This is a genomic window from Mycoplasma sp. 1890, from assembly GCF_053851615.1.
Window position 1 is genome coordinate 1 of sequence record NZ_JBSQAZ010000008.1, and the last position, 40926, is coordinate 40926.

The window sequence follows — 40926 nt, forward strand, 5'->3', positions numbered from 1 at the left end:
TAAAAATAACCCTCCTTACTGGTTTTTATTTGTCCAGTAAAGAGGGTACATATCATTATCTAACCTATTTTTCTATTACAAAACTTGCAAATCTTTGTCTTTTGCTCATGGGCTCTTTTTATTTATTCTATCTATAAATAATCCACCTTGTAAATGGTCAAATTCATGCTGAAATACGATTGCGCTATAACCACTTGCTTCAAATCTTTTGTATTTCTTTTCCATATATGAATATCCATCAAAAATAACTCTTGCATATCTAGGAACTAAGCCTTCCTGATTTGGTCAATCTTCGCTAACACTTAGGCATCCTTCGCCTTCTGATAAGGCAATTTTATGCTCTGAGTGACCAATAAGTTTTGGGTTTATTATGGCATCATTAAAAATCACATTGTTATTATTATCAACTATCAGAATATAAAATATGTTTTTTGGTATTCCATATTGAATAGCTGCGACACCGACAGCTGGTCTAAATTTTGTATTTTGTTTTTGACTATCGCTGACATGAAAAATCATTTTTTCAATCAAATCAATATTTTCCTGTGATAAGGGAATTTCTACATCTTTTGATTTTTCTCGTAATATTTTTTTAGGTAATTGCACTATACTAACATCTTCAAATTTAAACATAATATAACATTATAAAATATTTAAATATAAATAATAATTATTTTTGCTATTATATAATACTAATTATAGTTATATTTTAAATTTTTGTATGGAGACATTTAGATGGACCTCGAACCTTGACATTACGCTTTATTAATAATTTTACTAGCCATATTGCTCGTTTGTTCTGGAATTTTTTCCGCAACTGAAACAGCATATACTTCTTTAACCAAGGCCAAAATCGAGACAATGATTGAAAAGAATCAAAAAAGATATAAAATAATTCTAAAACAGCACAATTTCTTTAATAGAACACTCGGAACCATTCTGATTGCTAATAATCTGGTAAATATTGGTTCTTCAACATTATTAGTTTATCTTTTAACACAAGCCTTTGGAGCTCCTAAGGCAGGCTTGGCATCAATTATTTCAACAATTGTAATGACACCAATTATTGTTTTATTTGCTGAAATATTGCCAAAATTGGTTGCAAAGCGCTATCCAGAAAAAACCGTTAAATCATTTTATTGGTTTATTGAAATGTTATATTGAATATTTATTCCCATAACATATCCTATTTCTAAAATTGGAAAGAAGATTTATATTACCAATACTGAGGAAGATGTTAAAAACTTATTAAATATCGCACATGATGAGGGTGTTTTGGAATTTAAAGAATCTGCAATGGCCCAAAATGTCTTAGATCTTGATTCAACTAAGGTTTCACAGCATTATATTAAAATGAAAAATGTGGATTTTATCAGTTCTAAGGCTACTATGCAAGAAGCACTAAAAATGTTTAGAGAAACTAATTATTCACGAATACCAGTTGAAAAAGATGGTAATTTAATTGGCATATTGTTGCTTAAGGATATATTTTTTCTTAAAAAAGGAAATATTTTAAATTATATTAAAACTGTTCCTAAGGTTTCTGCTAACTCAATCTTATCATCAGCACTTGAAAAGTTGAGACAATCGCGCGCACAAATGGCCTTCGTTACCGAAACTAACAGTGATGATAAACCAATAGGTATTATTACTATCGAGGATATTCTTGAAGAAGTTGTTGGTGAAATATATGATGAATATGACAATGATGAGCAAATCTACGAAATTAGTCTTGAAAGATGCGAAGCCAAGGGTTCTGTCTTAATGAAGGTTCTATGAAAACAATTGGAGCTTTATGAATATCTCGATTATCAATTAACGGATAAGGAAAAGAATCAAACACTTTCAAGTTGGATTGAGTCAAAAAAAGGTCATTCATTAAGAAAAAATACCAAATTTGAACTTGAAGACAAAATAACGTTTTTGGTTTTAGAAAAGAAGTCAAGAGAAAAAAAATATGATTATTTCGAGATAGATTGAAGCAATTAGCTAAATTTAAAAATCCGGAAACTAATTTCCGGATTTTATTAATTAATATCCCATAGCTTCTTCATATTCGTCGAGATTTCCATAAAATAAGAAACTTGATTTTGGTTTTATTTCAAGAATAACATTCGCGCATTCTTTAATCATAGCACGATTATAGGTTGTAAAAATGCATGAGCTCTTATATGATTTAACGCCTTCAATTAAGCTATCAATTGACTCCGAATCTAAGTGATCAAGAGGTTGATCAAAAATTAAAAAGTTGCTTTCTTCTAGCATCAATTTAGACATCATTAACCTAACCTTTTCTCCCCCACTTGTTACTTGGACGTTTTTAAAAACACTATCATTAGAAAATAACATTCTTCCCAGAAATGCTCTCATTCTAGCATCACTGTTATCTTTTGTTTCTTGTGTAGTGTTATTTAATGGTCATTTACTTAATCAATCAATAATACTTTCTGATTCATTAAAATATTCTTGATTATTTGAGGGAAAATAGTTAGGAGAAATAGTTATACCTCATTCAACAGTCCCGGAAGTTGGCTTTCTTCTATTCATTAATATTTCAAGGAATCTGGTTTTAGCAATATCATCATTGCCTACAATAACCATTTTATCACCAGGTTTTAAGGAAAAAGTTACATTTTCAAATAGTGTGTCTCCATTTTCATTTTTATATGTTAAATTATGAACATTTAAAATTTGTTTTCCGGGCAATCTATTTAGTTCAAATTTAATATATGGATACTTTCTTGATGAGGGTTTTAGCTCATCAATTACAATTTTTTCTAATAATTTTTTCCGGCTTGTTGCTTGTTTGGATTTTGAAGCATTGGCAGAAAATCTGGCAATGAATTCACGTAACTTTTGTGCTTGCTCTTCTTTTTTTAGATTGGTTTTTTGTTGCATTTCAACTAATAATTGACTCGATTGCTTTCAAAATGAATAATTACCAACAAATAACTTCGCTTCTGAATAGTCGATATCAATGATATGGGTACATATTGCATCTAAAAAGTCGCTATCATGACTAACAACAATGACAATATTTGGATAATCCATTAAGAAGTTTTCTAATCACTTTATAGTCTTTAAATCTAATCTATTAGTTGGTTCATCCATGATCAAGATGTCTGGATTTCCAAATAGGGCTTTTGCTAATAAAACTTTAACTTTCTCGTTTGCTTTAAGATTAGACATTTGCATATTTCATTTTTCAGGTTCAATACCTAAATTTGAAAGAAGAGTTTGGGCATCATTTTCAGCGTTTCATCCGCCCATTTCTCCAAAAAGTTGTTCTAAGTGGCTTGCCTTTTCATAATCTTCCATTGTAGCCTCAGGGTTTTCATAAATTTTATTCTTTTCAATATTTATTTGATAAAGTTCCTTATTGCCCATGATTACAACATCAGTAACATTAAAATCATTAAATTCATCTTGGTTTTGGCTCAAAACACTCATACGAGCATTTTTTTCTTTAATAATTTGACCCTCAGTTGCCTCGATCTCACCACTTAAAATTTTTAGAAAAGTAGATTTTCCTACACCATTAGCCCCAATTATTCCATACACATTTCCAGGCAAGAATTTCAGATTGATATTGGTAAATAATTTTTTATCTGGAAAGATTTTGCTTATCCCACAAACATCTAGCATAGTAAACTCCTTAAAATATATCAGTATGTAACTAAAAAATTTTACTAAATTTTGTAGGTTTTTATATTATATTGAAGGCCTCGGATTATATAAACATGATTTATATTGCTTTTTATATTAAAACTTAATCTTTTAATAGACTTTTTTAATTATTTCATAGTATTTTATGCCTTGCGAAATATTAATAAAATTGGTTTAATTTATTGTATTCCTGAAAAGTCTTACATTTATTTGCAATAAATAATTATTTTTTTTAATATCATCAAAGATATTTGTTTATAATTTATTAGGTATTATTTTAAATGCATCCTTAGCTCAGCAGGTAGAGCAAGGGACTCTTAATCCCTGGGTCGTGGGTTCGATCCCCACAGGATGTACCATATAAAAATACAAGGCTAATTGCCTTGTGTTTTTTTAATTACCTTCATGATCTATTTCTATTTTAATTTCATTGTTTACAATTGATAGGTAAATAATCGAATCTTCTTCTATTGAGTTGCGTAATATAAAATCTGCAAGTTTATTTTCGATATTGTTTTGAATAAATCTTCTAATAACTCTAGCACCAAAAGCTGTGTTATATGACTTATCTGCAATATACTCGATAACTCCTTGATCGTATTGCAACTCAGATTTAATATTTATCGAGATACGGTTGGCTAGTTTTTTTAATTCTAAATCAACAATTTCTTTTGTGACTGAGTTACTCAATTTATTGAATGGAACAATTTCATCAATACGGTTAATAAATTCAGGCTTAAACTTAGTTAACAAGATTTTTATAATTTCATCCTTGCTAGGCATTTTTGTCATAATTTGCTCTGACCCAATGTTTGAGGTCATTATAATTATTGTGTTTCGAAAATTTATTTTTCGACCTTTATTGTCGCTTAGTATCCCGTCATCCAATATTTGCAAAAGAATATTTAGAACATCAGCATGGGCTTTTTCAATTTCATCAAATAAAACTATTGAATAAGGGTTTTGTCTTACTTTTTCTGTTAATTGGCCGCCATTATCATCATAGCCAATATATCCTGGGGGTGAACCGATTAGTTTTGATATGTTATGTTTTTCCATATATTCAGACATATCTAAACGAATAATATTGTTTTCATTGTCAAATAGATTGAGTGCTAATGCTTTAGCAAGTTCTGTCTTTCCTACACCTGTTGGCCCTAGAAATAGAAATGAACCAATAGGTCGATTAGGATCATTAATATTAGCTTTAGCTCTTTTGATAGCTTCTGAAACTAGCTTGATAGCATTTATTTGACCCTTAACCCTTAATGAAAGATTTTCACTTAATTTAAGAAGTTTATTTTTTTGCTTTTCAAGCAATTTTGTTACCGGTATTTTAGTTCATTTGCTTACAACCTCAGCAATTTCTTCCTCATCAATTGTTTCTCTTATTAAACGATTTGGCAAATTGGTTAGTTTGTTTTCAATTTCTTTTTTTGAATCATCAAGTTCTGGTAATAAAACATACATAACTTTTGAAGCTTCAAGGTATTTGCCCTCATTTTGTAATGTGTTTAGCTGTCTTTTTAAATCTTCAATATTGTCTTTTAGTGAGGATAGTTTAGCAATTAAATTTTTTTCTTCTTCTCATTGGCTAGACAGCTTTTTATGCTCTGCCTTGATTTTGGTTAGATGTTCATTTATTTGTTTTATGCGGTCATTATTGTTGTTATTTTCTTTACCAACAGAGTTTTTTATTGCTGCCTTTTCGATCTCCAGTTTAGTTATTTCATAATTTAGTTTTTCAATTGGCTCGGGAATATATTTCATTTCTGTTTTAATAGATGCTGAGGCTTCATCTACTAGGTCTATTGCCTTATCAGGTAGAAAACGATCTTGGATATATCTGGCCGACAGGTTTGCTGCGGCTACTAGGGCCTCATCCTTGATTTTTACCTCATGAAAAGTTTCGAGTCGTTCTTTGATTCCCCTTAAAATGGTAATGGTGTCCTCAATAGTTGGTTCATTAATAAAAATTTTTTGCATTCTTCTCTCGAGAGCAGAATCTTTTTCAATATGTTTTCTGTATTCGTCGAGAGTGGTAGCGCCAATTAGGTGTAATTGTCCTCTTGCCATCATTGGTTTTAACATGTTACCTATATCCATACTACTATCACCTGTTCCACCAGCTCCGACGATCATATGAATTTCATCAATAAAAAGAATAATTTCGCCATTAGAATCTTTAATTCTTTTTAAAATAGCTTCAATTCTTTCCTCAAATTGACCTCGAAATTGTGTTCCTGCAACAATAGATGAAATATTAAGCTCGTATACTTTTTTATTTTTTAAATTCTCAGGCACTTGGTTATCAATGATTTTTTTAGCTAATCCTTCAACAATTGCTGTTTTTCCAACGCCTGGTTCCCCAATTAAAACTGGGTTATTTTTTGTCTTGCGAGATAAGATTCTTACTAATGATCTTATTTCTTCGTCGCGATTTATAACTGGTTCTAGCTTTCCTTCCAAAGCCAGTTCAGTAAGATTGCGACCATATTTTAATAATGGGTCTTTATCTTCTTTGTTATCCTCTGCAGGTGTTCATGATGCATGCATATTTCGACCTCCTTAATTTAAATATATATTAATTATATAATTATAACACAATTTAGCACTCTAATACTTAAAGTGCTAAATAAAGTGCTAAAAAACTATTTTTTCATATTTGGTTTTAGGTTTTAAGGATGTATATTTTTTGGCATTATTTTGTGAATATATTTATAAAAACAAAAAATTCAAAAGTAATATAATTTTACATTAGGTTATTAAAATATAAAAATAACCACTTGAGCATGAATAAAACACATGGAAAAAAAATTTGAATAACTTATACTACATTAAATGTTGCGTTGTTGTTAATATTTTCATCAATGTCATTTTTTGACTACTCGTTATTGTTAGGGTATTTAGTGGGTATAGTTAGTTTTTTATTATTTTTATTATCAGTATATGTGATCCTAAAAATTGTGAAAAATAGTATTAATGTTCAAGGTAAAAAACATTATAAAATAAGGATGCTTATTTCTGTTCTTATATTTTTTGCGTTGAATATTTTTAATGGAGCAATATTTGCTATTTTTATTTATATTAATACTTACCTTCACAAAGACTATCCCGGTTTAAATGCTGCTTTTTTTCCATTTAATACAATCACAATGACAGCACCTTATATTCTATTGTCCATTTTTTCAATAGTGTGGGCCGTTGTTACTATGGTTAATAAAAGAAAGGAGCTAAATGGATAAATTACTAAAAATTAATTGATTTGGTTCGACAGAAATTAATAGTAATCAAATATTTTCATTAATATCCTTAGTTTTTATTGTTCTTATTTTGTCAGTTTTAATTTATGTAGCAGTAAAACGACAAAAAGTTGACAAGGCACCTAATGCTGCTTTAATCCTAGTTGAAACAGCTATTATCGGCGGAGATAATTTCTTTAGTGATACACATGAATCGAAGTTTGATAAAGCAAATCCATACTTAATATCATTATTTGTGTTTATGTTCTTTGGAAACATATTATCATTAGTTGGTTTTGCTCCGGTTGGCTCGAGTTTATCTGCGGTTTTAGCTGCCACAGTGGTGTCTTGATTAGGAACGGCTGGTGTTGGGATAGCTTATAACAAAATTAAGCATATTATTAAATTGCTAAATCCATTAGAATTTGCTTCAAATTTCTCACCAATTGTTTCTATGACTTTCCGGGTATATGGAAATATCATTGGGGGAGTTGTTCTTGTTTCATTGGCAACAATTTTCTTAAACAATATATGAGCAAAAATTATTGGTCTTGATGTTAGTGCTGAAGCTTCGACATTCAATCCATTTGGTGTTGTGGTATTGCCGGCATTTAATCTTTATTTTGATTTATTTGATGGTATTATTCAAGCATTTGTTTTTGTAGTGTTGACAATGTCATATTGGGCGCAAGCAGCTGAGGAAGACGTTAAGGAAAAACATAAGAAAAAAATTAGAGATTGAAAAAGTAAAATTATCGCTAATAAACAATTAATTCAAGAAAGTAATTAAAATATTTTTAAAAATATAGGAGAAAAAAATGATTGATAAATTAGATAAAATTTCAGATGTTATTAATAGATTTGACCCAAGTAAAGCCGGTGATGCTAGCGGTCAAAATTACCCCTTTGCATACGGTTTAACAATGTTAGGTGCCGGGTTAGCAATCTTTGGAGCTGGATTTGTTTCGATTGGTCAAGGTATGGCCGTTGCTAAAGCCTGTGAAGCTGTTGGTAGAAACCCAGAAGCTTTATCTAAAGTTCGTACTTTATTAATTTTAGGTTTGGCTATTGTTGAAACTGCATCAATTTATTGTTTAGTTATTGCTTTATTATTAATCTTTGTATAGTTAAATTATTTTTTGATTTATATGAGAGTATTAACTTATCTTATGAAAGCCCCTGAAGGTAAAGGGGGAGTTAGTGAAGAATTAGAAAAAACCTTCTCTGGCTTAACATTTAATTGGCCTCTATTTGTTTTTTCTTTAATTGTGTTAATGCTAATAACCATTATTATTACTTTTTTGGTATACAAACCAATTAAGAAAATGGTTAAAAAGCGTCAAGAATTAATTCAAAGTAATATTGATGCTTCAATCAAGGCAAAAGATGAAGCACTAAAAATACAAGAAGAACATGATTTAAAAATAATTGAGGCTACTAATCAGGCAAGAACTATTATCAATAATGCAAAAGCTGAAAGTGAAAGAATTGTAAATAGTGGTTCAGCTATTGCGAAGAAAAAAGCTGAAATGATGTTAGAACAAGCAGAAATTTTGATTAATAAAAAGCGTGTTGAATTCAGTAAAGAGCAAAAGAAAATTATTATGGAAAATGCTGTTGAAATTGCTAAAAAAATTATTGGCCGTGAAATAAAAGATGCCGATAATGTCAAAATGATTAATGAGGTTATTAAGAAATAGATATGACTGAATTAAATGAAGTAATTAATAATTGATCATTTGCCTTATATGATTTAGCTAATGGGTCTGATCAACTTAAGGAAATTACTAATCAGACTGCTGACATTATTAAGGTTTTGAAACAAAATAAAGATTATTTAAAAATCTTAAATTCTTTTGATATAACGGAAGAAAAAAAGTTTATGTTAATTAGTGAGGCTTTTGATTCATACCATCCATATATATTAAATATTATTAAATTAGCAACCAGAAAACATATTGTTAAATATATGGATATTATATTTCATCGCTTTATTGAATTAGCAAATGAAAAATTAAATATTAAGTATGGTTATGTATATTCAGTTAAACCATTAAGTACTGATAAGATGAAAAACCTTGAAAAAAAGATTTCATCTGATCTAAATGCAAAAGTTACTTTAACTAATCATATAGACCCTGATTTAATCGGTGGAATAAGAATAAAAGTAGACGAGTACTTGATTGATAACTCTGTTTTGGGAAAATTAAACAAGATAAAATCATTAGAATAATGAAAGGAAAGATATGGCTTTAAAACCCAGTGATTTATCAGCTATCATTAAAAATCAAATTAAAGATTTCAACGAAACTGTTAGTTATGATGAAGTAGGTAGAGTTATTACTGTTGGTGACGGTATTGCTCTAGTTAGTGGTTTAACTAATGTTGAATATGGTGAATTAGTAATATTTGATTGCGGTATTGTTGGTATGGCCTTAAATCTTGAAGAAGAGTTGGTTGGTGTTGTTGTTACTGGCGATGATCGTAATATTGTAGAAAATTCACATGTCAAGAGAACACACAACGTTATCTCGGTTCAAGTGGGTGACGCTTTATTGGGCCGTGTTATTAATGCCCTAGCATTACCAATTGATGGTAAGGGTAAAATTAATAGCGAAATAAAGAGACCAATTTTCAAAATTGCGCCTGGTGTTATGACACGTAAGGAAGTTTCAGAACCCTTACATACTGGTATTTTGGCAATTGATGCTTTAATTCCTATCGGAAAAGGACAACGTGAACTAATTATTGGTGATAGACAAACAGGAAAAACAGCCATTGCCATTGATGCGATATTAAACCAAAAAGGCAAAGATGTTTATTGTATCTATGTGGCTATCGGCCAAAAAAATTCAACAATTACCCAAATTGTTGATCAGCTTGAAAAGAATGATGCAATGAAATACACAACTATCATTGCAGCATCAGCTTCTGAAAGTGCGCCATTGCAATATATAGCACCCTATACTGGCGTAACTATTGCTGAGGAATGAATGGCAAGAGGTAAAAGTGTTTTAATAGTTTATGACGACTTATCAAAACATGCCGTTGCCTATCGAACATTATCTTTATTGTTAAGAAGACCTCCCGGCCGTGAAGCATATCCTGGTGACGTCTTTTATCTACATTCGCAATTACTAGAAAGATCTGCAAAACTAAATAACGATTATGGTGGCGGTTCAATAACTGCCTTGCCAATTATCGAAACACAAGCTGAAGATATTTCAGCATATATTCCAACTAATGTTATTTCAATTACTGATGGTCAGATTTTTACCAAAGAATCTTTATTTAATTCTGGGCAAAGACCTGCAATTGATATTGGTTATTCCGTAAGTAGAGTTGGTTCAGCCGCGCAAACCAAAATGACTAAAAAGGTGGTTTCAAGTTTAAAGCTAGAATTAGCTCAATATAATGAAATGCAAGCATTTGCACAATTTGGTTCTGATTTAGACCAAAATACAAGAATTATTTTGGAACATGGTGCTAAGGTCTATGAGCTGTTGAAACAGTCGCAATTTTCACCATATTCTCCTGGTCAACAAATTATCTTATTATTCCTTGCTAAGTATCGCTTAATTAATGTAATCCCTAAAAACAACATTATTAAATATCGTCAAGAAATTCTAACTTATTTTGCAACAGAACCTAAAGCAATAAAAATCATGAGAAAGATCGATGAATCTAATGATTGAACTAATGAATTAATTGAAGAAATTTATAATCAAATCATTTTATTTAATGACTTGTTTATAAAGACTATTCCCCTATATAATCCCGAAAACTTTATGCCTATTCCTGAATTACCATGGAAAGCTTGCAAAAAATAAAGCAACGTATTAATTCAATTAATTCTACCAAAAAAATAACGAAGGCTATGGAACTTGTAGCCACTGCTAAGTTTTCAAAAATTAAAAACAAAATTAGTGAGGTTAAATCTTACTTTAAAAACGTTGAGGCTATTTTTATTAATCTTGTAAAAAATTCGACGCAGGATATTGACAAATTATTAAATAAGCATGCATGAAAATTTAGCAATCGTCGTAATTTATATATTATTTTTGGGAGTGATTTAGGTCTATGTGGATCATTCAATTCCGAAATGTATAAAATGATAAATGAAGTTGTTACAGGTGAAGATATTTTGATTGTTATTGGCTCTAAATTGTTAAGCCTAATTGAAAAAAATAAAAAATATCACATTATCCAAACCTTAACACAAATCGGTGATAATCCAACATATGAAATAGCTCAAGTGATTTCAAATAAGATTTATGATGTTTTAGAAATATCACTTTTAAATTCAGTTAAATTAATTTATACCAATTATGAAAACCCATTAAAGGCCGATCCTGTCGTTCAAGAAATTTTTCCAATTTCAGCAAACACGATTGGCAAAATCGAAAAAAATAACCAAAGTTTTCACCAAGATAAAGGGATCAGGGAGATTGTTTTTGAGCCCAACCCTGAAACCATTTTAATTAACTCATTTAGAATATTCTTTGAAGCATCTATTTTTCATGCTTTAACTAATGCAAAATTGGCAGAAACTAGTCAAAGAAGAACAGCAATGGAACAGGCTTCTGATAATGCCGAGGACCTTATTGATGAATTAAAAATTGAATATAATAGTTCGCGTCAATCAAAGATAACACAAGAATTGACTGAAATTGTTAATGGTGTCGGATCTTAAAGAAAGGATAAAGAAAATGACTAATAAAAAAAATAATGAATTAAATTATGGTGTTATTACCCAAATTCTTGGTGCTGTTATTGATGTCAGATTTAAGGAAGGCACTGCACCTAAAATGCTTAACGCCTTGGAAGTTATTGATGAAAAAAACCCTAACAACAAACAAATTCTTGAGGTTGCTCAACATATTGGTAATGACACTGTAAGAACAATAGCCATGAGTTTAACCATTGGTTTAAGACGTGGCATGAAGGTCTTAGACCTTAAAAGACCAATTACTGCACCTGTTGGTAAGGAAATTCTTTCAAGAATGTTTAATGTTTTAGGTCAACCTATTGACTTGCTAGGAGGCGATTTTGAGCAACAAATGCCTATCCATAGAAGCGCACCTAGTTTTGAAGAACAAAAATCCACTTTAGAAATATTTGAAACTGGTATTAAGGTTATTGACCTATTAATACCATACATTAAAGGTGGAAAAATTGGTCTTTTTGGTGGGGCCGGTGTCGGCAAAACTGTTTTAATACAAGAATTGATTAATAATATTGCAAAACAACATGGTGGTTTATCAGTATTTGCTGGTGTTGGCGAAAGAACAAGAGAGGGCAATGACTTATACCACGAAATGAAGGCAAGTGGTGTTTTAGATAAAACTGCATTAGTATTTGGACAAATGAATGAGCCTCCAGGCGCTAGAATGAGAGCACCATTTACTGCGCTAACTATGGCCGAGTATTTCCGTGATCAAATGGGCCAAGATGTGCTTTTATTCATTGATAATATCTTTAGATTTACCCAAGCAGGTTCAGAAGTTTCGGCATTGCTAGGTAGAATGCCTTCTGCTGTTGGGTATCAACCAACATTAGCGGTCGAAATGGGGCAATTGCAAGAAAGAATTACTTCTACAAATAAGGGATCAATAACATCTGTTCAAGCAGTTTATGTTCCTGCTGATGACCTTACTGACCCTGCTCCTGCGACCACATTTACTCATCTAGATGCAAAAACTGTTTTAGATCGTGATATTGCAGCATTAGGTATTTATCCTGCTATTGATCCATTGGGTTCTAATTCACGTATGATGGATCCTAATATCGTTGGTTTAGATCATTACAATACTGCGAGAGAAGTACAAAATATTTTGCAAAGATTTAAGGAATTACAAGATATTATTGCAATATTGGGTATGCATGAATTATCAGAGGAAGACAAGAAGGTTGTTGCTAGAGCACGTAGAATAAGAAGTTTCCTGTCCCAACCATTTTTTGTTGCTGAAAAATTTAGTGGTATAAAGGGTAGATACATTAAATTACAAGATACCATTAGATCATTTAAAGAAATTTTAAGTGGAAAATATGATGATCTACCAGAAGAAGCATTTTTATATGTTGGTACTATTGAAGATGTTATTGAAAAAGCTAAAAACCTTGGATATGTATTTGACAAATAGTTATGAATGATAAATTCATTGAAATAGTTATAACAACACCAAATTGTGTATATTATCAAGGTAAAGGTAGTATCGTAACATTTACCACTACTGAGGGGCAAATTGGTCTAATGAAAGATGCTGTTCCATTTTTAGCGGCATTAGTTCCCTCACAAATAATTATTAAAGATCAAGATAATAATAACCGGATTTTTTACATCGATCGTGGGATTGTTGAATTTAGAGATAATTTGCTTTCATTGATTGTCAATAACATTGACGTTAAACCAATTGACACAGAAATCAAGTTTAAAAAAACAAATGAAAAGAAATATACTATTATTGAAGAAGTTGTTTTAAAAAAGAAATTGGCAGAACAAAATAAAAAACTATAAATACAGAGAAATCTGTATTTTATTTATTTTTTTTAAGGACTCAAATAAGTTATTGGCGTTAGTTTAACTGCTAGTAGATATTTAAAATATATTAGCTAATATAAAAAACTATAAAAATAACTATAAATTAGATTTTTACATTAAACCTAAAGAAAACCCTAAATTTTCTTTAAAAAAAATTCCAAAACAAGTTAGAAAATAATGATTATTTTCACTCTGTACTACAATATATAATATATATAATTAAATTACAACTTAAACTTTCATAAAGGTATTAAAGAATGCGAAAATCTAGTAAATTATTAATAACATTATGTACCCTTAATGTGGGTGCTATTATTGCATCAGTAGGAATTTCTATTTCTACAACTATTAAACAAAAACCAAGAAACGCTCTGATTAAAAAGATTAAAGAAATTCAAGAAGAATTGGTAACTAATAAAAGACTTAGTGAAGAACAAAAGGTTGCTATTAAACAAGCTATCGAAGAAGCTAATAAGGTTCTTATTGGGCAAAACGTGGATGATGCTAATTTTGAAAATGCTATTTCGCAATTAGTTAGTTCATATGAAGCAATCATACAAAATTTTGAACCAGTCCCAGATATTAAAGAAAAGGAAAATTCTAAAAATAGATATAATGCAAAGTTGCAGCAAGCTATGAAATTGTCTTCTATATTAGTTGATTCAAAATATGAAGAAGTTAAGAAAAAAATAGATGGAACTATTCAAAGAAACACCAATTTAATTAATGATAAAACTACAAAGGATCAATATGACCGAGCTGCAAAGGAATTAGAAGATGCTATTACTGAAGCTAATAAGCAAAAGAAAATGATTGATGATAGCAAAGATTCTGAATTAGAAAAAGCCAAAAAAGCGTTTGAATCTAAAAAAAGTGAAGCTGATGAATTATCTAAACAGTTAATAGAATCTAAATTTGTTGAAGTTAAATCTACATTTGATAAAGAGGTTCAAGAAGCATCGCAAAGCTTATCAACAAAAGATCAATACAATGATGCTATTAATAAATTAGAAGAGGCAATTAAAAAAGCCAAAAAAGCCAAAGAAACAATTTTGGAAACTGAAGTGTCAAAAGCAGCTTATGATGCCAAAGTTGCAGAGGTTGAAAAGTTTGAAAATGATAATTTTTCAGATAGTAGATATAGTTCAGTCAAAAACAAATTGCATTCAAAAGTGGAAGAAATAAAAACTAAATTAGGTAGTGGAAAACATACAAAAGCAGAGTATGATGAAGCAACTAGAAAATTAGAAGATGCTATTACTGAAGCTAATATGCAAAAGAAAATGATTGATGATAGCAAAGATTCTGAATTAGAAAAAGCCAAAAAAGCGTTTGAATCTAAAAAAAGTGAAGCTGATGAATTATCTAAACAATTAATGGAATCTAAATTTGTTGAAGTTAAATCTACATTTGATAAAGAGGTTCAAGAAGCATCGCAAAGCTTATCAACAAAAGATCAATACAATGATGCTATTAATAAATTAGAAGAGGCAATTAAAAAAGCCAAAAAAGCCAAAGAAACAATTTTGGAAACTGAAGAGTCAAAAGCAGCTTATGATGCCAAAGTTAAAGAGGTCGAAAAGTTTGAAAATGATAATTTTTCAGATAGTAGATATAGTTCAGTCAAAAACAAATTGCATTCAAAAGTGGAAGAAATAAAAACTAAATTAGGTAGTGGAAAACATACAAAAACAGAGTATGATGAAGCAACTAGAAAATTAGAAGATGCTATTACTGAAGCTAATATGCAAAAGAAAATGATTGATGATAGCAAAGATTCTGAATTAGAAAAAGCCAAAAAAGCGTTTGAATCTAAAAAAAGTGAAGCTGATGAATTATCTAAACAGTTAATAGGATCTAAATTTGTTGAAGTTAAATCTACATTTGATAAAGAGGTTCAAGATGCATCACAAGGTTTATCAACAAAAGATCAATATAATGATGCTATTAATAAATTAGAAGAGGCAATTAAAAAAGCCAAAAAAGCCAAAGAAACAATTTTGGAAACTGAAGAGTCAAAAGCAGCTTATGATGCCAAAGTTAAAGAAGTTGAAAAGTTTGAAAATGATAATTTTTCAGATAGTAGATATAGTTCAGCCAAAGACAAACTACATTCAGAAGTGGCAGAAATAAAATCTAAATTAGGTAGTGGAAAACATACAAAAAAAGAGTATGATGAAGCAACTAAGAAATTGGAAGAGTTAATTGCTAGTGCTTATGATGAAATACTAGAAATTGGAGCTAGATTAAAATTAATAGAAAAATTGCATGAAAAAGTTGTAGAAGCAGAAAGAATTGTTACTGAGCTCGGTAGTAACAATGAATATAAAAATATTAAAGACGATTTAGAAAAGGTAGTTAAAGAAAAGAAAGATTCAGTAAATGTCAACAATACTAGAGAAGAAATCGGTAATGCAATTGGTGAGGTAGATAAAGCCATCAAAAAAGCTAAGAGTGAGAAGAACAAAATTGACAAAAAATTAAATACTGAAAAAGAAAAAAAGGATGCCGAAGCAGAATTTATGGCCTTGGTAGTAAAGGTCGAAGATTTTTTAAAAACATTAACAAAACCTAGTCAAATGAGTATTAAAACTAATTTAGAAAATGAATTAAATAAGCAAAAACAAATAGTTAATGTCGAATCATCAACACCTAAAAAAATCAAAAACGCAACGGAAAAACTTACAAAAATATTTGAACAAGCTAAGTCGGAAGCAAACAAGGCCGAAGAACCTGATGATGGATTAACGCAAGAACAAAAAGATATAGTTAATAAGTTAAATAGTAAAACATTATTAAAGATAGATAAAATTACAGAAGAAGTTAAAAAACATATTTTGGAAGTACTTAAAGACAATAGCAAAGTATCAGGTGAAAATTTTCATTACTATTTCGGATACGTTGAATTTAAAAATAATAGTTTTGAGCTCTCATCGAAAAAGCCTACTAAAAAGAATAAAAGCAAAATAAAACATAAGAATCTTGGTATCGGATTTTTCGATGAGAAATTTATCAAACTTGTCCATGAAAAGGAAATAATTTTTCCAACTAATAAAACAGGTAAAAGTGCTCGAAAGGCGTTAGCTCTTGAATTAAAAAGTGATGGAAAAATAGTATTGCCATTTAAGTTTAAAGATCATACCAAGGTATATGAAATTGAGTTATTTACAAGCAATGAGAAACCTAGCAACTACAAATAAGTTCAATGAGTTTTAAATATATAATTAGTAATTATTTTTATAAATAAGGAGTATGTAATGAAGTCTAGTAAATTATTAATTGCATTATGCGGAGCCAATGTTGGAACTATTGCTGCAGCCGCGGGAATATCAATCTATACTGTACAACAATCTATGCCTAGAAATGTTTTAATTCAAAAGATTGATCAATATGAAAAAGAATTAAAAAATAATATTTCGTTTAACGAAAACCAGAAGACAAAAATTAAGCAGGCAATAGAAGCTGCCAAGGCTTTTCTTTCTGGCGCTTCTTCACAAAACTTAAATTTTGAAAATGCCATTGCGCAATTAGTTAATTCTGTTGAAGAAATTAAACAAAATCCAAATACTGAAGAAATGGATATTGACAAGTTAAAGAGGTTTGCAAAAAAATCGTATAATAACAAGTTACAAGAAGCTAAACAATTACAAATACTATTATCATATCCAAGATATGAAGCCATTAAATCTAGACTTGATTTATTTATCTATGAGTCAACAAAAAATATAAATGATGGCAGTTTAAAAAGTGACTATGACGAAGCAAAACAAAAACTAGAAGTAGCGATAAAAGAAGCTATACAAGCTAAACAAGAAATTGATACTCTCGAAAATATTAAAAATGATTTTAATGACAAAGTTAAAGAAGCAAAAGAACTATCAAACAAGCTTTTAGCTAATAAGTATTATGATGTTAAAGCAAAATTAGATCTATCCATCAAAGAAATAACTAATAATTTAAATAACAAAAGTAAAAAACATGATTATGATGAAGCTCAAATTAAATTACAAATGGCAATAGATGAAGCTTCGAAATTAAAAGAGCAAATTGATTTGGAAGAAAAGAATTTATTGGAAGCTAAAAATAAATATGAAGAAAAAATTAGCGAAGGAGATAAATTATCAAAAGAACTTGATGGTGATTTATACAAAGATATTAAACAAAAATTTGATGAATCATTTAAGAAATTAAAAGACCAAGTTACAAACAAGAGTACTAAACAACAATATGATAGTGCTACAAAGTTAATAACTGAATTAATAGAAAAAACTAAGAATGATAAAAAAACAATTGATGATAAAATACAACACCAATTAGAAGAACAACAACAGATTTTTTATAATAAATTATCCAATGATTTTCTTGATATATATGATGTTGAATTAGCTGGTGACAAATATAAAGATATAAAAGATAAATTACAGGAAGAAGTTCAAGCGATTGTTAATAGTGTTAGTGATAGCAGTACCATTGATGATTTTAAAGAAGCAATAAAAAAACTAGAAGAAGCTTTTGACAATGCAAGAAAAGCAAAAATGGAACTTGATAAGCAAACCACACCAAAGGTTGATGCTAAAAAAGATTATGAAAAAAAATTAAAGGAGGCTGAGCAATTATCAAGTTCTCTTAAGGATACTAAATACGAAAATGTCAAGAAAAAATTAGATGATTTATTAAACCAAATTAAAACAAAGATTAATGATAAAACTACTGATGAAGAATATAAAAGTGCAACCAAGGAATTGGAAGCTGCTATCGAATCTGCTAATAATGAAAAAAAGGAAATAGATAAAAAAGAAATTTTAAAACAAAAAATTGATGAAGCAAAAGCTGAATTTAAAAAACTTGAAACTGAAATTACTGAATTTATTCAAAAATCATTAACAAAGCCTGAGCATACTCAACTTAAGATGAAACTTGAAGCTGAATTAGAAAAAAGCAAAAATGACATTAATAAAGAAAATTTAACAGCCAGAAAAATTCAAACAATTACAAAGAAACTTATGACTTTCTTTGAACAAATTAAGAGAGAATCTCAAAGAAGCGAACAGGCATCAGAAAATTTAAATTCAGAACAACAAAAAATAGTTGATAAGATTAAGGATAAAACAATTATAAATGAAGCTGCCGTTACCGAGGATGTAAAAAATTCAATTATTGAAATATTTAAAAATAAATCTAGAGTTAATGAAGAAAAGGTAAATTATTACTTTGGATATATAAGTTTTGATAAAAAAACTCATGATTTTAAATTCTCAGAAAAAAGACCAAAAGGCAAGATTAAGGCGAAAAATCTTGGCCATGGAATATTTGCTAGCGAATTCGTTAACTTAGTATTAAAGAAAGAAATTGTTTTTCCAACTTCATCAAAAGCAAGCAACGCCAGAAAAGCTTTATCGCTTCAATTAAAAGAAGACGGAACTGTCGTATTGCCCTTTAAATTTAAGGGACATGAAAAAAATTATGAAATAGTGTTATTCAAAAGTGATGAATTAAAGAATATGCTTAAAACAAATCCTAGCATTGCAGAATAATAACAGTTTAAATGATTTAATAAATTTGATTAGTAAAATTTATTTTTAAATTTAGGGAGATTATAAAAAATGAAAAAGTCAAGTAAATTATGAATCACGTTAGGTTCTATTACAGGCGCAGTAGTTTTACTTGCTACCGGTTTATCGGTTGGTTTAGTTATGAAAGCAAAACCAAAAAAAGAATTAGCACAACAAATTCAAGCTTTTGAATTAGAATTAGAATCTAATAGTAAGCTTAACGAATCGCAAAAAACCGAGATTAAAAAGGTAATTGATGATGCTAAGAAAGTGTTAAATTCTGACAAATCATCAAATATTAATTTTAGAGAAGCATTATCAAAACTCGTTAGTCAGGTTAGTGAGATTAGTAAAAAAAACTTTGATTCAAAACCTGATTTATTATCAAACGAAGCTAAAAAAATATATGAATCTAAATTGAATGAAGCCAACGAATTACTAACTATGCTTTCAAAAGATGAATATAAAGAAATAAAAACAAAATTGGAATCATCTATTAATTTAGCAAAAAAAGGAATTAGCGATAAAAGTACAAAAGAACAGTATGAAAATGCTACTAAATCATTGATAAGTGCTATTGAAACTGCTAATAGTGAAAAACAATCAATTGATGTTCATAATTTAAATAATTCTAATAAAAATTTAGAAAATGCTAAAGAAGAATATGACAAAGTTATTTCTAAAGCCGATGAACTAATTAAAACATTAGAAGCAAAACCTGAATACGCAACTATTAAGAAGACATTAGAAGAAAAAGTTAATAAAAATAAAAAAACGATAACTGAATCAAGTTCTAAGGATGAATTTCTTGCTGCCACAAATGAAATTAATGACGCAATTAATCAAGCTAAGGCAGAAAAGAAAAAAAATGATAATAAATCAAAAACTGATGATACTAAAAAAGCAGCAAAAGCCGATTTTTATAAATTAGAAAATGAAATTAAAGAGTTTATTAAGACATTAAAAAAACCTGAACAAGATGGTCTTAAAAATAAATTAGAGGCTGAGTTAAATAAGCAAAAAAGTATTGTAGATCAGGAAAATACAACTTCTCGCAAAGTTAAAGATATTACTAAAAGCCTTAAAAATTTCTTTGAACAAATCAAAAGAGACGCACAAAAAGCAGATACTACAGAAGAAACTTTAACAGCTGACCAAAAGGCATTAGTTGAAAAAATAAAAAATAAAACAATTTTAAATAATAGCACCATTAGCGAGGATGTTAAAAAAGCTATTATTGAAATATACAATTCTCCTAAAAGTCATGATAAAAATGAACACGTGAGATACTTCTTTGGCTATTTAAGCTACAAGAGGCCAAAAAAAGGGCAAGAACCAACCTTGCAATTTTCTGAAAATTCAAAAGGAAAAAAGAAAGATCTTGGAAATTTATTTGCTAAAGAATTTATGGATTTAATAAATAGAAAAGATGTCTTATATGCCGGTTCAAATAGCAGAAGAAAAGCGTTATGTCTTGAATTAAAGGAGGATGGCAAAGTTGTTCTACCTTTTAAGTTTAAAGGCAGCGACAAGATATATGAAATAGAACTATTTACTAGCGATGAATTAAAGAAAATGACAAATAACTAATTTAGTTATGTTATAAATTAGATAAAACCTTTACAATAAATGAATTGCACTAATAATAATTTTTGCGCTAAAAATGTGGGAGAAAATTAAAATGAAAAAATCGAGTAAATTACTAATTTCGTTAGGTTCTATTAGCGGTACAGCTGTCGTGCTTGCAACCGGTTTATCAGTAGGGATCGTGTTACATGCTAAACCTAAAAAAGAGCTATCTCAGCAAATCGAAACCTTTGAGCAAGAATTAAAATCTAATAAGAAACTTAATGATTCACAAAAGTTAGAAATTAAAAAAGCTATCGATAACGCTAAAAAGGTGCTAAATTCTGATAAGTCAACAAATTCCAATTTTAAGGATGCATTATTAAAGTTAGTTAGTCAAGTTAGTGAAATTAAGAAAAATACTATAGATGTAAAAAATAATAATTCATTAGAAGCTGTTAAATCCTTATATAACACTAAATTGGATGAAGCAAATAAGTTATTATCCTCGTTGCTAGATGATAAGTATAAGGAAGCTAAAATTAAACTTGAATCATCTATTAATACTGCTAAAAAAGAAATTTCTGACAAGTCTAGTGTTGAGCAATTCAAGCAAGCAGCAAATAAAATAGCCAATGCTATTGATTCTGCTAAAGAATCCAAACAAATGATAGATGGACAACACGGTAGTGATAATACAAATAATATTTTAGAAAAAACAAAACAAGAATATAAAAAGCAAAAAGATATCATCGATGATCAATTAACATATTTGAGTGGTCCTAAGTATGCGGAAATAAAGTCCATGCTGGAAAAGGAAGTTAATGAAATAGTTAAAAATATTAATGATAATAGTACTGCTGAACAATTTGAAGCAGCAACTAAAAAATTAAAAGATGCATCAGAAAAAGCAAAAAAAATGGCCGAACCAATCGATGATGAAATCGAGGCAAGAGTTGAATTTGATAATAATCTTAATGCCGCTAAAAAAATAAGCAAGGAATTGGAGTCAGATTCTAGATATAAAGCAATAAAGGATGAATTGGATAAAGTCATTCAAGAAAATGAAAATGCTATTAATGATAAAAGTACTAAGGAGCAAATTGATTCTATTTCATCAGTATTAATTGAAGCTACACTTAAAGCCAAAAATGCAAAAAGGGATATTGATGATGCACAACAAGAAAAAGATTCTAAGCTACAAGCACTAGCTTCATTCAATAAAATAGCTAAAGAAGTGGAAGATTATTCAAAAACTCTTACTAACCAAAAACATGATGATATTAAAAAGCAATTAGACGATGAATTAAAAAAACAACAGGAAGTTGTTAAACAAGATAGTTCAGATTCCGAAAAAATAGAAGATGCTACCAAAAAATTGTCTAATTTACTTGAGCAAGCAAAAAACAGCTTAAATAAAAATACAGATGCCAAGAAAAAACAACCGGATGCAAATGTCGAGGAAAATCTAACTGAGGAACAACAAAAAATAGTTGATAAAATAAATAATAAGTCAATTGTATCAACTAGTTCAATTACTGATGATGTTAAAAATACAATTATTACTATATTAAAAGGAAATAGTAGGTTGTCAAATGAAAGAGAACATCACTACTTTGGTTATGTTACTTTTGATCAAAAAAATGATTTTATGTTCTCCGAAAAGAAACCCAACAAGAAAAACAAAGCAAAAAACCTTGGATCAGGAATTTTCTCAAAGGATTTCGTTGATCTTTGACGTAAAAAAGAAATACTTTTTGCAAGTAATTCTAATAAGAAAAATAGTAGAAAAGCACTTTGCCTAGAAAAGAAAGCAGATGGTAAAATTGTTCTTCCATTTAAGTTTAAAGGTCACTCTACTATTTATGAAATTGAACTTTTTCAATTAGATACAAAAGCTTAATTTATCAAAAAAACACGCAAAATAAATGTGTGTTTTTTTTGATTGCGACTACTAAAAACTCAAACTTATAAAATTTGCTTTACATTGTAGATAATAAACCTAAAATTTGTAAAAAAACGTTTATTTATGTTAAAATAATAAAGCAATTTAGAAAATGGCGTTCGTGGCGAAGTGGTTAACGCTCCGGGTTGTGGCTCCGGCATACGAGGGTTCGATCCCCTTCGAACGCCCCATTTTTTATTTTATTTTTTGAACATTTTCACCTAATAAATGACACTTACGACATCTAGCTTCATATTCATTGTAATTACCTAATAAATTTAAACTCTTATTTTTTATTTTTCTATATGAAGTAGTTGCAACATTTTGACATATTACGCAAATAGCATGCAATTTAGTAATTGTTTCAGCAATAGCCATTAAATTAGGCATCGGTCCAAAAGGTTGACGTCGATAATCTTGGTCAAGTCCAGCAATTATTATTAAATATCCCTTGTTTGCCAAATCATCGGCCACTGAAATTAAATTATTTCCAAAAAAATGAGCCTCATCAATTAAAATTGCATCATATTTAGCTTTGTCAAGCAATTCATAAATATCTTCAATTTGTTTAATTGAAAAAGTTCTTTCTTTTAATCCGCAGCGACTTACTATTTCGCTATCAGAAAAACGATTGTCATATTCGGGCTTAATTACTAAACTATTAAATTTAGCATATGATAATGTTCTTAATCTTCTTAGTAGTTCCTCGGTTTTCCCACTAAACATGGGACCTGTGATAATCTCAATCATACCTTTTGAGAATCTTTTATACATAATAAACCTACCTTAAATTCTGTGAGTTATTTATTGTTATAATAATAAATTATTTTCTTATATTACATTAAAATTATTAGTATAATTTTTTTTCTTTATTGGAGGTTCTTATGTCATTAAAAGCAGGGATTGTGGGATTACCAAACGTTGGAAAAAGCACACTTTTTTCAGCCTTAACATTAAATGAAGCAGAGTCAGCTAATTACGCATTTACTACTATTGAACCTAATATTGCAATAGTTAATTTAGAAGATTCAAGATTATATAGTTTAGCATCTCTTGTTAATGCTAGAAAAATTGTTCCAGCAACATTTCAATTTGTTGATATTGCCGGACTTGTCGAAGGGGCCTCGAAGGGTGAGGGATTAGGTAATAAGTTTTTATCTAACATCCGTGAAGTGGATGCAATAGTACACGTAATTAGATGTTTTGAAAATGATGATATAGTTCATGTGAGAAATCATATTGATCCATTGGCCGACCTAAAAATAATTAATTTAGAACTAATTTTAGCAGATTTGCAGATGGTTGAAAATGTTCTAGGACGTATTGGCAAAAAGGCAATTAACTCAAATGATAAGGAATTAAAAAAAGAATATGAACTTTTGGTTAGAATTAAAGATTATTTATCTGATGAAAAAATGCTAAAGGATATTGACTTTTCATCTGAGGAATTGGCAATTATTAAAAATTATCAATTTCTTACAATTAAGCCTACTATTTATGTTGCTAATCTTGATGCAAATTCATACAAAAACCTATCAGAAGCAAAACATTTTTTAAGATTAAAACAAGAATTAGAAAAAAATAATGAATATATAATTCCAATTTGTATAAAAATTGAATATGAAGTATCTAGCTTTTTAAATGAAGAAAAAACAATGTTTTTAAATGAATATAATATCGATAAATCCGGACTTGCCGAACTTATATCTAAGAGTTTTTATTTATTAGATCAAGCTACCTATTTCACTGTTGGAGAAGTTGAAACAAGAGCTTGAGTGTTTAAAAAAGGAATGAATGCGGCTGAATGTGCCGGAATTATTCATACTGATTTTGAAAAGAAATTCGTTAAAGCTGAGGTTATTAAGTACGATGACTATATTGCTTGTGGTGGTGAAAAACAAGCGAAAGAAGCAGGTAAAATGATGCTAGAAGGCCGAAATTATCTAATGAAGGATGGAGATGTTTGTTATTTTAAGATAGCTAAATAAAATTACAAAAGAAATTTTCATAATGTATTTGTTTATTAAAGACATGGGTAATATATTAATTTTTATTTAATGTTTTAATTTTTAAAATATTAAATTGTAAGAATGAAGTATTTTATTAATGAATATTTTATAAAAAATAAAGGTTAATAATAGAACCAATAGGCCTAAAACTAGTTAGGGTTTTGGGTCTATTTTTTGATATTAAATATGTATTTTTTTGTAAAAAACGCCTCATTTATTGTTGAAAAAATTTAAAGTTTTAAAATTAAGTTAAGGGGGATATATGAAAAAGATAAGTTTTTTACTAGGATTGCCGCTAGTGGTTAGTCCAATATTGGTTATCTCTTATACTAAAAATAGTAACAATACAGATGAAGCATTAGAAATAAAATATAAGGAAAAAGTTGGTGCTTATTGTTTGTGCGATTTTATAAGACTAACAGGGCGACAAGATACCAAAATTAAATTTATATCAGGTAATTTTTTTAATATTGATAAATATAACTATATAGTCGGCTATGAAAATGGTGGTTATTCAATCTTTGATCATGGTAGAGAAAAAATAGTAGAAGTTAATCCTTATTATATTTTTACGCCAGAAATGATGTTAATGTTTCCTAATAAGGATACAATAATATTAAGAAATAGCGAAACATCATTTGATTATACAAATATTCGCGATAGGGATAAACCATTTCCCGGTGACGTTCATAGGCCTATTAAGAAAACCAAAAATGTGACCGATGATTGAAAAGATCAATCTAAAAAAATTGAAAAAAATTTTAAAAATGTTAATTTTAGCAATTTTAATATTTGGAATTTAAACACCGTAAAAAATTCTAGTTTAACAGATTTCAAGAAAAATGGTATAAGAAATGAATACAACGGTTTTTTATATGCTGATGATGAAATTAGGTATTCATGATTTTTTAAATCAAACAACAATAAGGTTTTTGGAATTAATGATGCTAAATATTACACAAACGAAGAAGACTGAGGTGGAATATGCGGCTATATTGCCATAAATCAGATGATACTTTATAATAATTATTTTTTAAATCCTAGATATTTAGGATTTCAAGAAGAAGAAAAATATATAGATAAAACAGAATCCTTTGATGCAGGAATAATATATGATTATGACTCAATGCCATGGGAAATTATAAATGGTGACCTTGTTTATGATTATGAGTATGAAAAAACTCATCAGCTCAGAACATATTTTTCCAATTTAACTAATAATGAAAAAGTTAAATATTTAAAAGAAAATTATTTTTCTCCAAAATTAAATGATGTTTATATGAAAGATCTTTTAGAAAAATTTAAATTCAAGAAGGGTACAACATACTGAAATAGGAAAGAAATTATTAAAAATCTATTAAACAAAAAATATGTTGATTATACATTTAGTTATTGATATAACAGAAGCAATAATATTGTAAATTTTATTAAGGATAAAAAAATACCAGCATTTCTAGTTTCGGATACAAGAGAATTTAAGAATGGTGGATATGAATTGAATGGCGAATCTTCGCATATTTATGTAGCTTATGGAGTTTATGAAGATGGAAGAGCACTAGTTAATTTTAATTGATATGACCAATGAAATCAAGTTATTATTGATACAAACAACATTAAATGGCTTGAATATTTAGAAAATAAAGATCAAGGTGAACTAGGAAAATATTTTTGGGATGGTGCTAATTTTGTTACTGGAAGTGAAATTACAGAAAGATTAAAGGATTGCGAGTTAATAAAATAATGAAAAAGAAAACAAAAATTGCATTAATAGGCGCGCTGGTGCCAACTGTTGTGATTGGTGCTCCATTACTTGGCTTTAGCATATATTCGGTGATAACACATTTAGATCGTCTTAATATGCCAATCGGACCATCAATGCCTCATAGAAATTATTTAGAAGATGTAACCCTTTATAAGGATGCCTTTAAGGGCGATAACATTTTAATTAAAAATCCTTTTAAAAAATATGAATTTAAAACCTCTAATAAAATAGAGGAAGTTAAAAAATATATAAATAGCATTAAGAAAGAGGGTTTTTATGTTATCCCATTGAAAATTAAACTTATAAATACATCAAAAGATAATAAAGGAGATTTTAGAGAAGAATTTGAAGAAAAAATATCAAATTTAAAGGATATAGTGCTATTTTATCTTCCTAAAAAAATGATTACTCAATTTCTACCCTATGGGTTTGAATTTGAGCAATGATATGCTACACCATTTCAGGATTTAGAAGATTTTAAAATTTTTAAAACAAGCTCAGAAGACACTTATAAAGACGTAACAAATTGAAAAAAAACAATTCATTCACCTTATCCTAGTTTTTTACAAACAAGATCTTTTCTTTCAGCTATTAATAAACATAAGGTTAAATATAATGATAAGGAATTGGACATTGCAGATATTATAATAATCGGAATAGATAACGATAAAAAAGATGCAACTTTAAAAATTTTTATAAATAGATACATACCTAGTGATTATTCAAAAATAAAGGAATATGAAGAATTGAAAGCAAAGGATGGTAACGAAAAAGAGATAAATATTTATAATTTGCATTATTAATAGGTCGTGTAGTAAATTTTGTGTAAATTTATCTCCTGCTTACTTTTTGAGTAAGAGATTTGAAAATAGCTTACATAAATCTAAATTTATTATGTAAAAATAACCAAATAACATAACAAAATCGGAGAATTTAATCTCCTAAATGTTATTTGGTTATTTTAAATTATTATTATTATTATTATTATTATTATTCGAAAATTATTTGCAATTGGTTATAAACAACCCCTCAGTTAGGAACGGATTTACCTCATTTTCCAACTTGATTTTGAATTGCAAAATAAACTATTTTTATTAAAGAGTCATCAGTAGGAAATGAAGTTTTTTAGAAATTTTTCTAATATTTCTATTTAAATTTTCAATAACATTTGTTGTATAAATTAGTTTTCTAATTTCCGCTGGAAAATTAAAAAAAAGTAACTAATTCATCGAAATTATTTCTTCAACTTTTGACTGCATAATGATATTTAGAATCTCATTTTTGTCCAAAAAATTCAAGAAATCTTAAAGCATCATCCAGGTTGCTGGATTTATAAATATTTTTCATATCTTGGGTAAATTCTTTTAAATCTTTATAGTTAACATGTTTTGTCGAATTTCTTATTTGATGAACTATGCACTTTTGAATTTGTGTTTTAGGATAAACAGCTTTGATTGCTTCGTTAATTCCCGCTAAATTATCACTCGCCATGAGATATATCTCATGAACACACCTTAATTTAAGGTCATTTAGTACTTGAATTCAACATTTTTCACTTTCAGATTCCCCGATTCAGAACCCCAAAACATCCTTATATCGTTCCAAAGAATATCTCATAACTATGTAAACTGACTTTTCAACAAGTTTATTTTCTTCTTTAACTTTAAACCTTATTCCATCAATAAAAACCATTGCATAAGTTTTTTCTAAAGGTCTATTTCTTCACTCCATTATGTGTGGAATTATCTTATCAGTTACTCTGTTAACAAAAGTAGCATCAACTTCAACTCCGCACATTTCCTTAAGAGTTTGAGAGATATCTCTCGTTGAAATTCCTTTTGAATAAAGACCCATAATTTGGCTTTCAATTTTAGAAATATCATACTGGTATTTTGGAACTATTGTTGGTTCAAATTCAGAGTTTCTATCCCTCGGAATTTAAAGTTCAATTTCACCTAAATTTGATCTTAGATTTTTAGAATAACTACCATTTCGATAGTTATCTTTTATCGCTTTTTCATGCTCATATCTATCGTAACAAGGTGTTTTTTGATCTCTTCTTCTAGTATTATTCGAATAAGATCTTTGGTATTTTGCTTAATAATTTCGTAAACTTCTTCCTGAGTTGCTAATTTATATTTATTATATAATTCTTTTGCACTTAGCATTTTAATTTCTTTTTTGGCATATTAAAAAAATCTCTTTTTCAATAAGTTTTGTTATTTTTTACAAAAATTAAACTATTTTTCAAATTCTTTAATTACATATGAAGAATTGAATAGATATAATAAACTCCCTCAGTCAAGATCAAAAGTAACGATGTCACCGGCTTTATATTCAATATCTGAATCTTGAGCATTGATAATCATATGATCTGAAGATCCACCTAAAATTTTTAGTTTTTCATCATATGGGATCATGGCATCAAACATTGTATCCAATTTACCAATTGCCAAAATAATTCTTTTTATATCACCAATGTCTTCAAAATAAGGAACATGTCCAAACGCATCAATTCCACAAGCACCAATTGGCATTGAGCTTTTATAATCAACTTCAATAACTTCAACTTCGCATCTAAATGCATCACGATACATTCCATCAATTGTTTGACGATACATATCTTCAGTACCAAAAATCATTGCAAAACCCATTCTTAAAACATTGATTTCTTCTGGCATACGATTTTCTCACACCATATGTAAACTCAATGAGTTTCCGCCTGACATATGAGTTAATTTGATATTAAGTTCACTCTCAATTTGATGTTGGATTTCAACGAATTGTTTCATTGTTTCATCAGATGGTACTCTAGCACCATAACACCCAAAATTGCATCCTAAACCAATTAATTTAACACCTTTCATTTCATTGATTAATTTAGCTGATTTTAAAGCATCTTCTGGCAAAACGCCTTCTCTTCTATCACCTAAGTCCACCATTAAAACAATTTCATGCGGCTTTTTATTGTTTTTTAAACAATAATCACTAATTTTTTTAATAACATCTAAATCGCCATTTAATGATGAATCACATAATTCAATCATTTTTGGTATTTCAGAAATCATTGGTATTCTTAAAAGTTGTTTGTGACCTGGTATATCTTTATATATTTCAAAATTATCTAGCCGTGAATCTCCAAAGTTTTTTATGCCCGCCTCAGCATATAATTCCGCCATTCTTCTATTTCCGCAAAAACCTTTAGTTACTGCTAAAACTTCAATATTTTTAACCTTGCAAATTTCGATTGCTCTTCTAACGTTAGTTTTGAATTTAGTTTCATTAATAATAATTTTTGGGTATCCCATTTTTATTCCTTTGTTTTAATTTAATTCCTATATTATTTGCTATTTTTAATAATTATAAATTCTTTTTTGCCATTTCTTAATAAGGCATATTTTTGTTCGTAATTTGTAAATTCTCAATTATTTTGCAACATCCTATAGTTTAAAATAATTATAGGAGTTAATGTGAAATATAAAAAAAATAGAAATCTAGAATTTAACAGATTTTGAGAAAAAAAGATATTTATACCGATATAACTAATTAAAAAATTAAAAATAAACCTAATCGCCATAAAACATGAAGTTAGCCGTTTTACATTTCCTATTAAAATCTATTAATAAGAAATGCTTTACTTTTTTAAAAAAACAAGATACATTTGTAATGCATCTTGTTTTATTAACAATTTTATGATATGGCAGGGGATGCAGGAATCGAACCCGCACAAATGGGTTTGGAGTCCATTGTTCTACCATTAAACTAATCCCCTAGACACATATAAAATTATAATTTATCTTTTTATATTTTTAAAGAAATCTTTTATTTCGTTTATTTTGTCAATTTTTTCTCAACTTAAATTAAGGTCATTTCTACCAAAATGGCCAAACGTTGCGGTTGGTAGAAAAATTGGATTTAATAAATTTAGTGTGTTTATAATTCCTTCAACACTTAAATCAAATAATTTATAAACGGCATTAATTATTTCCTGTTCTGTATATTTAGAAGTACCAAAAGTCTCAATATAAATTGATTGTGGTCTAGGCAATCCTATGGCATAAGATAATTGGATTTCCATTTTTTTTGCAATGCCAGCAGCAACAAAATTTTTGGTTATATATCTTGCCATATATGCTGCAGAACGGTCTATTTTGGTTGCGTCCTTGCCTGAGAACGCCCCACCACCATGTCTTGCAAAACCACCATAAGTGTCGACAATTATTTTTCTACCAGTCAAACCAGTATCTCCGGTTGGTCCCCCTATTACAAATCTACCGGTGGGATTTATTAATAATTCATAATCTAAATTGAAATTATGTTCTTTTAAAACATAGTCAACGATATTTGTTTTTATAAAGGTTTTAAATTTATCATAATTAAAATTTTCCTCATGTTGAATTGACATTAAAACTTTTTTAATAGTATATGTATTTTTTTTATCATCATATTCAACTGTGACTTGGCTTTTCATATCTGACTTTGCATATGGAAATTTTTTATGTCTTCTTAAATTTTCGGCACGCTTTACTAATTCATGAGCTAGCACAATAGGTCATGGCATATAATACTCATTTTCGCAAGTGGCATAACCAAACAAAATCCCTTGATCGCCAGCACCTAATTCTTTATTGTTGTCCTTGTTTACTCCCTGAGCAATATCAGGACTTTGTTCAGTAATTGCGTTAATTATTTTAAAATCGTTTTCCTTATAGCCTAAATTTTTAAGTATTTTTCATGCTTCCTTAATAGTATCAATATAACCTTTTGTTGAAATTTGGCCACCAATATATATGAGGTCATCATTTGCTATAACGTCACATGCTACTCTTGAATATTTATCTTGCTTTAATAAAGCATCGACAATCGCATCTGAAATTTGGTCACAAATTTTATCTGGATGTCCCGGACCCACAGATTCACTTGTTAATAATCTCTTCATTGTATTTCTCCTTTAAATTTCTATAGCTATAATTAAAAACATAAAAAAACAACTCTATTTTATAGGTTGTTTTTTGACTAAATAAACTTACAAATGATACATGTTAGATTTTTTGTAAAAATCTCTGACTATCCACCTTATTCTATATGAACAGGTTGGCATGTTTCATCGCCGTCAAGCTAACAACTCTTTATGTATTTTAATTATGATAAAAGTATATCATTTTATAAGAGAATTATGCCATTTTCACTGATCGTTTTTTTAGTCTCATCATTTCAAATGCTAACTTGAACTTCACCAATATGTCTTTTTTCTAATAAAAACATTGCAATTCTTGATTGTCCTAGTCCCCCACCGATAGTTAAAGGCAATTTGTTTTCTAAAATAGCCTTATGATATGGACTTATTTTTGCTATTTCATAGTCATTTAGTTGATATTGTTTTCTTAGTGAATCACCATCCACTCTAATTCCCATACTGCTTAGTTCCAAAGCGATATCGTTGATTGGATCATAGACAATTAAATCACCATTAAGCATCCAATCATCATAGTCCTTAGCTCTTTTTGAATGTGGCTTATTATCATTTAATAGATAACCAATTTGGTAAATAAAAATAGCTTTGTGTTCTTTTACTATCTCGTATTCTCTCTCCTCAGGCGAAATATTTGGATAGAGATTATATAGTTCATTTGAACTAATAAAGAAAATTTTTTCTGGAAGTTTTGTTGCGAAAATTTGATAAATTTTATTAATGGTTTTTTCTGTTTCTTTGAGGCATTTATATATTTTTTTAACAACCTTTTTAAGAAAACTAATATTACGATCCTTTTTATTTATAACTAATTCTCAATCTCATTGGTCGACATAAAAAGAATGGGTTTTATCAATATTTTCTTGTTGTCTTATTGCGTTCATATCAGTATAGATACCTTCATAAACGTTAAAATTATATCTTGCCAGGGCATCTCTTTTTCATTTTGCTAGTGAGTGAACAATTTCGATATCTTCATTAATATTTTTAGGTCTAAATATAACTGGTTTTTCTCCTGAGAGACCATCATTTAAGCCACTACTACTTCTTAGAAACATAGGTGCCGATACTCTTGTAAGATTTAAGGCTCTTCTTAATTTATGTGAAAAAACGTCTTTTAGTTTTTCAATCGCAAACTGAGTTTCTTTTAATGTTAAACATGTTTTTTTCATAAAAGAATTTTAACAAATTAAACAAAAAAGTCCATTGAAAAATGAACTCTCTTTTAATTTATATTAAACTATTACTCTTTATCTTGAATTGCTTCAAAACCGGGCATTTTATTACCTTGAATGAATTCGATAGAAGCTCCGCCACCAGTTGAAATAAAACTGAATTTTGATTGGTATCCTAGTTTGTTAATAGCAGTTACTGAATCACCGCCACCGACAACAGAGTAAGCTCTTTCATTATTTGCAATAGCTATAGCAATACCTTTTGTTCCATTTTCAAAGTTTTTGAATTCAGTTACTCCCGCAGGTCCGTTTCAAAATATTGTTTTTGCGGAAGCGATAATTTCGTTAAATAGCTCAACTGATTGTGGGCCAATATCTAATCCCATATATCCATCAGGAATGTTGATATTATCTTTTGTTGTAAATAAAGGAGTTTTATCAGCGAATTCATCAGTGTAAGCATTGTCAATTGGTAAAACAATTTTGTCCTTATATTCAATTAAATATTGTTTTGCCATTTCTACTTTGTCATCTTCACAAATTGATGTTCCCACTTTGTGACCTAATGCTTTTTGGAAGGTATATGCCATTCCACCAACAACTAGAACTTTATCAGCAACATTGAATAATTTTTCAAGTACCTTGATTTTGTCACTAACTTTTGCTCCTCCAATAATAGCAACATATGGTCTTTCGAATCCATCTAATATTTTAGATAAGTGTAAAACTTCATTGTTCATTAATAAACCAAGTGCTGATTCCTTGATGAATTTTGCAATACCTGCCGTTGAAGCATGAGCACGATGTGAAGCACCAAAGGCATCATTAACATAAACATCTCCTAGGCTAGCTCAATATTTTGCTAATTCTTCATTGTTTCCCGACTCAGCCTTATCATTTAAATCCTCAAAACGAGTGTTTTCTAAGAAAATAATTTCTCCTGGTTTTAGGTTTGAAGCTGCCTTTTTAACTTCTTCACCTCTAGTTTCAGGAATAAAGTCCACTTTTTTGCCTAGAATTTCAGAAAACTTTTCTACAACAACCTTCAACGATTTATTTAATTTGTCTTCAGGAGCTTTTATTCTTCCTAAATGTGAAAGCATAATTAGTGATGCGCCATGGTCTAAAATGTACTTGATTGTTGGCAATGCTGCATCGATTCTTTTTGTGTCCATAACCATTCCGTTAGAAACAGGGACATTAAAATCAACTCTTAGAATTACTTTTTTTCCTTTAAGTTCAATATCCTTGATTGTTTTTTTCATTTTATCTCCTATATTTTTTAGTAATTTAATATAAAATTTTTATTAATATATGTGTAATTATAATAAAATAATCTTAATTAATAATCAAACATATTAAAATGATGATTTATTGATTGTTAGGAGAAAGATGGCTCAAAAACAAAAAGATACAAGAACCCTGAATTATGATCCTGAGAGCGATAATATCTCAAGAATCATTACTGAATTTCAGTCATATAAGAAGAATGCTAAATTTTTTAAGGATTATTCTGAGATGGAAATTTTTAATTATTTTCAAAAGATGAGATTTATGAATATTATGGATGAAAGAAATAAGGAAATAATTAAGCAAGCCCAGAATAGACAAACACAATTGCAAATGAAGTATCAAACATATATTGAGTTCGATAGATGATCTGATTCTCCACAGGCAACACAAGCAAAACCAATTAGTAAACTAAGAAGAATTTTGGCAATTATTTTTGTAATAATTATTCAAATCATTGTCTTGATAATAATTATTAAATTAGCAAATGGTAATTCATAAAATTAGATGAGGTTTTTAATGGTTGAATATATTATTTTATTTTTTGTAATCTTTATTTCGGTTGTTTTATCAGTTAATTATATTATTAACATTGTAAATGCCAAGAAGAAAAATAAGTCTATTAAAAAGAGCCTTGGAAGCTCAACTAAAATTAGAATAATTTATCAATTGAGAGAAGCGCTAGAGAAGCTTTCGGCAACAAAAACTGGTGCAATTATAACAATTGAAAATAATGATAATTTAGACCCACTAAGAACAGATGGAATTATTTTGGATGCGAATATTTCTTCTTCGATCTTAATTTCTATTTTTAATAAACATAGCCCCTTACATGATGGCGCGGTTATTATAAGAAATAATAAAATTTACTATGTTGCTACATTTTATAAAATAACTAAGAAGTCAATTGATAATAAATATGGTGCAAGACATCGCGCCGGAATGGGAATTTCTGAAATGAGTGATGCTTCAACATTAATTGTTAGCGAAGAAAACGGTGGTATAACGCTTGCTGAAAATGGCGTACTACAGTCTGTTCCTTTAGAACAATTGCAAATAGTTTTAGGTAGAATTTTAAGGGATTCTAATTAATAACTATTAATTTAGTATTATTATATTTTGTGATTTTTTGATAATTAAAAATGAAAAAACGACTTAAATTAAATTGAAAAATTTATATTACTTTTTTAAAGTTTTTATAATAAAAGTTTAAAAAAATTTTAAAAATTTTTATTTTTGTTAAAATTATTTCATTACTTATTTACTTTAAAAATCAATGTTAAACGCCTTAATTTGGACAGGACATAGATGAAAGGCTATGCTTAGGTGGTTAAACGCGTTTAATCTTAAAGATTTTAATATCTATAAAAAAATTAAAAATTTATATAGTTAACTCGAAAGGAAAGAAAATGGCAAAAGTAGATTTTGACCGTTCAAAAGCTCACGTTAACGTTGGAACAATCGGTCACGTTGACCATGGTAAAACAACATTAACAGCTGCGATAGCAACAGTTTTATCTAAAAAAGGTTTATCAGAAGCTAGAGATTACGCTTCAATCGATAATGCCCCAGAAGAAAAAGCACGTGGTATTACAATTAACACCTCACACATCGAATACCAAACAGAAAAGCGTCACTATGCACACGTTGACTGTCCAGGTCACGCTGACTATGTTAAAAATATGATTACAGGTGCCGCTCAAATGGATGGTGCAATATTAGTAGTTGCTGCTACTGATGGTCCTATGCCTCAAACACGTGAACACATTTTATTGGCAAAACAAGTTGGTGTTCCTAAAATTGTTGTTTTCCTAAACAAAATTGATATGTTTAGTGATGATGAAAGAGAAGAAATGATTGGTTTAGTTGAAATGGATATCCGTGGATTGCTAAACGAATATGGTTTCGATGGAGACAATACACCTGTTATTGCCGGTTCAGCTCTTAAAGCATTACAAGGCGACGCCGCTTATGAGCAACAAATTATGGACTTAATGGATGCTGTTGATACATACATTGAAGAACCAAAACGTGAAACAGAAAAACCATTCTTAATGGCTATTGAAGACGTTTTCACAATTACAGGACGTGGAACAGTTGCAACTGGTAGAGTTGAACGTGGTGTTTTATCACTTAACGAAGAAGTTGAAATTGTTGGATTAAAGCCAACTAAGAAAACAGTTGTTACCGGTATCGAAATGTTTAGAAAGAACCTAAAAGAAGCTCAAGCTGGGGATAATGCTGGTTTATTACTACGTGGTATTGATAGATCAGAAATTGAACGTGGACAAGTTTTAGCAAAACCTAAAACAATCGTTCCTCACACAGAATTTGAAGCTACAGTTTATGTTCTTAAAAAAGAAGAAGGTGGACGTCACACACCTTTCTTCCAAAACTATAAACCACAATTCTACTTCCGTACAACAGACGTTACAGGTGGAATTGCATTCATCGGACAACGTGAAATGGTTATGCCAGGGGATACAGTTGAATTAAAAGTTACTTTAATTGCACCTATTGCTGTTGAAGAAGGAACAAGATTCTCAATCCGTGAAGGTGGTAGAACTGTTGGTGCCGGAACTGTAACAAAGATTACAAAATAATTTTAGTTTGAAAAATATGCTGCACAATATGTGCAACATATTTTTTTATTTTTTTAAATGTCATCAGAAATTAGGGCATTTATTTTATTTTTCTTCTTTTCAGTGGTTTCCTTTATAACGGGGGCAGGAATGCCTAATTCATTAGAGTTTTTGCTAATTTTATTAATGACTTCGTTTGTATATTTGTATGCTTTTCCAATCTTTTTAGATGCTTGTCCAATAGATTCTAAACCATCAATAATATTGTTATTAACAGCATTGTATTTATTTTGAATTTCGATAAATAAATCTTTAATTTTTTCAATATCTTTTGCAACTCTATAATTTTGGTTTTGAACAGAGTAACTATATATAAAAGCCATCATAAAACTTGGGCCTATTATTAATATTTTATAATCATTGAATATTGCAGGTATAAAGTTATTGTCTTGAATTAATGTTAGGTGTATGCTCTCAGATGGCAGAAATAATATGGCAAAAGGTGTAGTATTATGATATGGTTTGATATATTTATCTCTAATACTTTTAGCCATTTCTTTAAGTTTATCTCTTAATTTTTTAAGAGCATCCTTTTTATCTACTTCATTTTCCTTATCAATATATTTATTTCATGTATCTAAAGGAAATTTGCTATCAATCGGAATAATGATTTCTTGTTCTTTGCCATCAATAATATTTTTTGACCTAATAACAAAATCTACTTTTTCATCACTTTTTGGATCAATTTTATATTGTTCAAATCAGAGATTATTTTTAAGTGACGGAAAATGGTTTTCTAAAATTTGTCTTAATGAGAATTCACCAAAATTTCCTACAGTTTTATTGTTTGAAAAAGCTTTGTTAAGATCAATAACACTTTTTTGAATAGTGCTAAATTCAGTCATGCCTTTGTTCATTTCATCCATCGAGCTCTTGATATTATTAAAATGTTCATTGATTTGTTTTGTTAATTTATCTTCAAAGTGTTTATCTATTTTTGTTTTAATTTCTTCAAATCACTCACGATTTCTTTTAGTTATATCTTCAAGTCTTGTATTAACATTTTCTCTTAAAACATTTGATAATTTATTTAGATCTTCATTTTGAACCTTATTACTTTCTTTTATAACACTAGCTATTCGAACCAAATTATTGTTGATTATTTCATTATAAGACTTTCCAAATTCATTTATTGTTTTGTTTAATTCATTTTTTAAATTATTTATTTTATCACCAATGATTTCAGTTAAAAAACCTTTTTGATTTAGTTCTAACTTATCTAATTTTATTTCAATATGGTTATTAATTTCATTTAGATGGTTTTGGATTTCATTTTTTATAATTTCCTCAGTTTTTGTTTTTGCCTTTTCAGCTCTTAATCTTTGTGTGATTAAATAAGATAATATGGAAACTATTCCTATTAGTGCTAATGCACTAATTACAATCAAGGCAATTAAAAGATTATTCATATTTTTACCTCCTTATTTTTAGAATAATGCTATTAATAATTTAAACATAAATAATGTAATATTTTTTGGTTATTTCAAATATTCAAAAAATAGCCTTAATTATTATAAAATTTATTGTAATTATGAAGAAAATGCAAAAAAAAATATTTCTATCATCATTAGTTACATTACCTGTTTTTGCAACTGCACCATTAGTTGTTTCATGTAAAAATAAAAATCAAGTTGAAGAAGATAAAAGCCTTGAATTTAGTGCTATTAAACAAAAATATGAAAAGCTTAATTGAGATGATTTTCTTTTGGCTAAAAAAGTAAAAGATGAAAATATTTCTTATAAGGATTATACTTATGAATCATTCTTTGAGTGGGGTAGTGAAAAAGGGTTAAACGCCTTGGATAAAATAGAAATAAATGGTAAAAGTTCTGATTTAACATCAAAAGAGTCGCAAGCGTTGGATAATAATATAACTGCTAAAAAATATATTTCTAAGGATTTTATTGATCTTGTTGATAACTATAATAAAACAAAAAATGATGATGAAAAATTGATAGTAATTTTGAGAAGTCAAAAACTCCCCTTGCCTGAAGCAGCCATATTAGTTTGGACTTGGTTAACAAAGAAAAAATATTTAAAAGAAGCCAAGAAAATTGAGGAATTAAAAAATATTAGTAGCAACAAGATTGTTCTATATGGCCATTGGTTTTATAATAGAGAATATGATAAAAATAATGATAGCAATAAAAAGTGGAAAATTGTTGGATATGTTGTCCCCACAATTAGCTTTAGTGCATTATTTTTATATATAATAATAGCAATATTGGTTAAGCGCAAGAAAATAGCTTTTAAAGCTAAGAAAGGAAGAGCTAAATAATGTATGCAATAATTAATAACAAAAAACCTGTTATTTTTAGCGATGTAGATGGTACGCTGTATCGAAATTTTGATTTAAGACCAGATACCGAATATGATATTAGGTTTGCTATTGATAATGGTGCTGATTTTAACATATGCACCGGAAATCCGGTGCAAGAGCGCATGTTAAATTTAGCTAAAAGACTAAATGTGAGATATCTTCTTTGTTCATCTGGTGCTGAAATATATGACGTGAAAAAAGCAGAGATTATTAAGAGCTGAAATATTGAATTCTCTTATTTAGAAGAAGTAATTAAAATTGCAAATGAGTTAAATTTACAAGTTATTTTTTGAGATGACAAAAATTATTTTTATCTAAAAGATGAAAAGATTATAATTGACGAGGTTATAAATTATCATTTTGTTAGTGACAAAAATAAGAAAATGATACCTAAATTGTGAAAAGGTGAGTTTATAAAACCTATTAAAATTGAGTTGTATGCCATTGACGATCAGCCATCAACAACACTATATGAAAAAATATATGATAGTATCAAACACCTAAAAGATAAAATGGAAATTATTGTGACCCATTGCAATATCGAAATTAATTCGTTAGGAGTTAATAAAGGAAGTGCCGTTAGATGAATGGTCGAAAATATTTATAGCAATGAAGAAGTAATGCTAAAAGAAGTTATGACTATCGGAGATAGTAATAATGATACCTCGATGTTAAAACTTACTGATTATTCATATGCAATGGATAATTCATCTAATGAAGTATTAAAAACTGCTAAACTTTTTACAAGTGATGTAGCACAAAATGGGTTAGGAGAAGCTATTTTGGACTATTTATATCGATTAAAGAATATTACAAGAAAATATATGTTTCATGAATTTATAAAGGAGAAGTAAAATGAAGGTAACAAGAATTGGACAAAATTATATTTTAAAGGTTAATAATATTAATAAATTATCTCCTTTTTTTAATGAAACTAATGTTAAACTAGTTGACTTTTTGGGCGAAGATCAGCCGTTAGAACTAATTATATCTGATAATTTAACATTTGAGGAATTGGGTAGATTAATTCTATCTTTCTATGGATATAATAAGAATCCATATTATCCAATCTTTGATACAAGTGAATTTGATGAGAAAGAACTTAGAGAAATAACTTTTGAAACAAGAGCTCAAAAAGGCTTGATTGCCAATGTTGATGACTTTTTATTCAAAAAAATAGAATATCTTGATAAGAAATCAAATTATTTTACAGCAATATTATCTGATTTTTCGGTTGTTTCGTTTGAATTTACTCTTAAGAAGGGCATTAAATACGCTGGAGTATCATTGGCCGAAAGATTTAGCGCTATGCTAAAGCAAAACACAGATGCGGTATTAAAGCATTCATTAAAATTTAATAAAACAAATAGGGTCGAAAATAGCAAAAACACAAGCGTTTTTGGTATGCAACTAGCAAAATCTTTATATGATAATAATTACGTATATGCTTTCCATAATTCTCTTGTTCCTTCCTTTGGGGAAGTTTCAGCTACGACGGAATTTTTTGATTTCGGTCTTCTTTCAAGATTAGAACTTTCAACCATATCTAAAGAAATTTCATCAATTTTTGAATGAAGAAGTAAAGATAAAATATATCAGTCATACTTTGAATACATTGCCCCTAGTTTAAATGACCATGATTTACTTAATATGGGTTCAATAGGTAATTTCTTTGGTTCGAAAGAATTATCGGAATCTGAACATAATGATGTAAAGAAAATTCAAGAAATTCTAAGTAATCCTGAAAAATATGCAGAATCTGAGAAAGAAATGATTGAAAAAGTTAAGAATGGTGATTTAGACTTGCCTTTTGATACTTCAAAAATTCAAACTCGTGATGATTTGAGATACGCATTTATAGAAAGTTTCGTTGAACCTTTAATTGATATGGGAATTGATGAAACAGAAATCGTTCAAACATTAAAGGAATTTGTTGCTCAGGTTAAACAGGGAACTTTTGTTCCTGGTGTGCCTGCGATGAACATTACGGACTTTGAAGATGAATCATTTATAAGAACTGTGCTTGAAATATATAGAGAAAAGAAGTCAGGAAGAGAAAAAACAAGAGACCAAGAACAAGAAACAGTAGATGAAGATGAAATAAATTAGGTTAGTTCTTATAATATATTATTTTCATTATTTGTTTGTATTATAGAAATATAAAAAAATAGGCCTTAATTAAGCTAAAATGATATGTACCCAGAATCCTGGACACATATTTATTAACTAGGCAACACAAATGGA

At 28.7% G+C, this 40926-nt stretch carries 35 protein-coding genes and 3 tRNA genes; 25 read left to right on the top strand and 13 right to left on the bottom strand.

Going from position 1 to position 40926, the window contains the following annotated elements; translation table 4 throughout:
- Window positions 1-75: 75 nt before the first annotated feature.
- Window positions 76-633: a peptide deformylase gene (def, locus tag ACWXVO_RS01965; protein ID WP_438340696.1), complete on the bottom strand. Its 558-nt coding sequence runs from the start codon at window positions 631-633 to the stop codon at window positions 76-78.
- Window positions 634-735: 102 nt separating this feature from the next.
- Between def and ACWXVO_RS01970 the strand changes: the two genes are divergently transcribed.
- The gene (locus ACWXVO_RS01970) at window positions 736-1989 is read left to right on the top strand and encodes a CNNM domain-containing protein (protein WP_438340697.1); all 1254 of its coding nucleotides are present in this window, start codon (window positions 736-738) and stop codon (window positions 1987-1989) included.
- A gap of 42 nt (window positions 1990-2031) precedes the next feature.
- On the opposite strand, the gene ACWXVO_RS01975 is transcribed toward ACWXVO_RS01970, so the two are convergent.
- On the bottom strand, window positions 2032-3645 hold the full coding sequence (locus tag ACWXVO_RS01975) for an ABC-F family ATP-binding cassette domain-containing protein (RefSeq protein WP_444705050.1): 1614 nt from the start codon (window positions 3643-3645) through the stop codon (window positions 2032-2034).
- A gap of 304 nt (window positions 3646-3949) precedes the next feature.
- Between ACWXVO_RS01975 and ACWXVO_RS01980 the strand changes: the two genes are divergently transcribed.
- Window positions 3950-4025: transfer RNA gene (locus ACWXVO_RS01980), tRNA-Lys, on the top strand.
- Window positions 4026-4059: 34 nt separating this feature from the next.
- Here ACWXVO_RS01980 and ACWXVO_RS01985 read toward each other — a convergent pair.
- On the bottom strand, window positions 4060-6222 hold the full coding sequence (locus ACWXVO_RS01985; protein WP_456002265.1) for an ATP-dependent Clp protease ATP-binding subunit: 2163 nt from the start codon (window positions 6220-6222) through the stop codon (window positions 4060-4062).
- A gap of 236 nt (window positions 6223-6458) precedes the next feature.
- On the opposite strand from ACWXVO_RS01985, the gene ACWXVO_RS01990 reads away from it, so the two are divergent.
- The 14 genes from ACWXVO_RS01990 to ACWXVO_RS02055 all read left to right on the top strand — a co-directional run bounded on the left by ACWXVO_RS01990 (window position 6459) and on the right by ACWXVO_RS02055 (window position 22703).
- The gene (locus ACWXVO_RS01990) at window positions 6459-6911 is read left to right on the top strand and encodes a hypothetical protein (RefSeq protein ID WP_438340700.1); all 453 of its coding nucleotides are present in this window, start codon (window positions 6459-6461) and stop codon (window positions 6909-6911) included.
- Window positions 6904-7698 carry a F0F1 ATP synthase subunit A gene (locus ACWXVO_RS01995; RefSeq protein ID WP_438340701.1) on the top strand — a complete coding sequence of 265 codons (795 nt, stop codon included), beginning with the start codon at window positions 6904-6906 and terminating at the stop codon, window positions 7696-7698. Before ACWXVO_RS01990 ends, ACWXVO_RS01995 begins: the two co-directional genes overlap by 8 nt.
- Before the next feature lie 28 nt (window positions 7699-7726).
- Window positions 7727-8035, top strand: a complete 309-nt coding sequence (atpE, locus tag ACWXVO_RS02000) for an ATP synthase F0 subunit C (RefSeq protein ID WP_438340702.1) — start codon at window positions 7727-7729, stop codon at window positions 8033-8035.
- Window positions 8036-8077: 42 nt separating this feature from the next.
- Window positions 8078-8608, top strand: a complete 531-nt coding sequence (locus ACWXVO_RS02005; protein WP_438340703.1) for a F0F1 ATP synthase subunit B family protein — start codon at window positions 8078-8080, stop codon at window positions 8606-8608.
- A gap of 2 nt (window positions 8609-8610) precedes the next feature.
- Window positions 8611-9141 carry a F0F1 ATP synthase subunit delta gene (locus tag ACWXVO_RS02010; RefSeq protein ID WP_456002268.1) on the top strand — a complete coding sequence of 177 codons (531 nt, stop codon included), beginning with the start codon at window positions 8611-8613 and terminating at the stop codon, window positions 9139-9141.
- A 13-nt stretch (window positions 9142-9154) separates the two neighbouring features.
- Window positions 9155-10738, top strand: a complete 1584-nt coding sequence (atpA, locus tag ACWXVO_RS02015; protein WP_438340705.1) for a F0F1 ATP synthase subunit alpha — start codon at window positions 9155-9157, stop codon at window positions 10736-10738.
- Window positions 10717-11601, top strand: a complete 885-nt coding sequence (gene atpG, locus ACWXVO_RS02020; protein ID WP_444705052.1) for an ATP synthase F1 subunit gamma — start codon at window positions 10717-10719, stop codon at window positions 11599-11601. Before atpA ends, atpG begins: the two co-directional genes overlap by 22 nt.
- Complete coding sequence (gene atpD / locus ACWXVO_RS02025) at window positions 11585-13051, top strand: F0F1 ATP synthase subunit beta (protein ID WP_438340707.1); 1467 nt, start codon at window positions 11585-11587, stop codon at window positions 13049-13051. Before atpG ends, atpD begins: the two co-directional genes overlap by 17 nt.
- A gap of 2 nt (window positions 13052-13053) precedes the next feature.
- Window positions 13054-13425, top strand: a complete 372-nt coding sequence (locus tag ACWXVO_RS02030; RefSeq protein WP_438340708.1) for a hypothetical protein — start codon at window positions 13054-13056, stop codon at window positions 13423-13425.
- Window positions 13426-13706: 281 nt separating this feature from the next.
- Complete coding sequence (locus ACWXVO_RS02035; protein WP_456002271.1) at window positions 13707-16649, top strand: hypothetical protein; 2943 nt, start codon at window positions 13707-13709, stop codon at window positions 16647-16649.
- 57 nt (window positions 16650-16706) lie between these two features.
- Entirely contained in the window at window positions 16707-18983 is a 2277-nt protein-coding gene (locus ACWXVO_RS02040) for a hypothetical protein (RefSeq protein ID WP_456002274.1), read from the top strand.
- Window positions 18984-19052: 69 nt separating this feature from the next.
- Window positions 19053-20591, top strand: a complete 1539-nt coding sequence (locus tag ACWXVO_RS02045) for a hypothetical protein (protein WP_456002277.1) — start codon at window positions 19053-19055, stop codon at window positions 20589-20591.
- 91 nt (window positions 20592-20682) lie between these two features.
- Window positions 20683-22470, top strand: a complete 1788-nt coding sequence (locus ACWXVO_RS02050; protein ID WP_456002280.1) for a hypothetical protein — start codon at window positions 20683-20685, stop codon at window positions 22468-22470.
- A gap of 157 nt (window positions 22471-22627) precedes the next feature.
- Window positions 22628-22703: transfer RNA gene (locus ACWXVO_RS02055), tRNA-His, on the top strand.
- A 4-nt stretch (window positions 22704-22707) separates the two neighbouring features.
- On the opposite strand, the gene ACWXVO_RS02060 is transcribed toward ACWXVO_RS02055, so the two are convergent.
- Window positions 22708-23286 (bottom strand): thymidine kinase, encoded by a 579-nt coding sequence (locus ACWXVO_RS02060; RefSeq protein ID WP_438340723.1) that lies wholly within the window; start codon window positions 23284-23286, stop codon window positions 22708-22710.
- A 110-nt stretch (window positions 23287-23396) separates the two neighbouring features.
- Between ACWXVO_RS02060 and ychF the strand changes: the two genes are divergently transcribed.
- From ychF to ACWXVO_RS02075, 3 genes are all read left to right on the top strand, one after another.
- Window positions 23397-24500, top strand: a complete 1104-nt coding sequence (gene ychF / locus ACWXVO_RS02065; protein ID WP_455994235.1) for a redox-regulated ATPase YchF — start codon at window positions 23397-23399, stop codon at window positions 24498-24500.
- A 283-nt stretch (window positions 24501-24783) separates the two neighbouring features.
- Complete coding sequence (locus ACWXVO_RS02070) at window positions 24784-26262, top strand: putative cysteine peptidase (RefSeq protein WP_456002283.1); 1479 nt, start codon at window positions 24784-24786, stop codon at window positions 26260-26262.
- The gene (locus ACWXVO_RS02075; RefSeq protein WP_456002286.1) at window positions 26262-27086 is read left to right on the top strand and encodes a hypothetical protein; all 825 of its coding nucleotides are present in this window, start codon (window positions 26262-26264) and stop codon (window positions 27084-27086) included. Before ACWXVO_RS02070 ends, ACWXVO_RS02075 begins: the two co-directional genes overlap by 1 nt.
- A 291-nt stretch (window positions 27087-27377) precedes the next feature.
- Here the strand turns inward: ACWXVO_RS02075 and ACWXVO_RS02080 are convergent, their stop codons facing one another.
- The 8 genes from ACWXVO_RS02080 to ACWXVO_RS02115 form a co-directional block, all read right to left on the bottom strand.
- Entirely contained in the window at window positions 27378-27503 is a 126-nt protein-coding gene (locus ACWXVO_RS02080; protein WP_456002311.1) for a transposase, read from the bottom strand.
- Entirely contained in the window at window positions 27490-28221 is a 732-nt protein-coding gene (locus tag ACWXVO_RS02085) for an IS256 family transposase (protein WP_456002314.1), read from the bottom strand. Before ACWXVO_RS02085 ends, ACWXVO_RS02080 begins: the two co-directional genes overlap by 14 nt.
- A 68-nt stretch (window positions 28222-28289) precedes the next feature.
- Window positions 28290-28451, bottom strand: coding sequence for a hypothetical protein (locus ACWXVO_RS02090; RefSeq protein WP_456002289.1), 162 nt, complete (start codon window positions 28449-28451; stop codon window positions 28290-28292).
- A gap of 72 nt (window positions 28452-28523) precedes the next feature.
- Entirely contained in the window at window positions 28524-29591 is a 1068-nt protein-coding gene (locus tag ACWXVO_RS02095; protein WP_456002294.1) for an alanine/ornithine racemase family PLP-dependent enzyme, read from the bottom strand.
- A 390-nt stretch (window positions 29592-29981) separates the two neighbouring features.
- Window positions 29982-30055, bottom strand: a tRNA-Trp gene (locus tag ACWXVO_RS02100).
- 21 nt (window positions 30056-30076) lie between these two features.
- Entirely contained in the window at window positions 30077-31222 is a 1146-nt protein-coding gene (metK, locus tag ACWXVO_RS02105) for a methionine adenosyltransferase (RefSeq protein WP_456002297.1), read from the bottom strand.
- A 224-nt stretch (window positions 31223-31446) separates the two neighbouring features.
- Window positions 31447-32427 (bottom strand): aspartate--ammonia ligase, encoded by a 981-nt coding sequence (gene asnA / locus ACWXVO_RS02110; protein WP_456002300.1) that lies wholly within the window; start codon window positions 32425-32427, stop codon window positions 31447-31449.
- A gap of 71 nt (window positions 32428-32498) precedes the next feature.
- Window positions 32499-33695, bottom strand: a complete 1197-nt coding sequence (locus ACWXVO_RS02115; protein WP_438340731.1) for a phosphoglycerate kinase — start codon at window positions 33693-33695, stop codon at window positions 32499-32501.
- Window positions 33696-33822: 127 nt separating this feature from the next.
- Here ACWXVO_RS02115 and ACWXVO_RS02120 point away from each other — a divergent pair, with 127 nt between their 5' ends.
- The 3 genes from ACWXVO_RS02120 to tuf all read left to right on the top strand — a co-directional run bounded on the left by ACWXVO_RS02120 (window position 33823) and on the right by tuf (window position 36323).
- Complete coding sequence (locus tag ACWXVO_RS02120; RefSeq protein ID WP_438340732.1) at window positions 33823-34221, top strand: hypothetical protein; 399 nt, start codon at window positions 33823-33825, stop codon at window positions 34219-34221.
- A gap of 18 nt (window positions 34222-34239) precedes the next feature.
- The gene (locus ACWXVO_RS02125) at window positions 34240-34812 is read left to right on the top strand and encodes a diadenylate cyclase (protein ID WP_438340733.1); all 573 of its coding nucleotides are present in this window, start codon (window positions 34240-34242) and stop codon (window positions 34810-34812) included.
- 317 nt (window positions 34813-35129) lie between these two features.
- Window positions 35130-36323: an elongation factor Tu gene (tuf, locus tag ACWXVO_RS02130; protein ID WP_438340734.1), complete on the top strand. Its 1194-nt coding sequence runs from the start codon at window positions 35130-35132 to the stop codon at window positions 36321-36323.
- A gap of 53 nt (window positions 36324-36376) precedes the next feature.
- Here tuf and ACWXVO_RS02135 read toward each other — a convergent pair whose 3' ends face one another.
- Window positions 36377-37771 carry a DNA recombination protein RmuC gene (locus ACWXVO_RS02135; protein ID WP_456002303.1) on the bottom strand — a complete coding sequence of 465 codons (1395 nt, stop codon included), beginning with the start codon at window positions 37769-37771 and terminating at the stop codon, window positions 36377-36379.
- A 122-nt stretch (window positions 37772-37893) separates the two neighbouring features.
- Between ACWXVO_RS02135 and ACWXVO_RS02140 the strand changes: the two genes are divergently transcribed.
- The 3 genes from ACWXVO_RS02140 to ACWXVO_RS02150 are packed head-to-tail and all read left to right on the top strand — an operon-like array spanning window position 37894 to window position 40791.
- Window positions 37894-38640: a hypothetical protein gene (locus tag ACWXVO_RS02140; RefSeq protein ID WP_438340736.1), complete on the top strand. Its 747-nt coding sequence runs from the start codon at window positions 37894-37896 to the stop codon at window positions 38638-38640.
- Entirely contained in the window at window positions 38640-39536 is an 897-nt protein-coding gene (locus tag ACWXVO_RS02145) for a Cof-type HAD-IIB family hydrolase (protein ID WP_456002306.1), read from the top strand. The genes ACWXVO_RS02140 and ACWXVO_RS02145 overlap by 1 nt, the downstream gene beginning before the upstream one ends.
- Window position 39537: 1 nt before the next feature.
- The gene (locus tag ACWXVO_RS02150) at window positions 39538-40791 is read left to right on the top strand and encodes a hypothetical protein (RefSeq protein WP_456002309.1); all 1254 of its coding nucleotides are present in this window, start codon (window positions 39538-39540) and stop codon (window positions 40789-40791) included.
- Window positions 40792-40926 lie beyond the last annotated feature (135 nt).